The sequence below is a fragment of the Caballeronia sp. LjRoot31 genome (assembly GCF_964253885.1).
Lineage (GTDB): Bacteria > Pseudomonadota > Gammaproteobacteria > Burkholderiales > Burkholderiaceae > Caballeronia.
Genome location: NZ_CAXURX020000002.1, coordinates 1,716,013 through 1,772,800 on the forward strand (window position 1 = coordinate 1,716,013; position 56,788 = coordinate 1,772,800).

Annotated in this window: 53 protein-coding genes (2 of these 53 running past the window's edge); 29 read left to right on the plus strand and 24 right to left on the minus strand. The window is 60.4% G+C overall.

The window, feature by feature from the left end; translation table 11 throughout:
- The 3 genes in view from ACSQ8V_RS26075 to ACSQ8V_RS26085 are tightly spaced (each overlapping or abutting the next) and all read left to right on the plus strand, a layout consistent with a single transcriptional unit that may run on beyond the window.
- A protein-coding gene (locus ACSQ8V_RS26075; RefSeq protein ID WP_436207613.1) for a helix-turn-helix transcriptional regulator crosses the window boundary here: on the plus strand, positions 1–208 show its 3' portion. 521 nt of this gene lie to the left of the window's left edge; 208 of the gene's 729 nt are visible here — the last part of the coding sequence; its start codon lies beyond the left edge, outside the window; it ends in the stop codon at positions 206–208.
- Positions 208–1,164 (plus strand): threonine/serine dehydratase, encoded by a 957-nt coding sequence (locus ACSQ8V_RS26080; protein ID WP_436207614.1) that lies wholly within the window; start codon positions 208–210, stop codon positions 1,162–1,164. The genes ACSQ8V_RS26075 and ACSQ8V_RS26080 overlap by 1 nt, the downstream gene beginning before the upstream one ends.
- On the plus strand, positions 1,161–2,102 hold the full coding sequence (locus ACSQ8V_RS26085) for an ornithine cyclodeaminase family protein (protein ID WP_436207615.1): 942 nt from the start codon (positions 1,161–1,163) through the stop codon (positions 2,100–2,102). Before ACSQ8V_RS26080 ends, ACSQ8V_RS26085 begins: the two co-directional genes overlap by 4 nt.
- A gap of 48 nt (positions 2,103–2,150) precedes the next feature.
- Here the strand turns inward: ACSQ8V_RS26085 and ACSQ8V_RS26090 are convergent, their stop codons facing one another.
- The 6 genes from ACSQ8V_RS26090 to iaaH all read right to left on the minus strand — a co-directional run bounded on the left by ACSQ8V_RS26090 (position 2,151) and on the right by iaaH (position 8,190).
- Positions 2,151–2,930, minus strand: a complete 780-nt coding sequence (locus ACSQ8V_RS26090) for an IclR family transcriptional regulator (RefSeq protein WP_436207616.1) — start codon at positions 2,928–2,930, stop codon at positions 2,151–2,153.
- An 88-nt stretch (positions 2,931–3,018) separates the two neighbouring features.
- Positions 3,019–3,795: an amino acid ABC transporter ATP-binding protein gene (locus tag ACSQ8V_RS26095; RefSeq protein ID WP_436207617.1), complete on the minus strand. Its 777-nt coding sequence runs from the start codon at positions 3,793–3,795 to the stop codon at positions 3,019–3,021.
- The gene (locus ACSQ8V_RS26100) at positions 3,792–4,442 is read right to left on the minus strand and encodes an amino acid ABC transporter permease (RefSeq protein ID WP_436207618.1); all 651 of its coding nucleotides are present in this window, start codon (positions 4,440–4,442) and stop codon (positions 3,792–3,794) included. The genes ACSQ8V_RS26095 and ACSQ8V_RS26100 overlap by 4 nt, the downstream gene beginning before the upstream one ends.
- Before the next feature lie 2 nt (positions 4,443–4,444).
- Positions 4,445–5,170 carry an amino acid ABC transporter permease gene (locus ACSQ8V_RS26105; protein WP_436207619.1) on the minus strand — a complete coding sequence of 242 codons (726 nt, stop codon included), beginning with the start codon at positions 5,168–5,170 and terminating at the stop codon, positions 4,445–4,447.
- A gap of 60 nt (positions 5,171–5,230) precedes the next feature.
- Complete coding sequence (locus ACSQ8V_RS26110; RefSeq protein WP_213765683.1) at positions 5,231–6,064, minus strand: transporter substrate-binding domain-containing protein; 834 nt, start codon at positions 6,062–6,064, stop codon at positions 5,231–5,233.
- A gap of 674 nt (positions 6,065–6,738) precedes the next feature.
- Positions 6,739–8,190 carry an indoleacetamide hydrolase gene (gene iaaH / locus ACSQ8V_RS26115; protein ID WP_436207620.1) on the minus strand — a complete coding sequence of 484 codons (1,452 nt, stop codon included), beginning with the start codon at positions 8,188–8,190 and terminating at the stop codon, positions 6,739–6,741.
- A gap of 358 nt (positions 8,191–8,548) precedes the next feature.
- Here iaaH and ACSQ8V_RS26120 point away from each other — a divergent pair, with 358 nt between their 5' ends.
- From ACSQ8V_RS26120 to ACSQ8V_RS26135, 4 genes are all read left to right on the plus strand, one after another.
- Entirely contained in the window at positions 8,549–9,463 is a 915-nt protein-coding gene (locus ACSQ8V_RS26120) for a LysR family transcriptional regulator (RefSeq protein WP_436207621.1), read from the plus strand.
- Positions 9,464–10,011: 548 nt separating this feature from the next.
- Positions 10,012–11,340 carry an MFS transporter gene (locus ACSQ8V_RS26125; RefSeq protein WP_436207622.1) on the plus strand — a complete coding sequence of 443 codons (1,329 nt, stop codon included), beginning with the start codon at positions 10,012–10,014 and terminating at the stop codon, positions 11,338–11,340.
- Between the two features lie 21 nt (positions 11,341–11,361).
- The gene (locus ACSQ8V_RS26130; protein WP_213765679.1) at positions 11,362–12,384 is read left to right on the plus strand and encodes an amidohydrolase family protein; all 1,023 of its coding nucleotides are present in this window, start codon (positions 11,362–11,364) and stop codon (positions 12,382–12,384) included.
- A gap of 11 nt (positions 12,385–12,395) precedes the next feature.
- Entirely contained in the window at positions 12,396–13,067 is a 672-nt protein-coding gene (locus ACSQ8V_RS26135) for an RraA family protein (RefSeq protein ID WP_436184529.1), read from the plus strand.
- Positions 13,068–14,234: 1,167 nt separating this feature from the next.
- On the opposite strand, the gene ACSQ8V_RS26140 is transcribed toward ACSQ8V_RS26135, so the two are convergent.
- Positions 14,235–15,230 (minus strand): helix-turn-helix domain-containing protein, encoded by a 996-nt coding sequence (locus ACSQ8V_RS26140; protein ID WP_436207623.1) that lies wholly within the window; start codon positions 15,228–15,230, stop codon positions 14,235–14,237.
- A gap of 287 nt (positions 15,231–15,517) precedes the next feature.
- Between ACSQ8V_RS26140 and ACSQ8V_RS26145 the strand changes: the two genes are divergently transcribed.
- Positions 15,518–16,303: an SDR family NAD(P)-dependent oxidoreductase gene (locus ACSQ8V_RS26145; RefSeq protein ID WP_436184531.1), complete on the plus strand. Its 786-nt coding sequence runs from the start codon at positions 15,518–15,520 to the stop codon at positions 16,301–16,303.
- A 55-nt stretch (positions 16,304–16,358) separates the two neighbouring features.
- Complete coding sequence (locus ACSQ8V_RS26150; RefSeq protein ID WP_436184532.1) at positions 16,359–17,900, plus strand: amino acid permease; 1,542 nt, start codon at positions 16,359–16,361, stop codon at positions 17,898–17,900.
- Between the two features lie 50 nt (positions 17,901–17,950).
- Here the strand turns inward: ACSQ8V_RS26150 and hisC are convergent, their stop codons facing one another.
- From hisC to ACSQ8V_RS26170, 4 genes are read right to left on the minus strand one after another with little or no spacing between them, the layout of a single operon-like run.
- The gene (gene hisC, locus ACSQ8V_RS26155; protein ID WP_436207624.1) at positions 17,951–19,075 is read right to left on the minus strand and encodes a histidinol-phosphate transaminase; all 1,125 of its coding nucleotides are present in this window, start codon (positions 19,073–19,075) and stop codon (positions 17,951–17,953) included.
- Positions 19,076–19,101: 26 nt separating this feature from the next.
- Positions 19,102–20,508 (minus strand): FAD-binding oxidoreductase, encoded by a 1,407-nt coding sequence (locus ACSQ8V_RS26160; protein ID WP_436207625.1) that lies wholly within the window; start codon positions 20,506–20,508, stop codon positions 19,102–19,104.
- A complete protein-coding gene (locus tag ACSQ8V_RS26165; RefSeq protein WP_436207626.1) occupies positions 20,505–21,482 on the minus strand; it encodes an isopenicillin N synthase family dioxygenase in 978 nt (325 codons plus the stop codon). The genes ACSQ8V_RS26160 and ACSQ8V_RS26165 overlap by 4 nt, the downstream gene beginning before the upstream one ends.
- Positions 21,479–21,685: a hypothetical protein gene (locus ACSQ8V_RS26170; RefSeq protein WP_436207627.1), complete on the minus strand. Its 207-nt coding sequence runs from the start codon at positions 21,683–21,685 to the stop codon at positions 21,479–21,481. The genes ACSQ8V_RS26165 and ACSQ8V_RS26170 overlap by 4 nt, the downstream gene beginning before the upstream one ends.
- 231 nt (positions 21,686–21,916) lie before the next feature.
- On the opposite strand from ACSQ8V_RS26170, the gene ACSQ8V_RS26175 reads away from it, so the two are divergent.
- The 5 genes from ACSQ8V_RS26175 to hutC all read left to right on the plus strand — a co-directional run bounded on the left by ACSQ8V_RS26175 (position 21,917) and on the right by hutC (position 25,892).
- On the plus strand, positions 21,917–22,744 hold the full coding sequence (locus ACSQ8V_RS26175) for a transporter substrate-binding domain-containing protein (protein WP_436184536.1): 828 nt from the start codon (positions 21,917–21,919) through the stop codon (positions 22,742–22,744).
- Between the two features lie 69 nt (positions 22,745–22,813).
- Positions 22,814–23,464 (plus strand): amino acid ABC transporter permease, encoded by a 651-nt coding sequence (locus ACSQ8V_RS26180; RefSeq protein ID WP_436184537.1) that lies wholly within the window; start codon positions 22,814–22,816, stop codon positions 23,462–23,464.
- 4 nt (positions 23,465–23,468) lie between these two features.
- Positions 23,469–24,137 carry an amino acid ABC transporter permease gene (locus ACSQ8V_RS26185; protein WP_089161660.1) on the plus strand — a complete coding sequence of 223 codons (669 nt, stop codon included), beginning with the start codon at positions 23,469–23,471 and terminating at the stop codon, positions 24,135–24,137.
- A gap of 50 nt (positions 24,138–24,187) precedes the next feature.
- Positions 24,188–25,075: an amino acid ABC transporter ATP-binding protein gene (locus ACSQ8V_RS26190; protein WP_436207628.1), complete on the plus strand. Its 888-nt coding sequence runs from the start codon at positions 24,188–24,190 to the stop codon at positions 25,073–25,075.
- Between the two features lie 55 nt (positions 25,076–25,130).
- The gene (gene hutC / locus ACSQ8V_RS26195) at positions 25,131–25,892 is read left to right on the plus strand and encodes a histidine utilization repressor (protein ID WP_436184539.1); all 762 of its coding nucleotides are present in this window, start codon (positions 25,131–25,133) and stop codon (positions 25,890–25,892) included.
- Between the two features lie 36 nt (positions 25,893–25,928).
- Here the strand turns inward: hutC and hutH are convergent, their stop codons facing one another.
- The 3 genes from hutH to ACSQ8V_RS26210 all read right to left on the minus strand — a co-directional run bounded on the left by hutH (position 25,929) and on the right by ACSQ8V_RS26210 (position 29,395).
- Positions 25,929–27,458, minus strand: coding sequence for a histidine ammonia-lyase (gene hutH, locus ACSQ8V_RS26200; protein ID WP_436207629.1), 1,530 nt, complete (start codon positions 27,456–27,458; stop codon positions 25,929–25,931).
- Positions 27,459–27,842: 384 nt separating this feature from the next.
- On the minus strand, positions 27,843–28,481 hold the full coding sequence (locus tag ACSQ8V_RS26205) for a LysE family translocator (RefSeq protein WP_436207630.1): 639 nt from the start codon (positions 28,479–28,481) through the stop codon (positions 27,843–27,845).
- A gap of 218 nt (positions 28,482–28,699) precedes the next feature.
- On the minus strand, positions 28,700–29,395 hold the full coding sequence (locus ACSQ8V_RS26210) for a helix-turn-helix transcriptional regulator (protein ID WP_436207631.1): 696 nt from the start codon (positions 29,393–29,395) through the stop codon (positions 28,700–28,702).
- 91 nt (positions 29,396–29,486) lie between these two features.
- On the opposite strand from ACSQ8V_RS26210, the gene ACSQ8V_RS26215 reads away from it, so the two are divergent.
- Positions 29,487–29,774, plus strand: a complete 288-nt coding sequence (locus ACSQ8V_RS26215; protein ID WP_213765662.1) for a DUF1330 domain-containing protein — start codon at positions 29,487–29,489, stop codon at positions 29,772–29,774.
- Here the strand turns inward: ACSQ8V_RS26215 and ACSQ8V_RS26220 are convergent, their stop codons facing one another.
- Entirely contained in the window at positions 29,775–30,002 is a 228-nt protein-coding gene (locus tag ACSQ8V_RS26220; RefSeq protein ID WP_436207632.1) for a hypothetical protein, read from the minus strand.
- Positions 30,003–30,346: 344 nt separating this feature from the next.
- Here ACSQ8V_RS26220 and ACSQ8V_RS26225 point away from each other — a divergent pair, with 344 nt between their 5' ends.
- Complete coding sequence (locus ACSQ8V_RS26225) at positions 30,347–31,834, plus strand: SulP family inorganic anion transporter (RefSeq protein WP_436207633.1); 1,488 nt, start codon at positions 30,347–30,349, stop codon at positions 31,832–31,834.
- 264 nt (positions 31,835–32,098) lie between these two features.
- On the plus strand, positions 32,099–33,778 hold the full coding sequence (locus ACSQ8V_RS26230) for an ABC-F family ATP-binding cassette domain-containing protein (RefSeq protein ID WP_213765661.1): 1,680 nt from the start codon (positions 32,099–32,101) through the stop codon (positions 33,776–33,778).
- A gap of 92 nt (positions 33,779–33,870) precedes the next feature.
- On the opposite strand, the gene ACSQ8V_RS26235 is transcribed toward ACSQ8V_RS26230, so the two are convergent.
- The 3 genes from ACSQ8V_RS26235 to ACSQ8V_RS26245 are packed head-to-tail and all read right to left on the minus strand — an operon-like array spanning position 33,871 to position 37,644.
- Complete coding sequence (locus ACSQ8V_RS26235; RefSeq protein WP_436207634.1) at positions 33,871–34,935, minus strand: serine hydrolase domain-containing protein; 1,065 nt, start codon at positions 34,933–34,935, stop codon at positions 33,871–33,873.
- Positions 34,936–34,957: 22 nt separating this feature from the next.
- Positions 34,958–36,241, minus strand: a complete 1,284-nt coding sequence (locus tag ACSQ8V_RS26240; protein ID WP_436207635.1) for an MFS transporter — start codon at positions 36,239–36,241, stop codon at positions 34,958–34,960.
- Positions 36,238–37,644, minus strand: coding sequence for a M20 family metallopeptidase (locus ACSQ8V_RS26245; protein WP_436207636.1), 1,407 nt, complete (start codon positions 37,642–37,644; stop codon positions 36,238–36,240). The genes ACSQ8V_RS26240 and ACSQ8V_RS26245 overlap by 4 nt, the downstream gene beginning before the upstream one ends.
- A gap of 152 nt (positions 37,645–37,796) precedes the next feature.
- Here ACSQ8V_RS26245 and ACSQ8V_RS26250 point away from each other — a divergent pair, with 152 nt between their 5' ends.
- Positions 37,797–38,702, plus strand: a complete 906-nt coding sequence (locus ACSQ8V_RS26250) for a LysR family transcriptional regulator (protein ID WP_213765658.1) — start codon at positions 37,797–37,799, stop codon at positions 38,700–38,702.
- A gap of 8 nt (positions 38,703–38,710) precedes the next feature.
- On the opposite strand, the gene ACSQ8V_RS26255 is transcribed toward ACSQ8V_RS26250, so the two are convergent.
- Genes ACSQ8V_RS26255 through glnT form a run of 4 tightly spaced genes read right to left on the minus strand, consistent with a single transcriptional unit; the run spans position 38,711 to position 43,094 of the window.
- On the minus strand, positions 38,711–40,069 hold the full coding sequence (locus tag ACSQ8V_RS26255) for an FMN-binding glutamate synthase family protein (protein WP_213765657.1): 1,359 nt from the start codon (positions 40,067–40,069) through the stop codon (positions 38,711–38,713).
- A 27-nt stretch (positions 40,070–40,096) separates the two neighbouring features.
- Positions 40,097–40,786: a protein glxC gene (locus ACSQ8V_RS26260; protein WP_213765656.1), complete on the minus strand. Its 690-nt coding sequence runs from the start codon at positions 40,784–40,786 to the stop codon at positions 40,097–40,099.
- Complete coding sequence (locus ACSQ8V_RS26265) at positions 40,774–41,682, minus strand: class II glutamine amidotransferase (protein WP_213765655.1); 909 nt, start codon at positions 41,680–41,682, stop codon at positions 40,774–40,776. Before ACSQ8V_RS26265 ends, ACSQ8V_RS26260 begins: the two co-directional genes overlap by 13 nt.
- Before the next feature lie 11 nt (positions 41,683–41,693).
- Entirely contained in the window at positions 41,694–43,094 is a 1,401-nt protein-coding gene (gene glnT / locus ACSQ8V_RS26270; protein ID WP_436207637.1) for a type III glutamate--ammonia ligase, read from the minus strand.
- A gap of 223 nt (positions 43,095–43,317) precedes the next feature.
- On the opposite strand from glnT, the gene ACSQ8V_RS26275 reads away from it, so the two are divergent.
- The 6 genes from ACSQ8V_RS26275 to ACSQ8V_RS26300 all read left to right on the plus strand — a co-directional run bounded on the left by ACSQ8V_RS26275 (position 43,318) and on the right by ACSQ8V_RS26300 (position 49,514).
- Entirely contained in the window at positions 43,318–43,920 is a 603-nt protein-coding gene (locus tag ACSQ8V_RS26275; protein ID WP_213765653.1) for a helix-turn-helix domain-containing protein, read from the plus strand.
- A gap of 392 nt (positions 43,921–44,312) precedes the next feature.
- On the plus strand, positions 44,313–45,500 hold the full coding sequence (locus ACSQ8V_RS26280) for an NAD(P)/FAD-dependent oxidoreductase (protein WP_436207638.1): 1,188 nt from the start codon (positions 44,313–44,315) through the stop codon (positions 45,498–45,500).
- Positions 45,501–45,531: 31 nt separating this feature from the next.
- Positions 45,532–46,311, plus strand: coding sequence for an electron transfer flavoprotein subunit beta/FixA family protein (locus ACSQ8V_RS26285; protein WP_436207639.1), 780 nt, complete (start codon positions 45,532–45,534; stop codon positions 46,309–46,311).
- A 2-nt stretch (positions 46,312–46,313) separates the two neighbouring features.
- Positions 46,314–47,246 (plus strand): electron transfer flavoprotein subunit alpha/FixB family protein, encoded by a 933-nt coding sequence (locus tag ACSQ8V_RS26290; RefSeq protein ID WP_436207640.1) that lies wholly within the window; start codon positions 46,314–46,316, stop codon positions 47,244–47,246.
- A complete protein-coding gene (locus ACSQ8V_RS26295) occupies positions 47,243–47,848 on the plus strand; it encodes a HutD/Ves family protein (protein ID WP_436207641.1) in 606 nt (201 codons plus the stop codon). Before ACSQ8V_RS26290 ends, ACSQ8V_RS26295 begins: the two co-directional genes overlap by 4 nt.
- On the plus strand, positions 47,841–49,514 hold the full coding sequence (locus tag ACSQ8V_RS26300; protein ID WP_436207642.1) for an electron transfer flavoprotein-ubiquinone oxidoreductase: 1,674 nt from the start codon (positions 47,841–47,843) through the stop codon (positions 49,512–49,514). The genes ACSQ8V_RS26295 and ACSQ8V_RS26300 overlap by 8 nt, the downstream gene beginning before the upstream one ends.
- A gap of 67 nt (positions 49,515–49,581) precedes the next feature.
- Here the strand turns inward: ACSQ8V_RS26300 and ACSQ8V_RS26305 are convergent, their stop codons facing one another.
- Both ACSQ8V_RS26305 and ACSQ8V_RS26310 read right to left on the minus strand, forming a co-directional pair.
- Positions 49,582–49,944, minus strand: a complete 363-nt coding sequence (locus ACSQ8V_RS26305; protein WP_213765647.1) for a response regulator transcription factor — start codon at positions 49,942–49,944, stop codon at positions 49,582–49,584.
- A gap of 174 nt (positions 49,945–50,118) precedes the next feature.
- A complete protein-coding gene (locus ACSQ8V_RS26310; protein ID WP_436207643.1) occupies positions 50,119–51,963 on the minus strand; it encodes an ATP-binding protein in 1,845 nt (614 codons plus the stop codon).
- Positions 51,964–52,813: 850 nt separating this feature from the next.
- On the opposite strand from ACSQ8V_RS26310, the gene ACSQ8V_RS26315 reads away from it, so the two are divergent.
- The 5 genes from ACSQ8V_RS26315 to ACSQ8V_RS26335 all read left to right on the plus strand — a co-directional run.
- A complete protein-coding gene (locus ACSQ8V_RS26315) occupies positions 52,814–53,278 on the plus strand; it encodes a DUF3331 domain-containing protein (RefSeq protein WP_436207644.1) in 465 nt (154 codons plus the stop codon).
- 201 nt (positions 53,279–53,479) lie between these two features.
- Positions 53,480–54,166: a gamma-glutamylcyclotransferase gene (locus tag ACSQ8V_RS26320; protein ID WP_213765645.1), complete on the plus strand. Its 687-nt coding sequence runs from the start codon at positions 53,480–53,482 to the stop codon at positions 54,164–54,166.
- Between the two features lie 48 nt (positions 54,167–54,214).
- Entirely contained in the window at positions 54,215–55,213 is a 999-nt protein-coding gene (locus ACSQ8V_RS26325) for a LysR family transcriptional regulator (protein ID WP_436184561.1), read from the plus strand.
- Between the two features lie 268 nt (positions 55,214–55,481).
- Entirely contained in the window at positions 55,482–56,270 is a 789-nt protein-coding gene (locus ACSQ8V_RS26330) for an alpha/beta hydrolase (RefSeq protein ID WP_436207645.1), read from the plus strand.
- A gap of 223 nt (positions 56,271–56,493) precedes the next feature.
- Positions 56,494–56,788, plus strand: partial view of an efflux RND transporter periplasmic adaptor subunit gene (locus ACSQ8V_RS26335; RefSeq protein WP_436207646.1) — the beginning only. The gene runs 893 nt beyond the window's last position; only the first 295 of its 1,188 coding nucleotides appear in the window; it begins with the start codon at positions 56,494–56,496; the stop codon falls past the right edge of the window.

Sequence of the window (56,788 nt, forward strand, 5' to 3'; positions counted from 1 at the left end):
CGTCAATATCTTTCTCAACCACTGGCTGCAGGAACGCAAGCTCGCGCTGTCCATGCTCACGCGCGAGCACAAGCGCGCGCTCATAGAAGCTCTACATGAGGAAGGCGCGTTCAAGGGCAAGAGCGCGGCTAACTACGTGGCGAAGGTGCTGTCGATCGGCCGCGCCACGGTGTTCAATTATCTGAAGGAACTGAGGGGCAACGAGTGATGAATGATCTGTTTCAACGCATTGAGGAAGCGCATCGCGCCATTCGACCGCAAGTGAGCGTAACGCCGCTTGCGTTCAGTCCGATGTTGTCGAAGGTGACTGGATGCGACGTCTACCTGAAGTGCGAGCATCTGCAGCATACCGGCTCGTTCAAGTTTCGCGGCGCGTCCAACAAGCTGCGCCTGTTGGACGCTGATGCCCGCCGCAACGGCGTGCTCACGGTGTCGAGCGGCAATCATGGTCAGGGCGTGGCGCTCGCCGGCAAGCTTGCGGGCGTGCCCGTCACGGTCTATGCGTCCGCATCCGCAGCGGCAATCAAGCTCGACGCTATTCGTGCGCTGGGCACCGAGGTGGTGACGCTGAACGACACAACGCTGGCCGTCGAACTTGAAGCCGCCCGGCAGGCAAAGGTCCGCGGCATGGCGTTCGTATCGCCTTATAACGATCTCGACGTCATAGCCGGTCAAGGCACGATCGGCATGGAACTGCATGAGCAGGCTACCAATCTGGCCGCGGTGTTCGCCTCAGTCGGTGGCGGTGGGCTAATTTCCGGTATCGGCACAGCGATCAAGACGCTGCTTCCAGGAACCGACGTGATCGGCTGCTGGCCCGCGAATTCGACCGCCTTGTACAGCTCGTTCCAGGCTGGAAAAATAATAGACGTTGAGGAAAGCGAAACAATTTCAGACGGAACCGCGGGCGGTGTGGAACCCGGCTCCGTGACCTTCGATATTGGCCGGGAAGTCATTACCGGCACGGCGCTGGTGACAGAAGAAGAGATCAGGGCTGCCATGAAACTGCTCGCGCAAACCGACCGCTGGATGGTGGAAGGCGCCGCCGGTGTCGCGCTGGCATCCATGCTGAAACTTAGCGCGCAGTATCAGGGCCGGGCGGTGGCCGTGGTGCTTTGCGGACGCAACATCATGCTGAATAAATTCATCGAGGCCGTTAAGTGAAAATCTGGACGAAAGACGAGATCATCGCGCGCTTCAATATGGAACGCGCGGTGCGGATGATAGAGGAAGGTTTCATCGCTTATTCGCGCAAGACCGTCCAGGTGCCGCCGGTCCAGAACTTCCAGTTCGATGCTGCCAATGGCGATTGTTGTGTGAAGTCCGCTTATGTCGACGGTGCAGCAGCTTTCGCGGTCAAGGTATCTACCGGCTTCTACGATAATCCCAGGCAAGGCTTGCCAAGCAACAACGGCCTGATCGTGCTTTTTTCCGCCACGACAGGCGAACCGGTCGCCCTGTTGCAGGATGAAGGCTGGCTCACCTGCGTGCGTACCGCGCTCGCCGGACAGCTCGCCGCACGATTGCTCGCACCGCGCGAGGTGCAGGGGATTGGCATTATCGGCAGCGGCGAGCAAGCGCGGTTGCAGCTTGAATATTTGCAACCGGTGACCGGTTGCCGGGACGTATTCGTATGGGGGCCGAGCGCGAAAAACCGCGAACAATACGTGGAGGAAATGTCGGCACTGGGCTTCAACGTGCGTGCGATGGACTCCGCTGAAGCCGTCGCGGCGAACGCTAACCTGATAGTGACCACAACACCATCGCGCGAACCGCTGCTGCGCTCAGACTGGATCCGCAACGGTACGCATATCACGGCGGTCGGTGCGGACAGCGCGGGCAAGCAGGAACTCGATCCGGCAATCGTTGGGCGTGCCGGGGTGATTGTGGTGGATTCGATCGATCAGTGCAGCAAATACGGCGAAATCTCGCAGGCGTTATGCGCCGGGCTGATTCATGCGAAGCAGTTGCTTGAGCTCGGCACGTTGCTGGACGCGGGCAAGCGTGCTCGCGATGATACCGACCCTGCCCAGATCACTGTAGCTGACCTGACCGGCGTTGCGGTGCAAGACGTGCAGATTGCGGCTAGCGTGGGTGCCTGAACGCTTTGACGCATTGTAATTTCGGCGCGGCCATGCCTCTTGCCGCGATCAACCCGCCGCGCTGAAACTCGTACTGTAATACGGCTGCGATAAGGTCTTCGCCGACCGTATAAGGTCCTCAAGCATGGCCGCTCGCTTGTTCTGATCAGTGTCGCGGCTGGTCATGAAACACAGTGCGGCAACGGCTTGCCCGTTCTTGTCTCGCACGGGCGCCGCCATGCAATATCGAAACGTGTGGGACAGGCCTTCCGTGCAGAAAAACCCTTGTTGCGCGGCACGCTCGACATCGCCCAGGAATTCCGGCACTTCGATTCGCTTGCCGTTGTCGAGCACGAAGTCTTCTTCTGGAATCAGCGCGAGAATCTCATCCGCGCTCAAGTGACCGAGTAGCAAGCGACCAGAAGCAGTCCACGGAATGGGGACCTTCACGCCTATATCCGAACTGATGTTGAACGGGCGCGAGCTGTTTTCCGACAGCACCACGGTGTACTTGTTGCCCTCCAGCATGCAGAGCTGCGCGGTCTCGTCGTGGCTCCGGACAAGGCCAAGGATAGCCAGGTGCGCCCGGCTGATCAGGTCATTGTGCACCGCATAGTCCGACCCGTAATAGTGCATCTCCCGGCCGAAGAACACGCTGCCGTCCGCACCTGCTTCCAGCCAGCCTGCCTCGGTCAGGATCGTCACGAGTTCGTAGATGCTGGAACGCGGCGCACCGGTTGCTTCAATCAGCTCGCGCATGGTCATGGGACGTCGCACGCTGTGCAATTGCTTGAGGATGGAGACGACCCGGTCTACTCCCCTCGCCCTTGAAGATTCCTGTACAGACATGACTCGAACTCCGTCGGCAATATGATTCGCTCTTCCGATCTTCGACCGACGCGAGCTTAGCGCGTGGACGGCGGCAGATCGGTCGCACTCAATGGTCGAGTACCCGATGCAGGAACTGCTGCGTGCGTTCGTTCTGCGGATTCACGAAGATCTGCTCGGGCGCGCCCTGCTCGGCAATCACGCCCTTGTCCATGAACACCACGCGATCCGCCGTCTTGCGCGCGAAACCCATTTCATGCGTGACGACCACCATGGTCATGCCGTCCCGTGCCAAGCCTCGCATGACCTCGGTGACCTCGCCGACCAGTTCCGGATCGAGCGCGGAGGTGGCTTCATCGAAGAACATGATGCCCGGCTCCACGGCCAGCGCGCGTGCAATGGCTACCCGTTGCTGCTGGCCGCCCGACAACTGGCTCGGATAGTGATCGGCACGGTCGGCGAGACCTACGCGGTCCAGCGCGTCCATTGCACGCTTGCGGGCGTCCGCCGGATTCATCTTGCGTGCCTTGATCAAGGCCAGCGAGACATTTCCCAATGCATTCTTGTGCGGGAACAAATTGAACTGCTGAAACACCATGCCTACGTGACCACGAATTTCGCGTGCGCGGCGCGCGTCGTGGAGTGGTACTTCGTTGACCCAGACCTCGCCGGCGTCAGCGGTTTCAAGACCGCTCATGATTCGCAGGACGGTGCTCTTGCCCGAACCGGAAGCGCCAATGAGGACAAGCACTTCGCCCTGGCGCACCTCGAGGTTGATTTGCTTGAGCACCTGTGTCGCACCAAACGACTTGGTGACGCCGCTCAGGTTGATGATGGGCTTGATGAGGGGCTTGACGATAGGTTCGGACGCGATGGCGGTGTTCATGACAACAGGCTCCTTCTTCGATCATGGCGGCGCACCCACCGCGACAGGGGGAAGCACACAATGAAATACAGCGCGGCAACCAGACCATAGATTTCCACCGGCTTGCCGATCCGGTCGACAATCGCCTGACCCTGATGCATCAACTCCGACATGCCGATCATGCTGACAATCGACGTGTCCTTGATGAGGGACAGATACTGTCCGATCAACGGCGGCAGCACGATCTTTCCGGTCTGCGGCAGGATCACCGAAAAGAACGCCTGCGTCTTGCTCAGTCCGAGGATCTGCGAGACTTCCCATTGCCCCTTCTGAACCGATTCAATGCCCGAGCGAAAAACCTCTGCAATATAGGCGCCTTGATAGACGCTCAGCCCGATCACGCCAGCTGCGAATACGTCGATGGCATAACCAAAGTACGACACACCAAAATAGATGAACATCAGCGTGATCAGGACCGGCGTGCCGCGAAACAGCTCGGTGTAGAGCCGGGCAAGCCGTGGCGTACCCCAAGGCCCGAAGGTCCGCAACACGGCCGCCAGCAGCCCGACAAGCGTGCCGCCCACAATGGCCGCTACAGAAAGAACGAGCGTTGTCAGCAGGCCCTGAAGCAGGATGGGTAGACTGGACATCAACAGGTCGATTGTCACGGTCACTCTCCTGTTCCAGCGCTCACACGGCGCCTGAAAAGCAATGGTCGGCGTGCACGTTTTGCCAGCACGAGCGGCGGGTGAAACAGCCGCGCTCCGACCACCCCGGCTACCCACGACAGGAAGTTGCTCAGCACCAGATATGCAATCAGCGTAATCGTGAACGTCTGGATGTACAGCAACGTACGCGCGTTGATCACCGTCGCCATGCCGGTCAGTTCCGGCAATGCGATAGCCGACAGCAGCGAAGTCCCGAGCAGCAACTGGATCAGGTTGTTGACGATCGCGGGATAAACGGCGCGCGCGGCCTGCGGCATGACCACCTCAATGAAGATCTGCGAACGCTCCAGCCCGAGAATGGATGCCGCCTCCAACTGCCCGCGCGGCACGGACTGAATGCCCGCCCTGAACACTTCGGCAAGGTACGCACCCACGTTCACGCCGAGCGCGATCACACCGGCGGAATACGCATTGAGCGTGATGCCCATTGACGGCAGGCCGAAGAAAACAATGAAGATCTGCAGCAGCACCGGCGTGTTGCGAATCACCTCGATATAACAACTCGATATCGCCCGCAGCAGGGTGACGCGCGACGTGCTGGCCAGCGCGGCCAGCAGGCCGAGCAGCATCGCGAGGACGAAGGCCAGCAACGTGACCTGAAGCGTCAGCCACGCCGCCCGGACAAAATCGTTCAGATAGCCCGACAGGGTCACCCATTGATAGCTCATTGCTCCTCCATCTTCTGCCTTGCGCGATGCATGCGGCGTTAGCGCTTCAGTACTGCGGCATCAGTACTGCGGATTCAGCGGGAAACGCGGATCGGCGCCGAACCACTTCTTGTAGAGCTGGGCGTTCAGTTTCGACGCGTTGACCTGGAACAGGAACAGGTTCAGGTAATCGAGCCAGACCTGATCGCCCGCCTTCACACCGAATGCGTTGTATTCAAGCGGAACCAGCGCTTCGTCGGTCACGGTCAACTCGGGGTCGAGCGAAGCCTGATACGCAAGGAAGTTGTTGTCTTCGATCATCGCGTCGGCCTGGCCTTGCTTGACCGCGAGAATAGCTGCTTGCGAACTGTCGAATTCCTGGATCTTCACCTGCATGTTCAGCGCCCGTACTTCGTCGCCGTTCGTCGATCCCTTGACGGTGGCGATCGTGCGGTTGGACATGTCATTGATCGACTTGATGCCGCTGCTCTTCTTGACGAGCAGCGCCTCGCTGGCCACAACGTAGGGATTGGTGAAGCCGATCTCCTTGGCCCGCTCCAGATTGCGCGTGAAATTGCAGAAGACCACGTCGACCTTGCTGGTTTGCAAGTTTGGAATACGGTTGGCGCTCGTCGTATTGACCACTTCCAGCTTCACGCCCATTTGCTTGGCCAGCTCTTTCGCGAGGTCGACGTCGTAGCCGTCGGGCGCACCATCCTTGTTATAAAAACCGAAGGGCGCAAAGCTCAGGCAGTCGCCGACGCGCAGCGTGCCGCGCTGCAAGACCGCCTTCAGCGTGGACTCTGCCGCATCATCCTGAGTTGGGGTGGCAACCTTCGTGCAACCGGCCAGCGTCAACAGACCAGCCACCGCAAATAAACAGGCGATACGTGCGCTTTCTTTGACAAGTCTCATTTGGGTCTCAGCCTTGAAAGTGAAAATGTCAGTTCAGGGACAGACGGCGGCGCCCAGAGAAGATCCTGGATTCAACGCCCTCACCATGCCAGCGCATGGGCCTGCGTAAAACGAGGTTGTGTACGGCCCTGCCCCGCGTGAAAGCGCGGCCAGGCCGGATAGAACGGGTTAAACCGGTTGTCTGATATACCGGAATCATGTCCGGCACAGCAGATGACCGAAGTCTTTCACAGAAAAAAACACGTGGCAATGGGGAATGCCGCTGATCCGAAGCAGCGGTTTTGAGCATCTGGATTCCGTCTTGCATTTTGCTTACTGGCGCGAGCGGTGCGGATAATTCGCAGCGCGGTATGTGCGCGGAACTTGAGTGGCGCGATCTAGGCGATGCTCAGCGTTTCGGTTGGCCGCAGTTAAAGGCCGCAACACAATAATCACGCGTGTGATCGACGGATGCAGGCGTTACGTCCCCGATGCGATGGCCGGCGGTGTCCTCAAGAAGGTCCGTTTTATCTCGGCGGGTGCCGGTACAGGAAGACTGCATCCCAGCCAATATGCTTGGCACTTCTACCTTTTTTAATTGCGGATCGGCTCGGGCTGATGGCGCGGCTCACGGCCAGGTCGGAATGGGCTGGTCTATCGACATTGGCATCTAACCGGCGTTGTCGATACGCCTGCTACATCGGCGCAGGCAGCGAACCCAGCACCTGCTCGAACGCCACGCCAATTGCAAGCAAACGACGATCGCTACCGGTGGGCCCATCGAGCTCAATGCCTACGGGCAAACCTTCGTGCGTCATCCCGGCCGGCAGCGACAAGCCCGGAATTCCCGCGACGCTGGCCGGATCAGTGTTGCGCAGGAATGCAGCCATTTCATCCATCGGCTCACCGCCGTTGATCGACACTTGCGAAGATCCGTTCAAAGTATCGATCGGCACAGCCGGCAGAAGCGTGGTCGGAAACAGCAGCGCATCAAGCGTGTGCGTGGAGAACGTTGTTGCATACAGGTGTTGAAGTTGCGGCCGCAATGTACTCATAGCCACGTCATATTGCGGGCCGAACGTATCGGCGAGAATGGCTTCATACGCGGCGCGTACGTCGGGGCTGGCAATTCGCGCGGCCACTTCAGCGACGGTCTTGACCGGCGCATTATTGGCCATGAGCCACGCGGGAAGGTCCTCAAGCGGTTCGTGCAATGCCACGGCAAAGCTGATCTGCTCACTCAACACGAACAGATCCGGCATGTCGATATGAACGAGTGTCACGCCCGCCGCTTTCAGCCGGTCGAGGGCACCGCGTGCGATGATTTCCAGCCCGTGATCCAGTCCGGCCCAGCAGCATGCAGGAAGGCCGATGCGCAAGTCTCCCAGCGCCACGCCAGGAAGCGGACCGTCGCCGGCCACGACGCCATCCAGCAGCGCGATATCGGCGACGGTGCGTGCCATCGGGCCAACGGTATCGCGTGTGTGGCTGATCGGCACAACCGCGTTTGTATCGTGATAACGACGCTGATCGCCGCCGTTGCCTACCGAAGGACGGAAGCCCGCGATACCGGTCAACGCGGCCGGAATGCGGGTCGAACCGCCCGTATCCGTGCCGAGCCCCGCCGGCACGATACGCGCGGCCACCGCCGCCGCTGTGCCACCGGACGAGCCGCCGGGAATCATCCTGGGGTTATAAGGATTCCGAACGGGTCCTGCGTGGGTGCTCAGATTCGTGCTGGTGATGCCGAGCGCCAGTTCGTGCATATTGGCCTTGCCGAGCAGGATCGCACCGGCGTCGAGCAGTTTTTGCACGGAGGGCGCATGGGTCGACGGGATGAAATTTTCCAGCGCCGGCGTGGCCGCCGACGTCTGCATGCCCGCCGTGTTGATGTTGTCCTTCACCACGACGGGCAGACCAGCGAGAGGAAGCCGGCGTTTCTCATCGGCGGAAAGGGCATCGATACGGTGTGCCGCTTCCAGTGCGCCCTCCGTATTGAGCGCGGTCAGCGCATTGAGCGTGGACACTGCCGCCGCGCGAGCCAGCAAGGTGGCGACGTAGTCGGTGGCCTTGAGGCGCCCCGACTGGATCGCGCTGACGGCTTGAGTCGCCGTGAGCGCGAGTTGTTCATCGACCGTCCATGACATGCTTTCAGTCTCCTGGAGTATGGCGTCAAGACGCCTTTACGCGTGCAATAATTTTTCTTGGAGGCCCTGAAACGAGACCGGCATTCGTGACTTTATAGTCAATAAGCCAGCAAGAAACTCCGATCAACGCACGCAGGGCAACATCGACGGCCGCGGTCAGCCGGTCCTCTTCATGCACGAGCTTATGAGCGCGTGGTCAATAACTCAAGCGCCTATTTTTTGCTTTGCGCCGTTCGGTGCGTCGACGCGAAACCGGATGAAACCGCGAGGTTTTGATAACCTCTGCCGGTCCGTGACGCCTGATACTGCTTTCATCGCGCGTGGCATTCGCGATCAGCGCTCTTTCAATCACACAACAATGAACCTCCGACACTTGCAGGCGTTTGTCGTCCTCGCGGAAGAACTCAACTTCAGCCGCGCGGCGGAGCGGCTGCATGTCGCGCAGCCGGCGCTAAGCCAGCAGATCCGCGCGCTTGAGGCACGTATGGGGACGCAGTTGGTGGACCGTGGCAGCCGGCCGCTGCGGCTCACGGAGGCCGGCAGTTATCTGTGTATCGAGGCGCGCCAGATCCTCGCTTCCTTCGATCAGGCCGCGCTTGGTACCCGCGAGATCGGCCTGGGCATGCGTGGCTGGCTCGGCATCGGCTTCACCCGCTCGGCGATGTACAGCGTGTTGCCGCCCGCACTGAAGTCGTTTCATCGGGATTACCCCAAGGTCGAACTGAAGCTCTTCGAAATGCTCACTGAAGAACAAGCCGATGCGCTGCATGAGACGCGCATTCACATCGGCATCGGCCGGCAGGTTCCGCCCATAGCGGGATGTACTACGTTGCCGCTGCTGCGCGAACGCCTGATGGCCGTGCTCCCGCCGGACCATCCGCTTGCGGGAGAAAAGAAAGTACGGATCACGCAGCTTGCCAACACGCCCCTCGTGCTTTATCCAAAGCACCCGAATGCGCAGTTCTCGCGCTTTGTCGAATCGCTTTATCGCAATGCCGGCATTACGCCACACATCGCGCACCAGGCTTACGAGATCCAGACGGCTATTGCGCTGGTGGCGGCGGGACTCGGTGTGACATTCGTGGGTGAATCGGTCGCGCGGCATGGACGCTCGGATGTCGTGTACCGGCGCCTGACCGGGCCGCTGGCGTCGCAGACCACGACGCTTGCGGCGAGCTTTCGTAGCGACAACAGCTCACCTCATCTGCAAGCGTTTCTTACCTGTTTGTCGCCGGTGGGGAAAGACTTGCCGCAAGATCTGCCGGAACTATAAGAAAATTATTATAAAAGGATAAAAACACGGTCTTGGACGTGCGGCACGGCGGTTCGTACCATGACTTGTCGAATCGTGGGTTCGCACGAACACGGTCATCCCGGACGTGCTTGCGTTGATGTCCGCCATTTGTTGGCAGCCGCCATCGCTATGTAATTCAACCGTAAGTACGCGCATCGTGCCAGATCGTCCGGCGTTGGAATAATGGTTTTCGGATAGCGCCGTCTACCACCGATGTCCGGTTCTCTGCCGGGACCTCGCTTTCTCGCTCCTTTACTTTTTACTTATAAGGTCCTGTCGCTCTTTAGTCGGCATCGGCCGAGGCCGTTAGCAATGCTCAGCGATCGTCGAGTAATGCCGTCGCCGTTCAATCGGCGTTGGGGTGTTTGTGCCCGTTGCATAGGCTGCCGCCTGAAAGGGATTCACGGCTAGGCGAACACGTAAGCACTGGCCGCTGATCGGACACTCGGATCAGCGCGGAATCACCGTAGCAAAAGCAAACCACAACGACGCCCGATCCGACGAGCGCTCTACAGCAGGAGACATTGATGACCGATCCGATCGAAAGCGCAACCATGCGGCGAGTCTACGGCCGCCTCATGCCGTTGCTCTTCGCCATGATGTTCTTCAACTATCTTGACCGGATAAACATCGGCTTTGCCGCACTCGACATGAACAAGCAACTCGGCTTCAGCCCAGCCGTGTTCGGCTTCGCCGGAAGCATTTTCTTCTTCGGCTACATGCTTCTCGAAGTGCCCAGCAACCTGCTGCTCCATCGCGTTGGCGCCCGGCGCTGGATCGCCCGCATCCTGCTGACGTGGGGTGCGGTTGCCGCCGCGACCGCCTTCGTGTCCAACGAGTACAGCTTCTATGTACTGCGTTTCCTGCTGGGCGTCATGGAGGCCGGGTTTCTTCCCGGCGTGGCCGTCTACCTGACGAAGTGGTTCCCGCAGCGTTACCGCGCGCGTGCGGTGGGGGGATACATCATCGCCGGCTCGTTCTCTGCGGTGCTCGGCGGCCCGATTTCGACGGCGCTCATGACCTATGCGAATGGACCGCTCGGTCTGCGGGGATGGCAATGGATGTTCATCATGGAAGGTGTCCCTGCCATGCTCCTTGGTCTCCTGACGCTGCGCCTGATGACCGAGCGCCCTGCTGATGCCGCGTGGCTGAGCGACGCGCAAAAGCAGTGGCTCGAGTCCACGCTGACGAAAGAACGCGAGGCCCTGGGCGCAGACAAGCATTTTTCGATGTTGCGCGTAGCCAGCGACATCCGCGTGTGGAGCCTCGCGTGTTTGTTCGGCTGCGCGCTCGTGGGTGTTTATGGCCTGTTCCTGTGGTTACCGCAGATCGTCAAGAGCCTCGGCAACCTGAGCAACCTCGAGGTGGGTTTCTTGTCCGCCGCCCCGCCGCTTCTCGGTGTCCTCGGCACGCTGCTGATCAGCCGCAGTTCCGACCGGACCGGCGACCGGAAGAAGCATCTCGCGTTCGTATACGGAATGAGCGCGCTCGCTATTGCGGGCAGTGCCTATGCACCGAATCCGGTGATTGCCTATGCGCTCCTGTGCGTAACCGGGCTATTCATCTACGCCGGCAACCCGCTGTTCTGGAGCCTCGCCTCTTCGTTCAGGACCGGCGCTGCCGGCGCCGCGACGATTGCGCTCATCAACACCGTCGCTCAGTTCGGCGGGCTTGTCGGCCCCTGGAGCATCGGGCTCGTCCGCAGTGCCACGGGCAACTTCAAGCTGGCGCTCCTGACGATCGCGGCCTTCCTGGTGGTGGCAACCATCATTGCGCTGGTCATGCGGGTCACGCCTGCAGAAGACGAGACCGACGCACTGCCGGCAGGCGACTCCCGCGCCGGACACCTTCACTGAACCTTGATCTGGAAACCCGCAATGATCATCGACTGTCACGGTCACTATACGACCTCCCCACGCGAACATGAAGCCTGGCGCGCCGCCCAGATAGCAGCGCTCAAAGACGGTACATCCCCCCCGCCGCGTCCCGTCATCACGGATGAACAGATTCGCGACAGCATTGAATCAGGGCAGTTGCGCATTCAACGGGAGCGCGGCACGGATCTGACAATCTTTTCGCCACGGGCGGCCGGCATGGGTCATCACCTGGCCGGCTCCGATGCCAACGCGCACTGGTCGCAGGAAAGCAATGACCTGATTCATCGCGTTTGCCAGATGTTTCCGCGCAACTTCGTGGGTGTCTGCCAGTTGCCGCAAGCGCCCGGGGTATCGCCCGAGAACTGCATTCCCGAGTTGCGCCGCTGTGTCGAGCAGCTTGGTTTTATAGGCTGCAATCTCAACCCGGACCCGTCCGGCGGTTACTGGACCGGACCGCCGCTCACGGATCGCTCGTGGTATCCGCTCTACGAAACAATGGTGGAACTCGACGTGCCTGCCATGATCCACGTGTCGTCGTCGTGCAACCCCAACTTCCATGCGACCGGCGCGCATTACATCAACGGCGACACGTCGGCGTTCATGCAATTGCTCACGGCGGACCTGTTCGCCGATTTTCCGGCCTTGCGCTTCATCATTCCCCACGGCGGCGGTGCCGTGCCTTATCACTGGGGGCGTTATCGCGGGCTCGCTCAGGACATGAAGCGTCCGCTGCTCAAGGATTACCTGCTCAAGAACGTATTCTTCGATACCTGCGTGTACCACCAGCCCGGCACCGACCTGCTGGCGAAAGTGATTCCCGTCGAGAACATCCTGTTTGCGTCGGAGACGATCGGCGCGGTTCAAGGCATCGACCCCGAGACCGGCCACTACTACGACGATACCCGCCGTTATATTGACGCGATCCCGTGGCTCACGCCGGCCGATCGCCAGCGCATCTATGAAGACAACGCGCGAGCTGTGTACGGGCGTTTGTCAAACCAGCTTAATCATCAGTTTTCCTAAAGGAGATGATCGTGACCAATCCACCCGGATGGCGCCGTAACGAGTCGGCCACGCAAGCCAGCCCCGAGATACTGGAGACACTGCGCGGCCTTGCTGTCTCGCTACTCAGTGACAACATGGCACGTGTCAGCGGGACGGTCGGGCTCGTGCCGTATCACCGTGCCAGGCCCATGGCCGGGACGGCGGTGACCGTGCGCACCCGTCCCGGCGACAACCTCGCCATTCATCGCGCATTCGATTTTTGCCGGCCCGGCGACGTGCTGGTGATCGACGGCGGCGGGGATATTACGCAAGCGCTGATGGGCGAAATCATGGCGACCTATGCCGAAAGCCTCGGCGTGCAGGGTCTGGTAATCGACGGCGCAATCCGCGATGTGGGCGCCATTCGCCAACACGACTTCCCGGTCTATGCGCGTGCTGCGACACATCGTGGCCCTTATAAGAACGGTCCTGGCGAGGTCAATGTGACGGTCACTGTCGGCGGCATGGTGGTGCAGCCCGGCGACATCATCGTAGGCGATGAAGACGGTGTCCTTGCGATAGCGCCCGGGGACGTGGCGGCGGTCATCGAAGGGGCGAAGCGGCAGGCGAACAAGGAAGCGGCTGCGTTACGTTCCATTGCCGAGGGTCATTTCGATCGCGAGTGGATCGGTCCGCAGGAGACGAAGATGATGGGGGGCTAGTGTCGGGGTGGTCGGTTCTGGGGTTAGTGGTCAGGGGTCAATGCCGGGTTGGTGCTTTCGGCGTTAGTGGTCAGGGGTCAATGCCGGGTTGCTGCTTTCAGTGTTAGTGGTCGGGGTCAGTGCCAGGTTGCTGCTTTCAGTGTTAGTGGTCGGGGTCAGTGCCGGGTTGCTGCTTTCAGTGTTAGTGGTCGGGGTCAGTGCCGGGTTGCTGCTTTCAGTGTTAGCGGTCGGAGTCAGTGCCGGGTTGCTGCTTTCAGTGTTAGTGGTGTGCGTGAGTCGGATTTTCTCTTTATCACTATTAGCCACTGTGCGTGGCGGCACGTCATTTCTTTGTCCAAAGCGACAAAGAAACGAAGCAAAGAAAACGCTTTCAACCACGCTACCCTAAGTGTCCACAGCGTGCAGTTTTCATTCATAGGTGCCCCAAAAGCACGGTGCTCGCCAGAACCACCGATGTGTGAACCCCTCCTTCTCGCGAATCCTGACACGAACACGCTTCGCCCCGTACGCTCTCGGGCAAGCACCATTGCTAAGGAACCCGCACGGCCTTACGCGTTTTTTGGGGTGGCTGCTTGGTCGGCTCGCTTTTTTCGTGGTCACAGCTTGATCCACAGCAGCTCGACGTGACGCGTATTTACTGCCTCAATCTTTGATGAGTTGGCTACGCGGCCTACACCGTTATTTTCGTCGGTTACGGCCTTACATACTTTGGGGCTTTATTACTTGGTAGGTTGGCGGCGTGGTTCGAGACGCGTACACATTTGGAGGTTAGTCGTCCGCGGATAGCGCGGGGTGCCCCTTGGGCAGGTTCAATCACTGGTGGCGAAGCGTGTGGGTATCGGTGTTCGGAGAAGGAGGGGTTCACACATCCGTGGCTCTGGCGAGCACCGTGCTTTTGGGGCACCCATGAATGAAAACTGCACGCTGTGGACACTTAGGGTAGCGTGGTTGAAAGCGTTTTCTTTGCTTCGTTTCTTTGTCGCTTTGGACAAAGAAATGACGTGCCGCCACGCACAGTGGCTAATAGTGATAAAGAGAATATCCGACTCACGCAGACCACTAACACTGAAAGCAGCAACCCGGCACTGACCCCGACCGCTAACCCCGGAACCGACCAACCCAGCATCAACCCCCGACCACTAGCCCCAGAACCGACCAACCCCAACATCAACCCCGCCCCCCAACATCGCCCCGCCCCACCCCTCCCCGCAACCTCCGCAACGTCTCCGACGGCAACTCACCAAACTGCTCACGATAATCATTCGAGAAATGGCCGAAGTGCCAGAAGCCCCAACGAGTTGCCGCGTCAGTGACCGACCCGGCACGCAGCAAGTCCTTCCGAACACGATCAAGCCTGATGGCACGCAGATACGACGCCGGATTGGTACCAAGAATTTCATCGAATGCATACTGAACCGTGCGCCGGCTGACACCCAGCCGCAAACACAGGTCAGCAACCGACAGCGGGCAATCCGCCGATGCCTCCACCAGTTCGCGCACGGCGCCAACCAGCTTCCAGTTGCGCAACGGTCCCGTACGCATGTCGACCTCGCCAACATCGAGCAGCAAATCAGATAGCCCCACAATCACCGACCGTTCAAAACTCGCGCACACGCTCGCGTCGGCGAGTGACGACGGTGAGGACGTGACCGTGTCCAGCAGACCCGCCAGCGTGCTCCTGAACGCCTGCAACCGGACAGGATCGGCATTGAGCACCCCCGGTTGATTGCCAAGCGCTTGTTGGACGTTGTCCATGGCAAGCCGAAGCAGCGGGTCAGAGAGCTCCAGCGGCGCTATCTCCAGATTCACGACCACATGTTTGTCGGGCGATAAAAACTCGAATCCTCCAGGCCCGGAGAAAACATGCAGCCCGTCAAGATGACTCACCTGACCGCACAGCAACGCGTGGCCTTCGAGCTGGAACGGAATGCCCACGGCGATCCGGGAAACATCCACGCAACCGCGCTGGTACACCGTCCGGTTCATCCGTTCGACGAGAATACGCACCGCGCCCGCATGCACGGAACTGACCGAGCCGTCGAAAGCGCCCCGCGAGATCTGGCAGTAGGTCTGGTTCCAGCTTTCGAGCAGCCGCGCCTGCTCGTCAATGCTCCGGCAGCAATGGATATCGACGGCCGGACGCACCGGTTGGACCGCTTGCATAAAATCTCCTTGGCGGACGGTACGCGTCAAAAAAGTGTAAACGACCAAAAAACCACCAAAATTCCTTGCCGGTCATTCTGACCATTCTGCCCCACGCCGAGCGCCACGGTAAGCGCCGCGCGTACGCGCGCCCATCGCTGAAAACCCTGCCCGGAGCGCCTTTGAGTCTCGGCACGATGCCGTTCGCAGTTTTTTCGCGGTCTATCCCGCTCCATTGCCAATTTCGGATAGTGCGTAAATTGTGTCGAGCCTAGCCTAAATAAAGGATAAACAACGAGAGGTCAGGAATGGGCAAATCCGAGTCTGTTGGCGGAAAACTCGCGGGCAAGATCGCGATCGTGTCGGGCGGGGCCACCGGCTGCGGCGGCGCGGCCTCCGTGCTGTTCGCCAAGGAGGGCGCGCAGGTCGCGGTCGTCGATATCAACGCGGACGCCGGCACGCAGGTCGTGGCGCAAATTCGCGAGAACGGCGGCGTGGCGGAGTTCTTCAAGGCGGATGTCGCGAAGACCGATCAGGTAGAAACCGCCGTAGCGCGGATCGCCGAGCGCTTCGGCACGATCGATGTGCTGTTCAATCACGCGGGCAGCATCGTCGTCAAACCGTTCCTCGATACCACCGACGAAGACTACCAGTGGCTCATGGACGTCAACGTCAAGAGCATGTTCACGATGACCCGCGCCGTACTGCCGCATATGCTTGAGGCGGGCGGCGGCTCGATTGTCTGCACGGCGTCGATCTCGTCGACAGCGGCCACGCCGCTCGAAGTGCTCTATTGCACGACCAAGGGCGCGTGCGCGATGTTCGCGCGGGCGATTGCCGTGGAGTATCGCGAGCGTGGAATTCGTTGCAATGCGGTGTGCCCTGGGTTCATCGATACCCCGCACGGGCAGCGTGAAATCGCCGCGCTCGCGCAATACGGTTTCGATGCAAGCGAAGCGGCGCTCTCGCTTCAGCAGGGCCGTCTTTGTGCGCCCGAGGAAGTCGCCAAGGCGGCGCTCTTTCTCGCCAGCGACGACGCCAGTTTCATCAACGGAGCGCATCTCTACGTCGATAACTGCTTTACCGCCGCGTGAGTTAGCGGCTTCATCCACGTCTACCCAGCAGCCTCAGCCATAAGGATCGACCATCATGGACATCAATACGGCAGTTCCGCCGCCCGCGAGCGCGGATAGCGACGTTTCATTGCTGCACAAAATGGGGTATGCGCAGGAACTCTCCCGCCGCATGGGTGCGTTCTCGAACTTCGCCGTATCGTTCTCGCTTATCTGCATCCTGTCTGGCGGGATCACCTCGTTCCAGCTTGGACTTAGCGCGGCCGGCGGTGCCTCGATCGGACTGGGCTGGCCGCTCGGCTCCGTTTTCGCGCTGGTGGTTGCGGCCGCGATGGCGCAGATCGCCTCGTCTTATCCGACGGCCGGCGGCCTGTATCACTGGAGCTCAATCCTGGGCGGCAAGACCTGGGGCTGGCTCACCGCCTGGTTCAATTTGCTGGGCCTAGTGTTCGTGGTTGCCGCCATTAACTTCGGTACGTGGGACCCGTTCTTTCGCACCCTCATCGCACCGATGTTCGGCGTCAAGCCCGAGTCACTCGGCTGGTGGCATCAGACCATATTTCTGACGTTGATCACCGCGTCGCAGGCTTTCCTGAATCACCGTGGGATCCGGATCGCCAGCAAGATCACCGATGTGTCGGGCTACCTGATCTTTGTCGTCACAGTGATCCTGGTCGCGTCGTTGGTGATCTATTCACCGGTCAAGGTGGACTTTTCGCGGCTCGTGACCTTCAAGAATTTCACCGGCGTGGATGGCGGACAATGGCCCGCGCAAACCATGGCAATGGCCTTCCTCTCGGGGCTGCTGCTGACCGCCTATACGATCACTGGTTTCGATGCGTCCGCGCACACGTCCGAGGAAACTCACGATGCCGCGCGCAACGTGCCGCGTGGGATCGTCAAGTCGGTTCTGTGGTCAACTTTGTTCGGGTATGTGCTGGTCTGCTCGTTCGTGCTCGTGATGCCGGACATTGGCGCGGCGATCAAGCAGGGCACCGGATTCTTTGAAGCGATCCTCGCGCCGATTCCAGGACCGCTGCGGATCGTGATCGAGTTGCTGCTGTTTTTTATCAACTACGTGTGCGGACTGGCCGCGGTGACATCGACGTCGCGAATGATGTTTGCGTTCGCACGTGACGGTGGCCTGCCCGGGTCGAAGTTCCTGCGCAAGGTCAATGCGCACCGCACGCCGGGTACTGCGATCTGGGTGTCGGCAGTGCTCGCCATTGTCATCACTTTATACGGCGATGCCTTCTCGGTATTGAGCGCAGGCAGCGCGGTGTTTCTGTTCATCTCGTACGCCATGCCGGTCGCGGCAGGGATCTTTGCCGAAGGCAAGACGTGGACCGAGAAAGGCCCCTTCCAGCTGGGAATGTGGTCGAAGCCGTTTGCTGTTGCGGCGGTTATCGGTGCGTTGATTCTTGCTTACGTGGGCATACAACCGCCGAATGAAAAAGTGATTTATGTGATTGTCGGCTTGCTCGCGGTGCTGATGCTGATCTGGTACGGCGCAGGTGTGCGCAAGAGTTTTGCCGGGCCGCCAGTAGGCAATCTGTCAAAGGAACGGCGGGAGAAGATTGTCGGGCTTGAAGCGCAGCTGGAAGAGAACGTGGAGTAAGTTTTCGCTCGCGCCGGTGAACGGATTAACGTTCCACCGGCGCGAAGCCATCACACCGTCCGACGCCTGTCGAACGACCTGATAAACAAGGCGTTATCCGCAGCGTTCCCAACGCTGACTCGCATGCAGTTTTCATAACCCGGTTCGCGCCAGGGCTTCACAATCACCCCATCTTCCAGCATCTTTCCAGCAAGCTCGGCGGCATCTTCACCACAATCAAAGAACAGGAAATTCGCGCGTGAACGTGCCGGATTTACACCCAGCCCGACCAACGCAGCGCACATCCAGTCACGACCGGCGCGGGCATCAGCAACACTGGCCGCAACATGCGCCTGATCGCCAAACGCCACGGCTGCCGCCTGCTGTGCAATCTGGTTGATATTGAATGGCGTACGCACGCGGTTCATCAGTCCGGCGAGTTCAGGCGCTGACGCCACCCCGTATCCCACCCGCAACCCCGCCAGTCCATAAGCCTTCGAAAAGGTGCGCAGCAACAGCCAAGGCAAACCTGAGTCACGCAACACAGCAAGACTGTCCGGGTAACCGTCTTCGTCGGAGGCGTATTCGAAATAAGCCTCGTCCCACAGCACCAGCGTCTCCGGCGACGCCGCGCTCAATAACCGACGCATTTCAGCAGTATCCATCGCGCAGCCGACCGGATTACTAGGATTACTAATAATCAACATGCGCGTACGCGGCGAAATGGCAGCGATCAGCGCATCGACATCGAATTCGAAGTCCGACCGCATCGGTACTGTGACCACCTTCGCCCCAACGCTCTGCGGATAGATGATGTGCAAGCCAAACGACGGGATCACGGTGATCACTTCGTCACCGGGCGCGAGGAACGTGTGGGCTGCAATGGCGAGCAAATCCTCGGAGCCGTTGCCGAACAACAACTGCTCCGGATCGACCGCGAGCCGCTCGGCAATCAGCGCACGCAACGCGCTGCACGAAGGATCGGGATAAAGCGCGAGCGTGCCGACCGTAGTGAACTCGGCAAGATGCGCAAGCACAGCCGCGCTCGCGCCACGTGGATTTTCATTGCTGCCGAGCTTGGCGACATGCGAGACGCCATAACGCGCCCGCACGAATTCCGCCGACAACCCCGCGTTGTAAGCAGGCAGGCCGCGCACTTCAGCACGCAGGTTTTCTATAAAAGCGGTCACGCTCATTGAGTTCCTTGTTCGTTTCGAGCGTCTTAATCGCCCGCGGCAGGCAGCACCTTGCCGGGATTGAGAATGCCGTGCGGATCAAGGGCATGCTTGATCGCCTGCATGCAAGCAAGTTCGGCGGGACTGCGCGAGTAGCCCAGGAACGGCCGCTTGAGCACACCAATGCCGTGTTCCGCCGATATGGACCCGCTATAGTCGCGAACCATGCCGTACAGTGCGTGGTCGACCTCTTCCACCGTCACACCGGGAATCGAACGGGCATCGAGCGTGACATGCAGGTTCGAGTCGCCGATGTGACCGAAATACAAACCGTAATGCGTCGGCCAGCGCGCAGTAAAGTCCTTGCGGCAGGCATCGACGAAATGACCGATCTCGCCTATGGGCAGGCTCACATCGAAATTGATCGGCTCGATCTGCACCGGCAACTCGGCCGTCGCCTCGCGAATCGCCCACAACGCCTGAGTCTCCGCCTGCGACTGTGCGACAACCGCATCCATCACCACGCCCGCTTCGAGCTGTGCGTTGAGTGCCGCGGCGAACCGCTCGCCATGATCGTCGGAGAACCCGGCCTGTTCGATCAATGCGTAAAGCGGGTACGCCTGACCAAGCGGCGATTGCCGGGAGCGTGTCAGCGCAACACCAAAGTCATAGAACTCCGGCCACATGATTTCGAACGCACCGATTTCATCGCCGAAGGTGGCTTGCAGTGATCTCAGCAACGCGACCGCGCCGTCGTAATCCTTCAGTGCGCACAGCGCCGTATTGCGCGCGGCGCGGCGTGGTTTCAAACGTAATACTGCACGCGTGATCACTCCGAGCGTTCCCTCCGAACCGATGAACAGGTTGCGCAGGTCATAGCCCGTATTGTTCTTGACCATCTTGTTCATGGAACTGAGTACGCTGCCGTCGGCCAGCACGGCTTCAAGTCCGAGCACCTGGTCGCGGGCCGTGCCGGACTGCAGCACGCGCACGCCGCCCGCGTTCGTAGCGAGGTTGCCACCGATCTGACACGAGCCGCGCGCACCAAGGTCCAGCGCAAATTCAAACCCCGCTTCCTGCGCAGCGTCCTGCACGGTTTGCAAGGTGGTACCGGCAAGCACCGTCATGGTCGCCGCCGCACGATCAACCTCTTCGATGCCCACCAGCCGTTCGAGAGACAGGCAGATATCGCCGCCGGAAGGAATGGCGCCGCCCGCCAGTCCAGTCATGCCGCCCTGCGGCACAACGCTCTGACGCGCTTCGTTGCACAGGCGCAGCACGGTGGCGACTTCGTCCGTCGAACGCGGCAGCACGACCGCTAGCGGCGGCACTGGCGAGCGGCCACTCCAGTCGCCGAGATAGCGTGGTTCGATGGCATCGCCGAACCGCACGGACCCGGCGCCAAGTGCATCAATCAGCGTTTGTACTATTGCTTTCATGGTTTGCTCAGTCATTCGCGCGCTTCTTTCTGCTTCTTTCTATAACCCATGGAATCGTTGATCCGCCCCAGGATGTAATCGCCCGCAGCCACCGGTTCATACAGCGGCTGCACGCCTTCAAGACCAAGATCGCGCGGGTCCACGCTTGCGCCATAAGTCGGATCGTAGAAGGTCGCGATCGAATATCGCTCCTGCCCGGAGCGATTGATTACGCGATGCAGCGTCGAACGAAAGCGATCGTTCGACCAGCGCGCAAGCAGGTCGCCGACGTTCACCACCAGTGTTCCCGGAATGGGCGGCGCGTCAATCCAGCTATCGGTTGCAAGCTCCTTCACCTGCAAGCCGCCCACGTTGTCCTGCCACAACAACGTGATGCAGCCGTAGTCCGTATGCGGCGCCACACCGAACTGATCCGCGTCCGACTTGGGCGCTTGCGGCGGGTAATAGACCATCTGCGTGCGCTGCATGCGCTTCGTGTATTTACTCACGAAAAACATTTCGTCGATATCCAGGCTCACCGCGACCGCGCGCAACAAATCCGCGCCGCACGCACCGATCGCTTCGTAGTACGCATAAAGTTCCGGTTGCAGCGAAGGCATGAAGTCAGGCCAATTGTTCGGGCCGCGCAGCGCTTCACCGGCAAGCACGCTCGGATCGTCTTCCGGCAACTCCAGGCCGATGCTGAAAAACTCCTTGTAGTCAGGTTTGGTGGCCTGATACATGACGGCGTCGCCAAGCGCATTAAAGCCGCGATGCCGATGATTCACCGCGGCGCGCCGCTTCACTTCCGGTGGATACGCAAAGAATTCGCGTGCCGCTTTCACCGCGCCTTCGAGCACATCGGTCGGCACGCCGTGATTGCTGACGTAGAAGAAACCGATGCTCCTGCATGCGTCGCGGATCGCGGCGGCGGCATCGCGCAAGCCGGCGGGATCCAATGCACGAACGGCCGCCAGATCGACGACGGGGATGTGAGAAGTCGAGGTCATCCAGGTTGCTCCGAAGTTTCATCGCCGTCTATACCGTGCAGGCCTCCGCACGTTGCGACGGGCATCACGTCAAACCAGCGCAAGATGCGCCGCCAACTCAAAAACCGTGCTGCCGCGCGCCACCATGCAATGTCTGCGCGCGACCCGTCGTGACCGGCGCCGCGCTGCCCCGACTTGGCCGCAAGCGTCTGCGGGTAAGCCATGAGTGCCTGCGGGAAACCAGATCAAGTGTCTGTATATACCGCCAATTAGCCAAATGCAACCCGGCGTTTTCGCGAAGTCCGTCAGCCTTGAAATGGTGCGGCGAGAAGTATTTTTGACGCGCTTGGCAATGCGAATTGACGGTATATACTGACTCGCACCACATGCAGACCGGCGCACCGGTTCGCACCTTTGCCCAAGCCGGGTGTACTTTTAACCAGGGGAGTTCAACAATGAATTTTTTCTCGAAGTGGAAGGGTCGTCTGCTCGTGGCCGCACTGGTCGCGACAGCGGTTTCGGCGCACGCGGAAGACCAGTTGGCGAAGGTCAAGAAGGCCGGCGAACTGGTGGTCGGAACCGAAATGCAGTTCGCACCATTCGACTTCCTGGAAAACGGTCAGCAACAAGGCTTTAATAAGGACTTCTTCGCCGAGTTGTCGAAGGAACTGGGTGTGAAAGTACGCTCCATCGACCTGCCGTGGCCAAGCGTGCTGCCGGGCCTCGAAGCCGGCAAGTTCGATATTGTCAGCGGCCCGGTGACGATCACCAAGGCGCGCATGGAGCGTTATGAGTTCACCCTGCCGATTGCCGACGGCACGGTTGCGTTGCTCAAACGCGCGAACGACACCAGCATCAAGACAAACGCCGACGTCGCCGGCAAGGCAGTCGGCGGCGGCAAGGGTTCGGCGCAGCTCGATCAGTTGAAGCAGTACGTTGCCACGCTGCCGGGCAAGACGAGCGTGCGTGAATACATCGACAACAACCAGGCCTATGCGGACCTCGCCGCCGGCCGGATTGTCGCCGTGGGTAATTCGCTGCCGAACATCGCTTATGTGGCGCGTCAGCGTCCGGACACCTTCGCGGTCGTGCAGCCGCCGTTCGGCACGAAGGTGTATTTCGCTTATCTCGGCCGCAAGGACGCGGACAGCAAGCCGCTTCTCGACGCGATCAATCAGGCGATCGTCAAGATGCACGGTGATGGCCGTCTTGCTGCTTTGCAGAAGAAGTGGTTCGGCGTAGTCATGGACACGCCCACCACCATGCCTTCGCCTAATTATTGAATTGCTGAATCAGCAATCCATTGATGCCCTGCAAGGCGCTTTAGCGCCTTGCTCCTTGCCGGACAGCCCATGTTCAGCCTTCACGCGTTGCTCGATGCCCTTCCCTATCTGATCAAGGCCGCACAAGCCACGGTCCTGATTTCGCTCGTCGGGCTCGTGGTCGGCTTCATTGTCGCTATCGCCGTGTGCAGCGCCCGGCTCTCGAAGAACCGCTTCGTCTCGAAACTCGGCGGCGCGTACGTCGGCTTTTTCCGCGGCGTGCCGCTGCTCGTGCAGCTTCTGCTGACCTACTATTTCCTGCCCTTCATCGGCATCAACGTGCCGCCGCTCGTGGCCGCCGCTGCCGCCGTGTCGCTATGCGAAGCCGCTTATCTCGCCGAGATCCTGCGGGGGGGATTCATCGGCATTCCGCATGGGCAACTCGAAGCGGCGCAGTTGCTCGGTTTATCGCGGCTGCATGCCGTGCTGCGTATCCAGGTGCCTCAGGCGCTGCGCACGACAATGCCCTCGCTCGTCAATGAGATGGTCATGCTGGTGAAATCGTCGTCGCTGATTTCAGTCGTAGGTGTCGCCGATATCACGCGCACCGCGCAGAATATTGCCGCCAGCACGTACCGGCCGCTGGAGGCCTATGTTGCCGCCGGGCTGGTGTACCTGGTCATCAACGGGACGTTGTCGCTGGCCGGACATCGCGCAGAACGCCGCATGGAACGGGCATAAGCACATGGCCATTCAATTCGATCCCACGGTCCTGACCGACTCCCTTCCCGCCCTCGCCGAAGGGTTCGCGACAACCATCGCCGTGTGGATTGGCGGCGTGCTGATCGGCATGGCGATCGGTTTCGCCATCGCCTTGCTGCAGATCTTCTGCGGCAAATGGGTGCGCGGATTCTTGCGTGCTTACATAGAGGTGTTCCGGGGAACGCCGTTTCTCGTGCAGCTTTTCGTGCTGTATTACGGCGGGCCTTCGCTTGGGCTTTCGCTTGAACCGCTGACAGCCGGTATTGTCGGACTCGGACTTTATGGCAGTGCGTATTTCGCGGAAGCATTCCGCTCCGGTTTTACGTCGGTGCCGCGCGGTCACATAGAAGCCGCCGAATGCCTGGGTTTTACGCGGCTGCAAGTCATCATGCGCGTACAGTTGCCGCAGATGCTGGTCATCATCGTGCCGGCGCTGACCAACCTGATCATTGTGCTGAGCAAGGAAACCGCGGTGCTGTCGGTCGTCACCGTGCCGGAGCTGACATTCGTGCTGACCGGTATCGGCTCGGAACGGTTTGCGTTCGTCGAAACCTTGCTCGCACTGTGCGTGTGTTATCTCGTGCTCGTGGAAGTGGCGTCGCGAGCCGGACAGTGGGTCGAGATCCGCGTAGGCCGCTTCCTTACGCGGTGAACGCGCGTTGGCCCCCATCAAACTGAGCGCTGAATCATGAAGAAACCGTCATGAAGAAACCGAATTCTGGCAACACGCTACCGCCCGCCGAATATCTTGTCGATGCACGGCATGTCGGCAAGCATTTCGGTGCACTGAAAGTGCTCGACGACGTCTCGCTCGCCGTGCGCAAGTCGGAGGTGACCTGCATCATCGGACCGTCGGGTTCGGGGAAAAGCACCCTGCTGCGTTCGCTTGCGTTCCTCGAGGAATACAGCGAAGGCGAGATCTATATCGAAGGCGAATTGATCGGTTATGTCACCGATCGAAACGGCCAGCGCGTGCGGGCGCCGCAAGCCGAGATCAACCGCGTGCGGCGCAACGTGGGCATGGTGTTCCAGCAGTTCAACCTATGGCCTCATATGACGGCCGTTGAAAACGTGGCCGAGGCGCTGGTGCGCGTACGCAAGCTGCCCAAGGCCGAGGCTCGCAAGCGGGCGCTGGCCATGCTCGACAAGGTCGGTCTCGCCGACCGCGCGGACAATCATCCGGCACGGCTCTCCGGCGGGCAGCAGCAACGTGTGGCGATTGCCCGCGCGCTGGCAATGGAACCGCACATCATGCTTTTCGACGAACCCACCTCCGCACTCGATCCCGAGCTGGTCGGCGAAGTGCTGCAAGTGATGAAGAACCTCGCGAACGACGGTATGACGATGGTGATCGTCACCCATGAAATGGGCTTCGCCGCGCAGGTCGCCGATACCGTCGTCTTCATCGATCATGGCAAAATCGAGGCGCAAGGATCGCCCGAGGACGTGTTTCACAACGCGCAACAGCCCAGGCTTAAGCAGTTTCTGCAGAACTATCTCGACCGGAACGCGTTCTGGGCGCGACGTGAGGAACCATCGGCGAGTGCGGTTCACGTGAGTACCGAACCAGCGGGATATAACGAAACCTGAGCGAAAACTGAGCGAAAACTGAGCCATATAAAACTGAGCCATACCTGAGCGAGACATGAATACAACCAGCCTTTCAAATCCGGCATCCGCCACCGCACCGCTCGCGCGCTACGAGCGTGTGAAGGAACATATCCGCACGCGCATCCTCTCCGGCGAATGGCGGCCCGGCGACCGGATTCCGTCGGAGATGACGCTGGTCGGCGAGCTGGGCGTGTCGCGCATGACGATCAACCGCGCGTTGCGCGAACTCACGGAGCAAGGCGTGCTGACGCGCTTCTCAGGCGTGGGGACGTTTATAGCGGAAGAAAAGCCGCAGTCGACGCTGCTGATGATCGCGCACATAGGCGATGAAATTCGCGCTCGCGGACACGAGTACGGTTATACGATCGTGCACGCCGCACGCGAGGCGGCCGCCAGTGATGTATCGGCGGCACTCGGACTCGCGCCGGGCGCGTCGGTATTTCATGTGGTGTGCGTGCATCGCGAGAACGGCGTGCCGGTTCAACTTGAAGATCGGTACGTGAACCCCGACGTCGCGCCGCTTTTTCTCGAACAGGATTTCGCAACGGTACGGCCGTCGGAGTATCTGTTCAATACCGTGCCGGCGCACGAGGTCGAGCACGTGGTTGACGCAGTGCTGCCCTCACGCGCAGATGCGAAACTGCTTGAGATCGGTCCGGACCAGCCGTGCCTCACACTCGTGCGGCGGACCTGGGCGAACAACGTAGCGGTGACGTTCGCGCGCTTCGTTCATCCGGGCACGCGGTATCGGCTGGGATGCAGGTTCAGCGCCGACAACATGCAGCGGCAGAGTTGATCGCCGCTGCCGTCGCACGCGCTTAAGCTTTTAAGTTCAAGCCACCCCTTCCGATGCAAAATGCAGCGGGCAGAATGCGGCAATCGTTCCGCTCGTTACCTGCTTCGCCACGGCCACTATGTCCGGTGCAAAGTAGTGATCGAGCGCATAATGTTCGACCTCCGAACGAATCGATTTCATGACCGGCTGCAGGCGCGGGCTGGTTTGATGCGGCGCGCGCAGATCCACGCCTTGCGCCGCCGCGAGCAACTCGATGGCGAGGATATGCGCCACGTTCTCCGCAATATATCCAAGCTTGCGGGCGGCAAACGTCGCCATGGAGACGTGATCTTCCTGATTTGCCGATGTCGGCAATGAGTCAACCGATGCCGGATGCGCGTAGGTCTTGTTCTCCGACGCCAGCGCCGCCGCCGTCACATGCGCGATCATAAAACCCGAATTCACGCCGCCATCGCGCACGAGAAACGGCGGCAAACCGGAGAGCGTCGCATCGATCAGCAACGCGATCCGGCGCTCCGCCAACGCACCAATTTCTGCAGCGGCAATGGCGAGGTTATCGGCGGCGAACGCAACGGGTTCCGCGTGGAAATTGCCGCCCGACAGCACTTCACCAGTGTCCGGGAAGATCAGCGGATTGTCCGATACAGCATTCGCTTCGATCAACAATACATCGGCTGCATGGCGCAACTGGTCGAGGCACGCGCCCATGACTTGCGGCTGGCAACGCAGGCTGTACGGGTCTTGCACCTTGTCGCAATCCGCATGTGAAATGTTGATACCGGAGCCTTCGAGCAACACACGATACGCCGCCGCCGCATCGATCTGTCCGGCGTGACCGCGCAGTGAATGAATGCGTGCATCGAAGGGTTTCACCGAACCTTCGGCGGCATCGACCGCTAACGCGCCCGACACCAGCCCCGTGCGGTACAAGTCTTCGATTGCGAACATGTTGTACAACGCGAGCGCCGTGGAAGCCTGCGTGCCGTTAAGCAACGCGAGCCCTTCCTTAGCCTGCAGAGTGAGCGGTTCAAGACCGGCGGCTTTCAGTCCATCGAGTGCAGGAGCCTGCCTGCCCTCGATAAACACCTCGCCAATACCCAGCAACACGCCAGACATATGCGCGAGCGGTGCGAGGTCACCCGATGCGCCGACAGAACCTTTTACGGGAATAACCGGCAGGATATCCGCATTGAATAACGTGATCATGGCGTCCATCACAACACGCCTGATCCCCGAGTGACCGCGCCCAAGGCTCGACAGTTTGAGCGCCATCAGCAGGCGAACGACAGGCGGCGCCATTGGTTCACCCACACCTACGGCATGCGACAACACGAGATTGCGTTGCAGCAGTTCAAGCTGATCGGCGGGAATGTGGGTGTTCGCCAACCGCCCGAAACCCGTGTTGATCCCGTAGGCCGGCAGACCCTTCGCAGCGATGTCTTCCACCGCTTTCGCGCATGCGTCGATGGCAGCGTGACTTGCCGGATCCAGTGTCAACTGGACGCGTTCCCGCGCGATGCGGCGAAGTTGGGGCAGTGTCAGTTTGCCGGGGGTGAGCTTGATCATCGGTCGTCCTTTTGGCTTTGGCTTTCGTCTTGTCTATACAAGAGAATAGCCTCGAGTCTAGGACAACAAAATCGGTATATACAAGCGTTTTTTTAGGGTCCGGATGAGAGAAGATGTTTTTTGCAGCAGGCGGCGGTATTGCTGGATAAGGGTGAAATCCTGCGGAGAATCCAGCTTACAGGTCAATTATATTAGTGTTACCCCTGATTTTTTGGTAGCGCTTGGCAGCAACGGACCGGTAATAAACCACAGCCGTCGATCTGTCTATACCGCCGAGCCAACTTAGCTCAGGTCTCGCTGATATCGCTATTCGTCTCCAGCGGCTGATCATCCAGACTCGGCCCGCTTAACGAGAGCCCGCCAGCGGCTGTTGCTGCATAGCCGTCAGATGCCCGCTTTATGCGCGGTGAAAATCAATCGGAGGCCTAGCGCGGTAATTGCGCCCGCAGCAAAACGATCGATCCATTTCTTGGCGCGCAGGTAAAGCTCGCGCGGACGGCGGCTGGAGAAACACAAGGCCACGACGGTGTACCACCCTGCTTCTATAGCAAAGATCATGGGAGGCAGAATGAGATAACACCAGAGCGGCGGATGTTGCGGCAACAAGGCTGCGAAGATACTGCCGTACCAGATCGCGGTCTTCGGGTTGCTGAGTTGCGTAGTGAGACCGATCCAGAATGATTTACGCGGATCATGGTTCTGCACGCCACGTCCATCGTCCACGACCAACGGACTGGATGCTCCACGCCAGATCTTCGAGGCGATATAGATCAGGTAGAGTCCCCCGGCAACCTTCAAGCCGACATACAGCCATTCAACCGCCGACAGGAGCGTATAAAGCCCGGCGAGTGCAATGCCGCTGAAGAAAACGCCGCCCACGCCCATGCCGAGTGCGGTCGCCAGTCCGTCCGTGCGAGATAAGCCGATCGCGTTGCGCGCGACCAGCACGAAGCTTGGACCCGGGCTCATTGCGCCCATTAATAGAGCGGCAAGTATGGCGGCAACGGCGGCTAAGGCGGTCATCGGCATTCTCCTGGAGGTAGGGTTATGGAATGCGTTTTCCAGAAAAATAACACGCGTGAACCGGCTCCGCATTTGCAAATTAAGAGGATTGTTAAACACCGGTCATAACTTGCATACGCGTTGCGCAAAGCGCAGATTGAGCGGTGCGGGCGATCATCGCGAGGGATAGGTAGTCGAAGGTCTGCACAATGACCACGCTTAAGCGAATTACAGTGTGACTACCAAGGCGTCGACGTCGCCAGATGCGTCCGGTACCGGCTCAACAGCACCGCCCTTGCCCCTGGATACTGCTCGCCGGTTTCATCGGCTGACGTGATCCTGTCCGTGCGAAAACTACGGAAATCCTGGCGCTTTTCGCACCATGCGCCGAGAATTCGGACGTTGTCGAGGAAGCCCAGCGCGACGGGCCAGACGATACGATCCGACGGCTCGCCCTGCCCATCCAGATAAGCGATCCGCAGTTTGCACTGGCCACGAATGGCCGCGCGCAGGCCAGTGAGCGGCACGGCATTGACGGGGAAGTCCGGCACCGGAGGACCGGACAAAACAGTCGGGGCGCGCATTGCATCCTTGCCCGACGCGTTCAATACGGCATCAATCTTGGCCAGCGCCTGAGCGGCGGCCTTACGCAAAACATCATCGCCGCGCTGGTCCACATACCGCAGGCCCAGCACCACGGCGTCGATCTCGTCTTCGCTCAACATCAGCGGCGGCAGGAACAACCCCGGCCTAAGCACGTACCCTATGCCGGCTTCGCCATGTATCGGCGCACCCTGTTCAACCAGCGTCGCGATGTCGCGATACAGCGTGCGCTCGGACACAGCCAGGTCTGACGCGAGTTCGGACGCAGTCACCGGCACACGCTTCGCGCGAAGCCTCTCCAGCAAGGTCAATAAACGTGCGGTTCGGGACACCCTGTCTCCTGACAGTATCTGACAGGAGCTAAACGTACCATGAACTTCACCCGGCCAATCCCGCGCCGCCAACGATTTCCCCTGGGACCCTATGCCCGCCTACGTCATTTTCATCCGCGAGAAAACACGCGACGCCGATCAGTTGGTGCGTTACAAAGAAAAAGCGCAAGCCGTCTTCGCGAATCATCCCGTGACATTTCGCGCTTACAACGGCCGTCATGAAGTGCTCGAAGGTCCAGACGCGGAAGGCGTTTTGATCCTCGAATTCCCCTCATTCGATGCCGCCCGCGCGTGGTACCAGGACCCGGTGTACCAGGATGCGTCGATGCACCGGTTCGTGGGTTCGGATTATCGATGCATCCTGGTCGAAGGCATGTGATCACCGTGCCGGGGCTGCGTTCAACGTCACCTGCTTGACCGCGCTCGATTGCAGATTCCATTTGGCGACTATTGCCGCATAGGTCCCGTTCGCGATCAATTTATTCAACGCGCCAGGCACGGCATCGCGTAACGTCGGATTCGACTTCGCAAACGCGATGCCTTCGGGCGACGTCGCTGTCGCTAACGGACATGCAGACTCGGAGTCCATCCACATTTTCGATGACATTCACGCGATCGCGTGGACTACGGTAAACTTATTGGATGGTCCGCGCGAGAATTCGCCCATACGGGTCTACATCGACTTCATTTCATAAAACGTACCCATGTAGCTTTCCGAGAACCTCCTGACCGTTCATAACGGCTTTCCACTTGGGGGTTCCCGGGCACAGGTGCGCTCGCTTGTTCGATATTCGAACAACACGCTTTATCTTTCGACTTTTATCGACGCTACGCCTTTGAAGCGTGGCGCTGTCATTCGCACTTTGAGCCCGAGGGCTTCCAGCGCCTCATTCAGCACTTCGCGCCGTTCACAGGCGCAGTGTATTTTTTATCTGACTGCGAACACAATTGATGAAGATTCAATCACTCCGAGAGCAGTGGACATCGAACCTCCCGGGTAACGTGCTTGCGGGCCTCACCTCGTCGTTTGCCCTCGTCCCCGAATGCATTGCCTTTGCGTTGGTCGCGCAAGTGAATCCTCTTATGGGGCTTTACGGCGCTTTCATCATTTGTACACTGACCGCCATCTTTGGTGGCCGCCCTGGAATGATCTCGGGCGCCGCTGGCTCGATGGCCGTCGTTATCGTCGCGCTTGTCGTAGAGCACGGCGTCCAATACCTCCTAGCCACCGTCGTCCTGAGCGGCGCGCTGATGATGCTTTTCGGGCTATTGCGTCTGGGCAAGCTGATTCGAATGGTGCCGCATCCGGTGATGATCGGATTTGTGAACGGCCTGGCCATTATCATCGCCATGGCGCAACTGGAGCATTTCAAGCGCGCGACTCCTCAAGGTCAGGTATGGCTGCAAGGGACATCGTTGGTGGTCATGTGTGCGTTGGTTGCACTGACGATGTTGATCGTCTATCTCCTACCCCGAATCACCAGGGCCGTACCGCCGGCCCTTGTCGCCATCGTAAGCGTCGGGTTGCTCAGTCAGATCATGCATTTGCCCACGCGGACATTAGGCGACATGGCCCATATCGCAGGCGCCGTCCCGAGCTTTCATCTGCCGCAAATACCGGTCGACTTCGAGACTTTCCGGATTGTCTTTCCCTACGCGCTGCTCATGGCGATAGTGGGTTTGCTGGAAACGCTGCTCACTTTCAATCTCACCGATGAGATCACCGAGACCAGTGGACGGCCAAATCGCGAGTGCCTCGCACTCGGCGTTTCAAATGTCGTTTCGGGCCTGTTCGGCGGCATGGGCGGTTGCGCGATGATCGGTCAAACCATGATTAACCTGAGTTCGGGAGGACGCAGCCGCCTGTCAGGAGCGACGAGCGGCATCATGATCCTTCTGTTCATTCTCTTCTTATCTCCGCTCATCGAACGGATCCCCTTGGCCGCACTGGTCGGGGTGATGTTCGTTGTCGCACAACAGACCTTTGCATGGGGATCGCTTCGGGTGCTGGGTAAGGTTCCCCGCAACGATGCGCTCGTGATCATCGCCGTGACGGTCATTACCGTTTTCACCGATCTGGCAATTGCCGTATTGTGCGGGATCGTCATAGCCGCGTTGAACTTCGCCTGGCAGCATGCACGCGAAATACGCGCCGAGCTGAAAAACAGCAATGATGGTGCGCGGACATATGTCTTGCACGGCACATTGTTCTTCGCGTCTACCGCAAATTTCCAGGACCTTTTCCATCCCCAAACCGATGCGGAAGAAGTGATAGTTGATTGCCAGCATTTGCACGTGGCTGATCACTCTGCAATAGTTGCTTTCGAAACGCTGAAGGACCGCTATCAAAAGGCAGGAAGGCGTTTGCGATTCGCGAACCTGTCGACGCGCAATCAACATATTCTCAAACGTGCGGGTGTTTCCCTTATCAACGTCTGACGCCGATCGAATCGCAAACTGTGCGGCCGATAAACGGCGACCGACTCCGCTCAATCAGGGGCAGACCGGGTTCGGCCAGCAGCCGTCACGCACCGTCTGTTCGCTGGCCCCGCAGCCGGAATGCCCGGTGCGCCAGTACCCGCCTCGCTTTGTGGCCGGTGTGCGCCGCAAAGCGCAAGCGGCTCTTCACTCGTGCGGCCAGAAAAGAGACAGCCCTGTACGTCGGGTCGGCTATCATGCGTATCCTCTTCGAAGTAGCTCCTTATGATTTCCGTCCGTAATGTCACGCTGCGCCGCGGCGTCAATGTCGTACTCGACAGCGCATCCGTCACCTTCACCCCCGGCGAAAAGATTGGCCTTGTCGGCCGCAATGGCGCCGGCAAGTCGTCCTTCTTCGGCCTTCTCAACGGCACGCTGCACGAAGATGGCGGCGAGTTCTCGATTCCCGCTGCATGGAAGATGGGCCAGGTCGCGCAGGACATGCCGGAGACCGAGCAGAGCGCGACCGATTTCGTAGTCGACGGTGACACGGTGCTGCTGGCCGCGCAGGCCGAAGTAGCGGCCGCTGAGGCCGGCGACGACGGCATGCGCATGGCGCACGCCTACATGGAGCTGCACGACGCTGGTGCACACGATGCCCCCGCACGCGCCGAAGCGCTGATCCAGGGCCTTGGCTTCAGTGCTGAGCAGCTTAGCCAGCCGGTCAACAGTTTCTCCGGCGGCTGGCGCATGCGACTGCAACTGGCGCGCGCGCTCATGTGCCCGTCCGACTTGCTGCTGCTCGACGAACCGACCAATCACCTCGACCTCGACGCACTGGTCTGGCTGGAAGCGTGGCTCAAGCGCTATCAGGGAACCATGGTCGTGATCAGCCACGATCGCGAATTCCTCGACGCGGTGACGCAGGTGACGGTGCACGTCGACAACGCCAAGCTTGTGCGTTACGGCGGCAACTACAGCAAGTTCGAAGACATGCGCGCCGAGCAGATGCTGTTGCAGCAGGCCTCGATGGCCAAGCAGGCGGACAAGATCGCCCACCTGCAGAAATTCATCGACCGATTCAAGGCCACGGCCTCGAAGGCGAAGCAGGCGCAGAGCCGGGTCAAGGCACTCGAGCGCATGGAGAGAATCGCACCGGTGCTTGCCGACGCAGACTTTACCTTCGAGTTCAAGGAACCGCTCAACGTCCCGAACCCGCTGTTGTCGATGCTGGACGCGAGCTTCGGCTACCCCGCGCCGGACGAGGCACCCACAGGCACGCCGCCCACGGTCATCGTGCGGGGCATCAACCGATCCGTGCTGGCCGGGCAGCGCATCGGCATTCTCGGTGCCAACGGCCAAGGCAAGTCCACGCTGGTGAAGACGATCGCGCACGAGCTGGCGCCAATTGCCGGCGAAATCAGCGAAGGCAAGGGTCTGAATATCGGCTACTTCGCCCAGCAGGAACTTGACGTGCTGCGTCCTCTCGACACGCCGTTGGAACACATGATCCGCCTTGCCAAGGACACGCCGGCGAACATGCGTGGTCCCGGCCAGAGTGGCACCGAACAATCGCTTCGCACCTTCCTCGGCACCTTCAACTTCAGTGGTGACATGGTCCATCAGAAGGTCGGCACGATGAGCGGCGGCGAAAAGGCGCGGCTCGTGTTGTGCATGATCGTGTGGCAGCGTCCCAACCTGCTGCTGCTCGACGAGCCGACCAACCACCTCGACCTGGCCACACGCGAAGCGCTAGGCATGGCGCTCAACGAATTCGAAGGCACAGTGTTGCTGGTCAGTCACGACCGGTCCCTGCTGCGCGCGGTATGTGACGAGTTCTGGCTCGTCACCAAGGGCGGCGTCGAGCCCTTCGACGGCGATCTGGACGATTACCAGCAGTTCCTGCGCGACGAAGCCCGTCGCATGCGCGAGCAGGCTGTTGGGGAGCAGAAGGCCATCGCCTGAGTTATACCCCCCCGGCAGGTCCAGTTATTAAGTGAGCACGGCGAGCCGGACCGCGTCGCCACGTTCGCCCGTGGCTCACTCACCTCTCGCGCTCACCGTCCCACTACCCCATCCACCGCCCTCAACACCAGCCCGAAAAACTCATCGGCGTGAGCGGAATTCAGCCAGCGGACCACCACCGCCATCTTTCGCTCCGGTTCAATCCACATGAACGAACTACCCGCGCCAATTGCAAAGTAGCTCGACGCCGGCACGCTCGGAAACACGCGGCGTTCGTGATTGAGCCAGACCAGATAACCGTAATACGGCGCAAGCGCACAAGGCGTTTTCATGCGCGCGAGCCATTCACTCGAGATGATCCGGCGCCCGTCGACTATCCCGTCATCGACAAAAAGACGCGCCACCTTGAGCTGATCATTTGCGCTGATCGACAGTCCACCGCCCCAGTGCGTGCCACCCGGAACCGACTGCATGCGCCGCCCGTTGAGTTCAATCCAGGCATTGTCATATCCCGCCCATTGCCATTGTTCACTCGCGCCAAGCGGCTGCATGATCGCCTCGCGGAACACCTCGGGCAACGGCCGTCCGAACAAATGCAGCAGCGCCAGTGAGAACTGGTTGATGCGGACATCGTTGTATTCCCAGTACGTTCCAGGCGCCTGCACCTGTCGAAGATCGCCCTTCTTGCCATCGGGCGCGCGTCCGAACGTGACCGCGCGAAAATGGTCCGCCTGATCCGTCAGTCCAAAATACTCGCCTCGCCATTCACTCGTCTGCTGAAGCAGATGCGCCCACGTAATGCGGGCATTGTGCTCATCATCGAAACCGATACCCGGTACGCGTCTATGCACCGGCTCGCTCACATCCGGCAGCAAGCCGCGATCAAACGCCACGCCGGCCAGCAAGGCCAGATAAGTCTTGGCGATGCTGAACGTCAGGTCGGCGCGATCAGGTTCGCCCCAAGTTGTGAGCACTTTGCCATCGATGGAAATCGCGCCGGAAACCGGACCGCGATCGTGCACGGGACCCAGCAGCCGGTTCCACGGCGGCGGGTCGTTCACATGCACGCCCCAGGCGCCATCCACATGGCGGTCCCAGAGGCTTTCATGATCTATCGAGAACTGTGTGGCTTGCTGCAAATCCTTCATGTCGGTCATGTCCAGTAGTTCATCCAACGGTTTAATGCACTTTCAGGCGCGTTCGCGCCCACAGCAGCGTGAAGAGACTGATGATGGCCGCGAGCATCAGATAGAGGCCGGGCGCGAGGTTATTGCCCGTGACCGCGATCAGCGAAGCCACCGCAAGCGGCGTGAAACCGCCGAACACCGTAGTGCCCACGTTATAGCCCACCGCCATGCCGGTAGTCCGCGTACGGACGGGAAACAGGTCCGACATCAACGCGGGAATGGGCGCGAAATAGATGGCCTTGAGTACCGCGACCCAAACAACCGCGGCCAGTAAGGTAAGCAGCGAGGGATGCGCATTCATGAACATGAACGCCGGATAGATGGTGACGAAAAACACCGATCCGGCGCCAAGCATGATGCGGGTGCGGCCCACTTTGTCGGACCAATGGCCGACCATCGGCGTCAGCACCATGACGATAAAACCCGCCGCCAGCGTCGCGATAAATCCATACGACGGCGCAAGCCCCAGCTGCCTGCTCGCATACGTCGGCATGTAGAGCAGCATATAGTTTGCCGTAGTCGTCAGCACCAGCGAACCGATGCACACCAGCACTCGTTCCTTCTGCGTAGCCATCACTTCGCGAATGGGCGAAGCGGACCGTTCGGTGCGTTCGAACTCGGGGGTTTCATCGACATGCCGGCGGATATACCAACCCACCGGGCCAATCAGGAGGCCGAACAGGAACGGGATGCGCCAGCCCCAGCCTTCGAGTTGCGCCGGCGTGAGCGTGCTCGTCAGCACCGCGCCGAACGCCGATGCAACCAGTACGCTCGCGCCCTGGCTCGCGAACTGCCAGCTCGCCATGAAACCGCTGCGCGCGGGCGCATGCTCGGTGAGGAAAGCCGTGGAACTGCCGAACTCACCGCCCGCCGAGAATCCCTGCAAGAGCCGCGATGCAAAGATGCCGATGGGCGCCAGCACGCCAATGGCCGCGTAGCCGGGCATCAGCGCGACCATGCCGGTCCCGAGCGTCATCATGGCGATGGAGAGTGTCAACGACGCCTTGCGGCCCTTGCGGTCGCTGTACGACCCCAGCACGAATGCACCCACCGGCCGCGCAAGATACGAGAGAGCAAAAGTACCGAGCGTCAGCAACAACGACACCGTTTTATCGGTGGTCGGAAAGAACAGTTTCGATAACGTCGACGCGAAATAACCATAGACCACGAGATCGTAGAACTCGAGCGCATTGCCTATGGATGTCGCGGCAATCAGCTTGTAGATGCTGGCGTGTCTTCGTGCTTCAGGCAAAACGGTGGTGGCGTCGGTGCTCATCGGGCAGACCTCGGCACAAAGGCGGCGTGGTCAGGTTCACCCAGATCCCAGAACAGACCCGCCATGATGCACAACCCCTCACGCACGACCGGACCAAGCAAATGCTCGTCGGGTGCATGCTGCGAGCAGCCAGGATACGAATGCGGCACCCATAGCGTGGGCATGCCGAGGATCTCCGCGAAAGCGTCGTTGGGCAGCGTGCCGCCCAGGTTTGGCAGGAGCACGGGTGCCCGCCCGGTGGTCTGCTTGAGCGAGCGTTCGGCCCATTTCACCCAGGCGTTGTCGGGGTCCACGCGCGTGGCGGGCGAGCCCCGATCAACCTCGATGCTGACCCTCTCGAAGCCCCGTTCATCCAGATGGCGACGCACGATTTGCTCGAGGTTTTTCCAGTCCGTTCCGACCACGAAGCGGATCTGCATGTACGCGAACGCGTGCGGCGGGATTGCATTGACCGGCTTCTCGGGATTGCCGGTCCGGAACGCCAGCACCTCCATGTTGTTCCAGCCGAATACGCGTTCAGCCGGCGTGAGGCCGGGTTCGCCGTAACCTGTGTCGACTTCCGGCTCGCCCGGGTTGCCGCCGACGGTAATGCCCTCCAGCGCTCGCCGCACCGCTTGCGGCACCTCCGGCGGTCTGAGACCTTCAACGAGGATGCGCCCGTTGGCATCGACCATCGACGCAATCGCGCTGGCCAGCACCACGCCGGGATTGCGCAACAAGCCGCCCCAGTTGCCCGAATGATGGCCGCCTTCGCGCAGGTTCACATCGAGCTTGAAGTTCACCAAGCCGCGTGAACCGAGGAAGATCGTCGGGTGCGCGGCGCCCAGACGCGGGCCATCGGAGGCAATCAATACGTCGGCGCTCAATTCGTCGCGAAGCAGCTCGCATACGGCATGCAGGCCGGGCGAGCCCACCTCTTCACCGGTTTCAACCAGCAGCTTCAAGTTGAAGCCGAGCCGGCCGTCCCGTGCGTCCAGCACGGCCTTGAGCGCGGCCAGGTTGATGCTGTGCTGGCCTTTGTTGTCGGCGGTGCCGCGTCCGTACCAGTGATCGCCGGCGACAGTGACTTGCCACGGCGACATGCCATCGCGCCACTGCGCGTCGTAGCCCCGTACGACGTCGCCATGCCCATAGGTCAGGACCGTCGGCAAGTCATCGCTTTCGTGACGATGAGCAATCAGGAACGGCCCCGCGCCCTTCGCGGGATTGTCGACCAATCGGGACGTGAAACCGAGTTCGGCCAGCGCTGGCGCGATCTCTTCGTCGAGATACGCACTTAGCAACGGGCCGCTTTCCGGCTCCTGGCTTTCGGTGCGCATCACCACGCGGCGACGCAAGTCTTCGAGAAAAATGCCGGAATCGTACAGATCGGCTGCAGCTTGAATAGCGGTCTCGCGTGTCACTTCTTTATCTCCGATGAAGCACGCCAAAGGCGTTGGGTCTTCTAATCCGGGAAATCGATGACGCGATCTTGATATCGCCGATATTTATGGACAATGACAATATTTGGCAGATTCCGTTGCCGAAAAGGCAAAGCTCCCACGAGGCATGCGTCATGCAAACCACTGCGCTACGTTATTTCCTTGAGGTCGCCCGAAGCGGGTCGCTAAGCCGAGCGTCCGAGCGGCTGTTCGTCGCGGTATCGGCACTAAGCCGGCAGATTGCAAAGCTGGAGGACGAGATGGGCGTGCCGTTGTTCGAGCGGCGGCCGCGAGGCATGGTGCTGAGTGAAGCGGGACGCCTCCTGGCTGCGCATGCGCATCGCAGCCTGATGGAGCAGGATCGCGTGACCGAGGAGATTCGCGGCCTGACGACGGATCATCGCGCCACGATCCGTGTATCGAGTTCCGAAGGGGTTGCCCGGGATTTCCTGCCGCAGGTGTTCGTGCACTTCCTGAAGACCTGGCCGGCGGCGCATTTTCAACTCGATGTGGACGCGCCGACACAAGCCACGCAGCGAGTGCGTGACGGCACCGCCGACATTGCCGTGTGTTTCAGCGTCGCACCGGAAAAGGACGTCAACGTGCATTACGCGCAGCGCGCGCCGATCTTTGCGCTGGTCGCACAAGACCATCCGTTGGCGCAACGGCAATCCGTCTCGCTTGCCGACCTGAAACTGTGGCCGCTAGCGATCTATGACGAGGGCGTAACCGTCAGACAATTATTCGATATCGCCTGCAGCCTTGAAGGCCTGACCTTCGAGCCCGTGTTCGTGAGTAACTATGGCAGCGCACTGCAGACCTTCGTGCAGCAGACGAAGGCGGTCACGCTGGTCGGGTACCTGACGGTTCGCAGCCGCCTCAAGCCGGACAATCTGGCGGCTGTGCCTATCAGCAACCCGGAGTTGCATCAGCGGACACTTCAGGTTCAGACCATGGCCGGGCGTACGCTACCCAAGGCTGTGGCCGCGTTTCTTGAACTGCTGATAACGGCTATTCAAGATCCTTCGTGCCTCGACTGATTTTTTATTTAGGTCAACCCCGGAATCCACGACGTACCGGCTAACGGCACCCGCGCCATGGCCGCGGCTTCGACCGTCAGCGCCACCAGATCCTCAGGTTCCAGATGATGGACATTCTGCTTGCCGCAAGCCCGTGCGATCGTCGTCAGTTCCATGTTCAGCGTCTTCAGGTAATTGCGTACCCGGCGCGAGCCTTCTTCCGGCTGCACGCGCTGTTCAAGCAACGCATCCTGGGTCGTGACACCGACCGGGCATTTACCGGTATGACAATGATGGCAAAAACCCGCCGATGTACCCAGCGCCGCATAGTCCGCCGCGGCCGAATGCAGACCGCCATGCTGGAAATACGTATCGCTGTTGCAACCTAGCGCCATCAACATGCCTTGCCCGATCGCCACGGCATCTGCACCCATCGCCAGGGCCTTCGCAATGTCCGCACCGGTGCGAATCCCGCCCGACACGATCAACTGCACCTGCCCCTTCATGTTCAGGTCCTCAAGCGCGTCCACCGCCTGACGGACAGCCGCCAGCGTCGGAATGCCGACGTTCTCGATAAAACATGTCTGGGTCGCGGCTGTGCCGCCCTGCATGCCATCGACCACGACCACGTCGGCGCCCGCATGGACGGCAAGCTTCACGTCGTTGAAGGTGCGCGTTGCGCCGACCTTCACATAGATCGGCTTTTCCCAATCGGTGATCTCGCGCAACTCCTGGATCTTGATCAAGAGGTCGTCGGGACCGGTCCAGTCGGGATGACGGCTCGCCGAACGCTGGTCGATACCCGCCGGGAGCGTGCGCATGGCAGCCACGCGCGGGTTGACCTTCTGCCCAAGCAACATGCCGCCGCCGCCCGGCTTCGCACCCTGCCCGATTACCACTTCTATTGCATCGGCGCGGCGCACGTCGTCGGGATTCCAGCCGTAGCGCGACGGCAGGCACTGATAAACCAGCGTCTTGGACGAGCGGCGTTCTTCCTGCGTCATCCCGCCATCGCCGGTCGTGGTCGAAGTCCCTGCCGCAGTCGCGGCTTGCCCGAGCGCTTCTTTCACGTTCGCCGAAAGCGCGCCGAAACTCATTCCTGCAATCGTGATCGGGATATCAAGCACGATGGGCTTCTTCGCGAAGCGTGTACCGAGTACGGTCCTTGTCACGCATTTCTCGCGATAGCCTTCGAGCGGATAACGCGAAAGCGATGCGCCGAGAAACAGCAGGTCGTCGAAATGCGGCACCCGGCGCTTGGCGCCAAGGCCACGGATTTCGTACAGGCCGCGCTGTGCCGCCGTGTGGATATAGTCGATCGTGCTGCGGTCATAACCTGCTGACTCTTCTTGCTGCAGCCGGGCAAAATGAACCGGTTTGGCTTCCATGGGGACCTTCTCAGAAGAACGGAAATGTCAATATTCCTGGTTCGCGTCGGCGTTCCAGTGGTAGAGGGTGCGCGCCGAAGCAATGCGTTTGAACGACATCGGATCGTGATTCAGTCCCGCAGCTTTCAGCAGATCGCGAACGGCTGAGACATCGGCGTCGGTCATCTCTTCGTACTGCGCGTCCGCGCCGAGCGACTTCACCGAACCGCGTACGTAGAGCACCGCTTCGTAGAGGGAGTCGCCAAGCGCGTCGCCCGCGTCGCCGCAAATCACCATGCGGCCCGCCTGCGCCATGAACGCCGAGAAGCTGCCGACCGACCCGCCGACCACAATGTCGCCGCCTTTAAGCGAGATTCCACAGCGCAGGCCGGCATCGCCATCGATCACAAGCAGGCCGCCATGCGCCGATGCCCCCGCGCCATTCGACGCAAAACCCTTCACGTGAACCTTGCCGCTCATCATGTTTTCCGCGACGCCCGTGCCCGCGCTACCGTCCACGATGATCGTCGCGTGTTTGTTCATACCGCCTGCGTAGTAACCCGCGTGTCCGTCGATCAACACCTGCACGGGGGCATCCACGCCAACCGCCAGATTGTGAGCGCCGTTCGGCGACACGACCGTCACCTGCCGCCCTTCGAGCGTCTCGGGCGCACCATGAAGAAACTGGTTGACCTCGCGGACCGACGCTTTTTCCAGGTCAAAGATCACGCTTTCCATACATACATCTCCTCGGGTGCAGGCTCAAACACTTTGGCATGCTTGATATCGGGCAAATGCGCCAGGGACCGGAATTCTGATGCGATCGCGACATAGTCATCGGTCTCGGCCACGACCGCTGGCTTGCAGGCAAACGGATCGCGAATCAACGCCAGTTCCGTCGATGTCCCCATCAGGAAGGTGTAGAAACCGTCCAGTTCCTCGAAGCCCTTTTGCAGCGCTACCGGCAATTCATCCCCTTCGCGCAGCCGCCATTCAAGAAAACGGCAGGCGGCTTCGGTGTCGTTGTCGGTATCGAAGTGAATGCCTTGCGGTTCGAGCATGCGGCGTACGCCATAGGGGTTCGATAGCGAGCCGTTATGCACCAGGCAGAAATCCTCGCCAGCCGTGAACGGATGCGCTCGATCGGGCGTTACCGCCGACTCGGTAGCCATGCGTGTATGCCCCACGAGATGCGAGCCCTTCAGATTCGCGAAGTCGTAACGCGCCGCCACCTGCGCCGGCGTGCCGATGTCCTTGTACAAATCGATGGAACGTCCCGTGGAAAGCAGGTACACCAACGGAAACGCTGAGCGCAGCCACGTCTTCACGGCTTCCGGATCACCCTGCAGGGTCAGGATCGCGTGATTGCCTTGCGCGTCCACCTGCGCGTCCACATTCATCGCGCCGTTCAATGCAGCCGTCAGCCCGCTCCAGTCGAAGCGATCGCCCTCCGGGGTGAACCCCGAATACAGGCTGAGTTTTCGCCTGGCCGCATCCAGCGGCTGGCTGAACACCGCCAGGCCTGCCGAGTCCGGGCCGCGCTCGGTCATGCCAATCAGCATGGGCACCATCAAGGCCCCAAGCTGCTCGCGCAGTGCCGGCGTTTTCACCAGCAAACCTACGATTCCGCACATCGTGCTTCTCCTCAGAAAAATTCCAGATAATTCTTCATTTCCCAATCCGATACATGCCGCATGTATTCGAGCCATTCCATCCGCTTGAGCTTGAGGAATTCATCGGCGACAGGACCGAGCGCGTCGCAGATCAGGCGGTCGCTTTCGAGTGCGTCCAGCGCGTGCTCAAGGTTCTGCGGCAACACGCCGATGCCATGTTCCTTCAGCTTGGCCGGCGACCACTCGTAGAGGTTTTCATTGGCCGGGGCACCGGGCGACAACTCACGCTCGACCCCGTCGAGACCCGCCGCGATCACGGCGGCCGTCGCCAGATACGGATTGCACGCGCCGTCGGGCAGGCGCAGTTCAATGCGCTCGCCCGGCATGCGCACCATGGTCGAGCGATTGTTGTCGCCGTAGCTGACATACGCGGGCGCCCAGGTTGCGCCGGTCAGCGAACGGCCGACGACCAGCCGCTTGTATGAGTTCACGGTCGGGTTGCATAGCGCGGTGAGCGCCGGTGCATGGGCGAGCAAACCCGCCGTGAAGTGATACGCAAGCTTCGACAAGCCCATGCCCGACGGATCGCTTTTGTCTGAGAAAAGATTGCTCACGCCATCGCCGATGGACATGTGCATGTGCATGCCGTTGCCCGGCCGGTTCGCGAACGGCTTGGGCATGAACGAGCAGATCAGCCCCATCTCGTTCGCGATCTCGGAGGCTGCCATCTTGAAGAACACGTAGTGATCGCAAGAGGTCAGGCAATTCGTGTACGTATAGTTGATTTCGAACTGGCCGTTCGCGTCCTCGTGATCGATCTGGTAGACATCGATACCCGCCGCGCGCATGGACTCGGTGAGCTTTTCCAGGAACGCGCGCGTGCGCGACAAACCCTTATAGTCGTAGCAGGGTTTGGCGAGCGTATCGCTGGCATCGCACGGCTCGATAACGCCCGTCGCCGAACGCCTGAGCAACGAGAACTCTGGTTCAAGCCCTGTAAACAAGGTCCATTTGCGCTCCGTCAGCCGCGCTATCTGCTTTTTCAATGTCACGCGCGCGTCGTAGGCCCAGGGTTCGCCCTTGACATGACCCTCGCAGACAATGCGCGCCGTACCGCTTTGCCACGGCACGGTGGTGAGGGTCGAGAGATCGCCCACGGCCATGAAATCGGGCCCGTTCGGCTCGATGCCAACGCCCCAGATTGCAAAACCCGCGAACCCGGCACCCGCAGTGAGAATGCTATTGAGGTGCGCGACCGGCACCGACTTCGCCTTGGCCACGCCGTGAATATCGACGAACTGCGCCAGCACGTATTTCACGCCTTGTTGCACGAGCCAGCTTTGCGCGTCCTGCGCGGATTCAAAGCGCGGGGTCGTGCCAAGCTCGGTGCCAAGCTCCGCGACCGGCGCGTTGCCGCCATCGTTCAGGTTCATCGTGACTCCTTGCATCGTCTATCGTTGGTTGAAAAAGCCATGCCTCTTTTGCATGGCCCGACTACGACCCGCTCGAAAATCACCCGTCCCGGCGCTCTGCCAAGCAAGTTCGTAGTATGTGCAGAAATTTATTGATATGCAACAATAATTCCTACCATGAAACATATGACGCGTACCTACCCCAACTGATCTGCTAACCTGCCGTTTTCTCATGAGGCGTGCAATGCAAACCGAGGATGACCGCAAGAATCCGCTTGAGCATTACCTTGGCGCGACCATCCGCGAACTTCGCCAGCGCCATGGCTTGACCATTGCCCAGGTTTGCGAACAGGCCGGCATCAGCCGCGGCATGCTGTCGAAGATCGAAAATGCCCAGACGTCGACCGGACTCGATGTTCTCAACCGGATCGCCCAGGCCCTCGGCGTGTCAATGTCGGCCCTGTTTCGCAATTACGACGTCCCCGACGGTGGTGCCCAGTTCGTCAAAAAAGGGGCCGGCATGGAAGTGGTCCGTAAGGGAACGAAACGCGGCCATACGTACCATTTGCTTGCCTATGACCAGGGTCCGAGGAAAATCTTTGAACCGTTCCTCATCACGATGGATGACGAGGCTGAACGATTTCCGATCTTCGAGCATCCCGGCACTGAGTTCATCCACATGCTGAAAGGGGTGATTGAATACCGGCACGGCCAGCAGACCTATGTCCTGCATCCGGGCGACACCCTCACGTTCCAGGGCGATGTTCCGCATGGTCCGGAGAAGCTCATCAAGATGCCCATCCAGTTCCTGTCGATCATCCTGTACCCGCCGACGGCCGCCGAATGAAGGCTCGGAACACGCCTCGACATAGCCATGCAACGATCATGCCAAGTTTCCCTTTGAGAACTAAAAGTTCATGACAGGAAACCATTCGGCGACCATGAAAGGTGGCACTGATGGAAGTGCGGGAAACGCTACCGCCTTAAGGCGGTGCGCTGTCTGCCTCGCTTGGTGCGTCGACGCACGCTGCCGGGCGCGCCCCTTATAAAGTTCATCACAAACGCTTATGCAAAGTGCGCAAGGAAGCTGAACACGCTCCGGTTTTCTGTCGTTACGGTTAGCGGCTTCGTCTGAAGTCTGCATCAATCCGCGCTCTCTGCATAAGTTTGCTTAATACAAAGCGGCTTAGCATTTCCCCTCCCTACAATCCGTTCATCGATCTTCTTTCAGGAAGTGCCATGAGCCACTACGACTTTATCGTGATCGGCGCCGGAGTTATCGGCGCGTCGGTTGCCCATCATCTCGCCGCGCTGGGCGCCAAAAGCGTGCTGGTCGTGGATCGCGGCACGATCGGAGCGGGCACGACGTCGCAGTCGTCGGGGCTGTTGCGCACGCACTATTCCGTGCGGCAGAACGTGGAACTCGCGCGTTCGTCGTGGCACGCGTTCAACAACTTCGCGGCTTACGTGGAGGACGATGAAGCTTCGTGCGGCCTCGTGAAATGCGGTTATATGATCTGCGCGCCCGAAGGCGACAAGCTCGCGCCGCTGCAGGCTTCGCTCGATGCGCAGCAAGGCATGGGCATAGAGGTACAACTGCTCTCGAAGGCTGAAGCCCGCGAGCGTTTGCCGATCGCTCAATTCGACGATGCCGCGTTGATCGGCTACGAACCCGAGGCGGGTTTCGCCGATGCTTATCTGGTCGCGACGGGCTTCGCGCGCTCGGCTCGCCGGCGCGGCGTGAAGATCATGGAGAACACGACCGTGACCGGACTCGTGCGCGATGGCCGTCGGGTGACCGGCATCGAAACATCGGCCGGCACCTTCAGTTGCGGGGCGCTGATCAGCACGCAGAACATCTGGACACCCGAGCTCGCCGGGTGGATCGGCGTGCCGCTGCCCGTCAAACCGGAACGCCATACAGTGCTGGCCCTGGAGTGCGACGCCGCGCCCTATACATTCAGCATGCCGGCCTTCAAGGATCTCGGCTCGCCGGGCATGCTGTATTTCCGCAGCTACGGTGGCCGCCAGATGCTCGTGTCCGAAGGCGTGGTGGGTGAAACGCTGAACGCCCCTGAGACCGAGCAAGGCGATATCTCGCTCGACTATGTCGGCGAGGTCGGTGCCCAGGTTGCAGAACGTTTTCCCGCGTACGAAATGGCTGGGCTCGCGTCATCGTGGACCGGGGTGTACGACGTCACGCCGGACTGGAACCCCGTGCTCGGGCCGGTCGGGGACATAGAAGGATTGACGGTCGGGTTTGGTTTCTCCGGCCACGGCTTCAAGTTGTCGCCGGGAATCGGCAAGATTCTCGCGCAGCATGCACTGGGGCAAACAACCGATGTCTCCCTCTCACCGTACGCGCTCGATCGTTTCGCGAGTGGCGCGTTGCTGGTCGGCAAATACGGTTCGGGCGCGGTGTCCTGATCCCTTCGACGGTAATAACCCTGAGATGACCATGAAAATTCTCGTCCCCGTGAAACGGGTCGTCGATGCCAACGTGCGCGTTCGCATCGGCTCTACCGGCAGCGTCGATACGGCAGGCCTGAAAATGTCGCTTAACCCGTTCGACGAATGCGCTGTCGAGCAGGCCTTGCGTCTGCGTGAAGACGGCGTGGCGTCGAGCGTGACCGTGCTCACCTGCGGCCTGCCTGTTTGTCAGGATGTGCTGCGCACCGCATTGGCGATGGGTGCGGACAACGCAGTGCTGATCGATACAGCCGATGCTTCGCTGGACTCGCTCGCCATAGCGCGCCTGCTGCATGCATTCATGATCGCCGAAGCTGATACCGATACCGACACCTTCGGTCTCGTGCTGTGCGGCAAGCAGGCGATCGATGACGACATCGGCGGCGTTGCGGCCATGCTCGCCGGGTTGCTCGGCTGGCCACAGGCACTCAATGCATCCGCGATCGAAGCGGCAGGACGCGGCTGGCTGGTCACCTGCGGCGACGACGCCGGCACGACCACCTGGCGCCTTGACGGGCCGGCCGTGGTCAGTGCGGACCTGCGCTTGGCCGAGCCTCGCCGCGTCACGTTGCCGAGCATCGTGAAGGCTAAACAAAAGCCGCTGCGCACGCTTGATGCCGCAACGCTCAACGTCGCTCTCGGCACACAAATCCGCATCGTGGAGATAGCCGAGCCGGCGGTCCGCCAGCCCGGCATCAAAGTCGCCGATACCGCCGCGCTGCTTGGCGCCATCGGCAGCGAGCGGCTGTTTCAGAACGTGGGAGCATGACCATGAGAAGTCTTGTCGTAGGGGAATGGGAAGACGGCGCGATCGCCGATGCGACCTTGCGTGTAATCAGCGCGGCGAGTGAGCGTGGCGTACCGGTTGATGTGCTCACCTTTTCGCCTGCCATGGCGAATGCGGCTGCGTGCATTAACGGCGTCGGGCGCGTGTTGCTGGCATCGGACGACATACCCAATCCCGAAACACTTGCCGCGCTTCTTCAGCATATTGCTTCGGATTACTCGATGATTTATGCGAGCCACCGCACAGCGGGACGCGCGGCCCTTCCCCGAGCCGCTGCGTTGACCGGCAACGCGTTTGTTGCGGACATCACGCGCGTTGTGACGGCACAGCGTTTCGTGCGCGGTCTCTACGCAGGCAGCGTGGTCGCGACAATCGAGAGTACGAGCGCCACGCTCTTTGCCACCATCCGGACATCATCGTTCACGCCTGCTTGCGCGACCGGCGGCGCAGCTTTAATCGTAGCGCTCGATGCCATCACGCCGTTCACCGCAACCGTACTGACAGATCGGCAGGCCTCGGCGCAAGACGGGCGCGATCTGTCGAGCGCCCGCGTCGTAGTGGCGGGCGGACGAGGGCTGGCGTCGAAGGAAAACATGGACACGCTCGGCGTGTTGGCCCGCAACATGGGCGCCGCGCTCGGTGCGTCGCGTGCGGCAGTGGATGCAGGTTATGCGCCCAACGCCGCGCAGGTCGGGCAAACCGGCAAGACCGTGGCGCCTGAACTCTACCTCGCGTTCGGCATCTCCGGCGCAATCCAGCATCTGGCCGGGATGAAGGATTCGCAGATTATCGTAGCCGTGAACAAGGACCCTGATGCGCCAATTTTTTCGGTCGCGGACTACGGCATCGTAGGCGATCTTTTCGATGTCATGGGCGAACTCGATGCTCACGCGCGCGCAACAGGAGACGTCACATGAACGCAGTTTTCTCTGAAGAACGTTTCGAAGAACAAGCGTCGGTGCGCTTCTTCGATTGCTCGCGGATCGCGCCGGAGGCGTGGGCGAACGGTGCGGGCACGACCCGCACCATCGCGCGCGGAATGGACGGCGCATGGCGCGTAAGCCTTGCGGAATTGAGCGGCGCGGCGAAGTTCTCGCAGTTCGCGGGCTTCGATCGTACCCTGACCCTGCTCGACGATGAGACTGTCGATCTTCATTCGCAAGACGGCCAGTTAAACGCACGTGCAGGACAGCCGGTGCATTTTTCAGGCGACTTGCATGTATGGGTCACATTGCCCGCGCGTCCCGTCAACGTATTGAACGTCATGACGCGCCGCGACACCTGCGGCTCCCGCGTAAGCGTAGCGACGCATTCCGCGCGTATCACGTCCGCGTCATCGCAGATCCTGTTTTGCGTAGCCGGACAATGGTCGATAGAAAGCGCGTTGTTGCGCGACGTCTCGCTGCGTCCGCTCACGGGCATCTGGCTCGATGGCTTGCACGAAGACATCGATATGAAACCGTACGGTCCAAGTGCACAGCTTGTGTCGATTGCGATAGATCACGTACGCCATGGATAACCAAGCGCTCATCAAACAACACGGTCCCCGTGAATCCATGGAGTACGACGTCGTGATCGTGGGCGGCGGTCCTGCGGGGCTATCGGCGGCTATCCGGCTGAAGCAGCTTGCGCAGGAAAAAGGCGTGGAACTCGGCGTCTGCGTGCTGGAGAAAGGCTCCGAGATCGGTGCGCATATTCTCTCGGGTGCGGTGATGGACCCGCGGGGTTTAAGCGAATTGCTCCCCGACTGGAAGACCCAGGGCGCGCCGCTCGATGTGGAAGTCACCGAGGACCGGTTCCTGTTTTTGTCGAAGGACAGCGCAAAACAGGTGCCGAACTGGCTGCTTCCCGACAACTTCAAGAACCACGGCAACTATGTCGTGAGCCTGGCGAACGTCACGCGCTGGCTGGGGCAACAGGCCGAAGCGCTGGGCGTTGAAATCTTCCCGGGCTTTCCTGCGGCCGAAGTGCTCTACACCGAAGACGGCGCCGTGCGCGGCGTGGCGACCGGCAACATGGGTGTGGGCAAGGACGGCGAGCCGACCGGCAACTTCCAGCTCGGCATGGAATTGCACGCGAAGTACACGCTGTTCTGCGAAGGCGCACGCGGCAATCTGGGCCGTCAACTCACCGACAAATTCAAGCTCGGCCGCGACGCCGATCCGCAAGTCTATGGCCTCGGCATCAAGGAACTGTGGCAGATCGATCCCGCGAAACACAAGCCGGGCCTCGTGATTCACACGGCCGGCTGGCCGCTGGAAAACGATACCTACGGCGGCTCGTTCCTCTATCACATGGACGATAACCAGGTGATGGTGGGCTTTGTCGTCGGGCTGGGGTATTCGAATCCGTATCTATCGCCATTCGAAGAGTTCCAGCGCTACAAGACACATCCGGCGATCCGCACGTTCCTCGAAGGCGGCAAGCGGGTGTCGTATGGCGCGCGGGCGATCACGGCCGGTGGTTTGATGTCCTTGCCGAAGCTGGTGTTCCCGGGCGGAGCGCTGGCTGGCGATGATGCCGGGTTCCTGAATGCATCGCGGATCAAGGGCAGTCACGCCGCGATCAAGTCCGGCAAAATGGCCGCCGAAGCCGCGTTCGACGCCGTGCAAGCCGGTCGTCAAGCCGACGAACTGAGCGCCTACCCCGAAGCGTTTGATCGCTCATGGCTCAAGACCGAGCTATATCGTGCACGTAATTTCAAGCAGTGGATGAGCAAGGGCTTGTACCTGGGCACGTTGATGGTCGGGTTTGAGCAGAAGGTCTTGGGCGGCAATGTGCCGTGGACGCTGCATCACCAGCACGCGGATAACGAAACGCTTAAACCCGCGTCGCAATGCAAGCCGATCGTGTATCCGAAGCCAGATGGGAAGCTGACATTCGACCGGCTGGCGTCGGTGTTTATATCGAATACGAATCACGAGGAAAACCAGCCGGCGCATTTGACGCTCAAGGATGCATCGGTGCCGGTGGATGTGAATTTAAGGACCTATGCGGGACCGGAAGGACGGTATTGCCCGGCACAGGTATACGAGTTTGTGAAGAACGATGACGGCAGCGAGCGTTTGCAAATCAACGCGCAGAACTGCGTGCACTGCAAGACTTGCGATATCAAAGACCCGACGCAGAATATTGTGTGGGTCCCGCCGGAAGGTGGCGGTGGGCCGAATTATCCGAATATGTGAAGAGCCTAGGGGTTTGCGCGGCTCTGCTTGCCAGGCGTTAGCGGTCCACAGTCGGTCCACAGCCGGCCTACGGCACGCCGACCGCGACCGAGAGCCAGTGCGTCATCACCGACGGCTGGTAGGGCTTCTGCAGGAGCACCAGGGCGCCGTTTCCAACGGCCCTAGCCTGCAAGGAAGGCGTTGGATACGCGCTGATAAAGATGGTCACGGGCGCCTGGCCCTGCGCCACGAGACGCTCGTGCATTTCAACCCCTGACATGCCTGTCATGCGGATATCGGAAATCAGGCATGACGTGTCCACCGCCTCTCCCGATGCGAGAAACTCCTCTGCCGACTCGAACATGCGGGCTTCCCAACCCATCGAACGCACCAGGCTCCCTAGTGCGCGGCGAACAGCCTGGTCGTCGTCGACAATTGATATGACAGGCATTTTCTGCAAGACGCGGCCCTCGACCTCTCTCTCAAGGGATAACGGGCGGTGAAATTGCGCTCGTCCTTCTTGTGGTCTAAAGCCTACATTACAAACCCGGCCTTCGCGATGATACGAATGTATAACCGGGTTTAGCCGTGCAACGCTCTCCCAGTGGACCTCCGCTCTTCTTCTCTAGCCGACCGTGACGGAGGCCGGAAGCATGGCTGCGGGAAGGGAAAAGCTGAAGGTCGCCCCACCGTCCGGATTGTTGGCCGCCCAGATTTGGCCCCCATGTGATTCGATGATCGAACTGCAGATGGCCAGCCCCATCCCCATGCCCGTGCTTCGGGTTGTGAAGAAGGCATCGAAGAGGCGCGGCAGGTTCTGCTCGGAGATACCGGGACCGCTGTCGCGAACGGAGACCACCACATTGCCTTCGGGATCGGTTGTCGTGGCGATGACCATTTCGCGCTTGCCCGGGACCGCTGACATCGACTGCATGCCGTTGATGATGATATTGATGAGCACCTGCTGGAGCTGCACGCGGTCGGCCAGCACCGGGGGCAGCACGGGCGCGGGCAGCAGCACGAGCGAGCCCTCGTGGCGCTCCACTTCCGCCCGGATCAGCGCAGTGGATTCCCGGACGAGTTCGTTCATCTCGACCGCGGCGCGCGCGGGTGGCGAACCCTTCATGAGCATCCTCACGCGATGAACGATGTCGGCGGCACGATTGCCCTCATCGGTCATCTGCGTGACACAACCCTCGATCTCTTCCATATTGGGCGGTTGCCGCCGCAACCAGCGCAGGCACGCTTCTCCATTCGTGACAATGGCCGCCAGCGGCTGACCAACCTCATGAGCAATAGACGCGCTCAGCTCGCCGAGCGCCGAGATGCGGCTCGCGCGCGCGAGATCATTCTGGGCCTGCTGCAGTTGCGCTTCGGTTTGCCTCATGGCGGTTATGTCCATGACGGCACCGATGAACTGGCGTTTGTCCGCCTCGCCTTGCGCACCATGAGCGACGACATGCAGATACTTGATATGGCCATCGGGGAAAAGCAGCCGCAGCTGGATATCGAAATCGTCTGCCGCATTGCTGAGCTGGCTGAGCATCTGTTCGAAGATAGGCAGGTCTTCGGGATGTACGCGACGCCGCACCGTCTCGAGGGTCGGCGCACTCGCCGGGTCATGCTCGAAAATCTCGAATGCCTGCTCCGACCAGAATATTTCCCCGGTCGCCACGTTCCACCCAAAGCTCCCGGTACGGCTCAGCTTTTGCGCTTCAGCAAGATATTGCGCCTGGCTTTTACGCAGCAACTCCTCGGCGCGCTTGCGCTGCGTGATGTCATTGTTCGTTTCGAGCGTTGCGAGCGGCGCGCCATTTTCATCGTGCTGCAAGGTCCACCGGCTAGCCACGGTGACCTGGGTGCCGTCGCGTTTGGTGTGGACCAGTTCACCCTCCCAATGCCCCTCTTGCAGGAGCATCTGACCAATCTCTTCACGCGGTGCGGGGAATACAGTCTTGAGCAATTCGTGGGCGAGCTTGCCGGTCGCTTCAGCCTTGCTCCAGCCATACAGCACCTCCGCGGCGTGGTTCCAGTAGGCGATGACCTCGTCCTTGTCACGCACGAATACCGTGTCATGGGTCAGGTCAAGCAGGCGTGCCTGAGCACGCTGGGTCTGCTCCATGCGCCGCGAGCGCCGCACAAGCGAGGTAATGGCAAGCGACGTGACGAAGAAAGCCATCAGGGGAAAATAGTCCTGAAGCTTCTGGATCCGGAAACTGAAAATGGGCGGAGTAAAGAGCACGTTCAGCAACGACGCGCCCACAATGGAAAAGATAGCTGAAGAAACGAAGCTGTCCAGAAGCGACAACAGCACAATGGCGATCAACAGGCTGAAGCCCGTAGTGGCCAGATTCAGCTGGAAGTAGAAACAGACGGCAGCAATGATACCTAGCGCTACACAGCCGCCAATCCACAGCCGCACCAGATAACCGGGCGCGCTGCTCTTGTATGACGAACCGATTGTTCCCACTACGTCCCTCCCTACGGCGAGACCGCTGCGCCATGGCAGCGCGTAGCATCGGCATGCTGGAACCATGCCTTGAAGGTTGTGCGTGCTGCCGATTCTTTACGTGAGCGAAAGCTGACAGCCACTTTTCGATGCTTCCGTTTTCCTTGTCATCATATACGTCCGTATAAGGGCGGTGAAGATCCGACTAAGCGGTTCCCCTCAAAGCGCTCGATCTTTTGCGAAGCGTACCCAGATTGTGAGCTATACCGCCGTATATCGCGATTACGCTTTTCGAGGCATCGTCCTACCCGACCGTAGAATAGCTTCCCCCACCCGCGCTCACTACGCTTAAGTCATCGCGTTCTTGCGCTCGCCGGATGACAGCGAAGCACCCTCCCCGCGCACAAGCAACCTCATTGACCGTGCAGAACAGCGATTCGGCATGCCGGCACTTTTGCCCGCGCGTTGCCGCGCCCGACCGTTTTCCCTTTAACCGCATCTTCTGCCTCAAAGGAATTCACCGTGCCGCATGTTCTGCATACCTGGCTCTTCATTGGCGCTAACGCCTACGTCGAATACACCTTCGTTTCGTGGCTCAACAGAAGTGTCTACCGGCGCACCGTAGACCTGTCGGCCATCTGCATCCAATAGGCGTTTCGCGTCACGCCCCGTTGTTCGATAACCGCTCCGACTCTTACCCGATGAGAGGAAGATGATGTTGAACGCTGAACGCTATCGTGTGCCTGCCGAGCTCCTGTCCGAGACCGGCACGACCTACCCTTCCCCCGCCCTGCAAACACTGGCATCCACCGCCCCATCCCCAGCCGGTCCGGGCAGATCCGCGCAGCCGCGGCGGGAGAGTGACAGCATCGTGCCGACGGATTCAGACCCGTGGTCCCGGATGCTGCTCGCGTTGCTGCAATTTTCCGACCCGCCCGACGAGTTCCCCGAGGAGCTCGTACGTCCTCGGTTCCCGCGGCCGGCAGTGAGCTCACGGGCGGGCCGTCGCGAGCTTCGTACCTTCACCGTGACAGTCCTCGAACAACTGGCGAACTCGCTCGTGGCGTTGTCGTGGCACGACCCTACGCTCTGTAACTATGAAGAACAAATCTGGTCGCAGACTCTCTCGCGCCGGTCCGGACGGTGCGCGCTCTCCGGCATGCACATCAGCAAGGGCGACTCGGTGTACAGGCCCAAAACGCGAGGCGGCGTGGCACCCCTGAACGGCGACGCAATGATTCTCGCGTCGGCGCTGCGCAAGATTCGCGACGGCTTACCGGATCCGCAACCGGGGCTGCCAGCAGCTGCGGTCAGGCCCCGGGTCATAAAGAGGTAGAAGCAGAGGTAGAAGCAAAGGCAGAGGCAGAGGCGCAGTTGGATTGTCGCTCCAGAATCGCCAAAGCGTCTCCCGCATCAGTATTTATTCGGCAAGGGACCGCGGTCATACTCGGGTCAAGCTTGGGTGAATGGCTGATCGTACTTTCCTGATGCCGCCGTATGACACCCGGGCATTTCCAACCTTGACCGGGCAATGGCGATGCTGACACGACAGGCGATTCACTCAGGTGCTTATCTCGAGAACTTCGAGTCCCTGCCGAATCTTTGGACGCAGGAGCGAATCGAGCGCTCTCTCACCGACACCATGAAGCTGCGCCCCAAGGACGCGGAGGACGTGTGGATTTTCGCGTACGGCTCGCTCATGTGGAACCCGTTGGTGGACTTCGATAAGCGCCAGGTCGCGACGCTGCACGACTGGCATCGCAGTTTCTGCCTTCGGATGGTCGCTGGTCGCGCCAGCCCCGAGATGCCCGGGCGGATGCTCGCGCTCGAGGCCGGAGGGCATGCCCACGGCGTGGCTTTGAGGCTGCCCCGGGCGACGACCGATGAAGAGCTGCGAGTCGTGTGGATTCGCGAGATGGTATTGGGTTCCTACGCGCCAACGTGGGCACCCGTCACGCTTGACGACGGCACCGAGACCCACGCAATTGCGTTTGTGGCTGACACACATCGCGAGCAATACGAAGCTGATTCGCGTGTGTCGACGGTGGCGCCGCTCGTGGCAACTACCGCGGGCAAGTTTGGCAGCAACGCCGAGTATGTGTTCAAGCTACATGCCGCGCTTAAGCAGTGCAGCCTCCACGACCCGTACATAGAAGCGCTCGCCGGTGAGATTCAGCGCCTCTCCCGCCGGGCGCCAGGTGAACTGTCAGGCGCCCCTGAATGACGCGTCGCGGGCGCCCAGGCCGGTGCCCCTTGCAGAGACTCAAACACAATGGACAAACTTCAGGCGATGCAGGTCTTCACCCGCGTGGTCGACACCAACAGCTTCTCTGGTGCCGCTGACTCCCTGCACATGACGCGCTCGTCAGTCACCACCATCATCCAGAACCTCGAGGCCTACCTCAAGGTACGGCTTCTGAACCGGACCACCCGCCGCATCAGCGTGACGCCGGATGGCGCCGCGTATTACGAACGCTGCTCGCGGATTCTCGCGGAGGTCGAAGACTCGGAGAGCTCGTTCTCCACAACGGCCAGCCCCAGGGGCAAACTCAAGGTGGATATGCCAGGCTCGATCGGCCGGCTTATCGTCGTACCCGCGCTGGATGACTTCCACGCCCGGTACCCTGACATCGACCTGATGCTCGGCGTGGGCGACAAGGCCGTGGACCTCGTGCAGGACAGTGTGGACTGCGCGATTCGCATGGGTCCGATGCAGGACTCCACGCTCGTTGCACGGCGGGTAGGGGTCTCGGAATTCGTGACCGTCGCAAGCCCCGACTATCTTGCGCGCAACGGCGAACCCAAGACACTCGCCGACCTTGATCGTCATATTGCGGTGAACTACTTCTCCAGCCGCAACGGCCGCATTGTAGAGATGGATTTTGTGGTCGACGGCAAGCCGGTCGAAATCCAGATTCGCTCAAGGCTCGCGGCCAACGACGGCGACGCGTATCTGCAATGCGGCTTGAAAGGACTCGGCATTATCCAGGTGCCGCACTTCCTGGCGCTTCCCCATCTCCAGTCCGGCACGCTGATCGAGGTGCTGGAGAAATGGCGGCCCATGCCCTTTCCTATTTCTGCGGTGTATCCGCAGAACCGCCATCTCTCGCCGCAAGTGCGGGTCTTTGTAGAGTGGATCGCGGAGCTCTTCGAGCAGTGCAAGATCCTGCGAGCCGACAACCCCCTGCCCCCGGGCCTCGCACAGTACCTGAAGCCGCGTCACCCTGCGCGAGTCGCCACGCCACGCAGTGAGGATGCAACGGCAGTGTGACCGGCGTCCGGCAGGTCCGCGCCGCTGACACCAGAGCGCGAGTCGATTCTTCGCAAGGCAAGGTAAGCACGGTTCAGCGACTGCGTGCGCGATGCCCGACGGACCTGTCACGCCCGAACCTTTAGCTCCCCTTTTGATAACAGAATTCGCTACGACCGAATTGTCTTGTCGAAAGTGAGACGTTTATCTCAACGAGGGTTATGTGGACAATCCGGTCTGCGAATAACGCTCACATCCCCCTCTAATTGAGAATGTCCACTCACCTCACATGAAAGCGAAGCTGGAATTATCCGACATCGGAATCGCGGGTCACGCGCAGCACATTACATTGCGCAGCTACCGGCCGATAACATCCGGCGCGCTTCCCATCGTGTTGTATTTCCACGGAGGGTGCTTCGTCAAGGGAAGCCTCGACGACGCGAACGAACCCGCTTCGTTTCTCGCGACCAGCACGCCGGCATGGGTTATTGCCGTGGGGTATTCGCTCGCACCCGCCTTCCCGTTTCCGGCCGCAACCGAGGATGCGTATCTCGCACTGGCGTGGGCCGCATCCAACGCACGTTCGTACGGCGCAGACGCCACGCGTCTTGCTGCGGTCGGCTATGACGCGGGAGGAAACATTGCGGCCGGCCTCGCCGCCATCGCACGCGACCGCGGTGTCCACAGGCTGGCGGCGCAAGCGCTTCTGGCGCCGCTGCTCGACCCGAGCATGACCCGGCTGATCGATAGCAAGGCCGCCTCCTCGAACGATGATTTCGATGCCGAGGCATGCGCGCGCTTTTATCGCGCCTATCTTCCCACCGCTTCGCAGCGTATCCATCCTTATGCAGCGCCACTCGAATCACGACGCCTCGGCACATTGCCGCCCACGTTGATCGCCAGCGCGGAAGCATCCCTGGTTCGTGCAGACGGCGAGACCTACGCAAGAGAGCTGATTGCGGCGGGCGTGCCGGTAGAGATGACACGGCATGGCGGCACCACCCATGGCGAACTCGTCTCGCACGCACCGGCACTGGCCGATGTTGCGGAGTTCTTGCGCAAGCGCCTCACCCCGTAGCGACATGCGCGGACATGAGCGGACGCAAGCGGACATGAGCGAAATTGTCGCCCTGGTGGATACAAAGAAACCACTGAAGCCTACTTTATAACCTCAAGCCCGGAAGCCATACTTCCGTCAACGCTACACACGCATCCGAGTCGCAGTGTTGTGACGGCTATGAGCCGAGCTGAATCCCGATGCGTTTTCCCGGATCACTTTGTATCTATAAGGAATACTACTTATGCTAACCCATCGCAAAAAACAGCTTACTGCCGCGCTCGGTGCCATTGCTTTAGTTGGCGCAATAGCGGGCGTTGGCTTCACCCACGGAATCAATTCAGGGCCGGTCGCTGCAGCTCAAGCGGCTGACACCCCGGCGCCGGCGGCCGAAGTCGATGTCGCCGCGGTTCTCTCCGAGACGATTACCGACTGGCAAAGCTATTCCGGCCGCCTGGAAGCGATCGACCATGTCGATGTGCGCCCGCTCGTGCCCGGCACTATCGTCGCCGTGCATTTCAAAGACGGCGCACTTGTGA

Bases quoted from the DNA above. Each gene is read 5' to 3' on its own strand.
- ACSQ8V_RS26080 (WP_436207614.1), top strand. From the start codon at position 208: ATGAATGATCTGTTTCAACGCATTGAGGAAGCGCATCGCGCCATTCGA.
- ACSQ8V_RS26090 (WP_436207616.1), bottom strand. From the start codon at position 2,930: ATGTCTGTACAGGAATCTTCAAGGGCGAGGGGAGTAGACCGGGTCGTC.
- ACSQ8V_RS26095 (WP_436207617.1), bottom strand. From the start codon at position 3,795: ATGAACACCGCCATCGCGTCCGAACCTATCGTCAAGCCCCTCATCAAG.
- ACSQ8V_RS26105 (WP_436207619.1), bottom strand. From the start codon at position 5,170: ATGAGCTATCAATGGGTGACCCTGTCGGGCTATCTGAACGATTTTGTC.
- ACSQ8V_RS26110 (WP_213765683.1), bottom strand. From the start codon at position 6,064: ATGAGACTTGTCAAAGAAAGCGCACGTATCGCCTGTTTATTTGCGGTG.
- iaaH (WP_436207620.1), bottom strand. From the start codon at position 8,190: ATGTCATGGACGGTCGATGAACAACTCGCGCTCACGGCGACTCAAGCC.
- ACSQ8V_RS26120 (WP_436207621.1), top strand. From the start codon at position 8,549: ATGAACCTCCGACACTTGCAGGCGTTTGTCGTCCTCGCGGAAGAACTC.
- ACSQ8V_RS26125 (WP_436207622.1), top strand. From the start codon at position 10,012: ATGACCGATCCGATCGAAAGCGCAACCATGCGGCGAGTCTACGGCCGC.
- ACSQ8V_RS26130 (WP_213765679.1), top strand. From the start codon at position 11,362: ATGATCATCGACTGTCACGGTCACTATACGACCTCCCCACGCGAACAT.
- ACSQ8V_RS26140 (WP_436207623.1), bottom strand. From the start codon at position 15,230: ATGCAAGCGGTCCAACCGGTGCGTCCGGCCGTCGATATCCATTGCTGC.
- ACSQ8V_RS26145 (WP_436184531.1), top strand. From the start codon at position 15,518: ATGGGCAAATCCGAGTCTGTTGGCGGAAAACTCGCGGGCAAGATCGCG.
- ACSQ8V_RS26150 (WP_436184532.1), top strand. From the start codon at position 16,359: ATGGACATCAATACGGCAGTTCCGCCGCCCGCGAGCGCGGATAGCGAC.
- hisC (WP_436207624.1), bottom strand. From the start codon at position 19,075: ATGAGCGTGACCGCTTTTATAGAAAACCTGCGTGCTGAAGTGCGCGGC.
- ACSQ8V_RS26160 (WP_436207625.1), bottom strand. From the start codon at position 20,508: ATGACTGAGCAAACCATGAAAGCAATAGTACAAACGCTGATTGATGCA.
- ACSQ8V_RS26165 (WP_436207626.1), bottom strand. From the start codon at position 21,482: ATGACCTCGACTTCTCACATCCCCGTCGTCGATCTGGCGGCCGTTCGT.
- ACSQ8V_RS26170 (WP_436207627.1), bottom strand. From the start codon at position 21,685: ATGGCTTACCCGCAGACGCTTGCGGCCAAGTCGGGGCAGCGCGGCGCC.
- ACSQ8V_RS26175 (WP_436184536.1), top strand. From the start codon at position 21,917: ATGAATTTTTTCTCGAAGTGGAAGGGTCGTCTGCTCGTGGCCGCACTG.
- ACSQ8V_RS26180 (WP_436184537.1), top strand. From the start codon at position 22,814: ATGTTCAGCCTTCACGCGTTGCTCGATGCCCTTCCCTATCTGATCAAG.
- ACSQ8V_RS26185 (WP_089161660.1), top strand. From the start codon at position 23,469: ATGGCCATTCAATTCGATCCCACGGTCCTGACCGACTCCCTTCCCGCC.
- ACSQ8V_RS26190 (WP_436207628.1), top strand. From the start codon at position 24,188: ATGAAGAAACCGAATTCTGGCAACACGCTACCGCCCGCCGAATATCTT.
- hutC (WP_436184539.1), top strand. From the start codon at position 25,131: ATGAATACAACCAGCCTTTCAAATCCGGCATCCGCCACCGCACCGCTC.
- hutH (WP_436207629.1), bottom strand. From the start codon at position 27,458: ATGATCAAGCTCACCCCCGGCAAACTGACACTGCCCCAACTTCGCCGC.
- ACSQ8V_RS26205 (WP_436207630.1), bottom strand. From the start codon at position 28,481: ATGACCGCCTTAGCCGCCGTTGCCGCCATACTTGCCGCTCTATTAATG.
- ACSQ8V_RS26215 (WP_213765662.1), top strand. From the start codon at position 29,487: ATGCCCGCCTACGTCATTTTCATCCGCGAGAAAACACGCGACGCCGAT.
- ACSQ8V_RS26220 (WP_436207632.1), bottom strand. From the start codon at position 30,002: ATGTCATCGAAAATGTGGATGGACTCCGAGTCTGCATGTCCGTTAGCG.
- ACSQ8V_RS26225 (WP_436207633.1), top strand. From the start codon at position 30,347: ATGAAGATTCAATCACTCCGAGAGCAGTGGACATCGAACCTCCCGGGT.
- ACSQ8V_RS26230 (WP_213765661.1), top strand. From the start codon at position 32,099: ATGATTTCCGTCCGTAATGTCACGCTGCGCCGCGGCGTCAATGTCGTA.
- ACSQ8V_RS26235 (WP_436207634.1), bottom strand. From the start codon at position 34,935: ATGACCGACATGAAGGATTTGCAGCAAGCCACACAGTTCTCGATAGAT.
- ACSQ8V_RS26240 (WP_436207635.1), bottom strand. From the start codon at position 36,241: ATGAGCACCGACGCCACCACCGTTTTGCCTGAAGCACGAAGACACGCC.
- ACSQ8V_RS26250 (WP_213765658.1), top strand. From the start codon at position 37,797: ATGCAAACCACTGCGCTACGTTATTTCCTTGAGGTCGCCCGAAGCGGG.
- ACSQ8V_RS26255 (WP_213765657.1), bottom strand. From the start codon at position 40,069: ATGGAAGCCAAACCGGTTCATTTTGCCCGGCTGCAGCAAGAAGAGTCA.
- ACSQ8V_RS26260 (WP_213765656.1), bottom strand. From the start codon at position 40,786: ATGGAAAGCGTGATCTTTGACCTGGAAAAAGCGTCGGTCCGCGAGGTC.
- ACSQ8V_RS26265 (WP_213765655.1), bottom strand. From the start codon at position 41,682: ATGTGCGGAATCGTAGGTTTGCTGGTGAAAACGCCGGCACTGCGCGAG.
- glnT (WP_436207637.1), bottom strand. From the start codon at position 43,094: ATGAACCTGAACGATGGCGGCAACGCGCCGGTCGCGGAGCTTGGCACC.
- ACSQ8V_RS26275 (WP_213765653.1), top strand. From the start codon at position 43,318: ATGCAAACCGAGGATGACCGCAAGAATCCGCTTGAGCATTACCTTGGC.
- ACSQ8V_RS26280 (WP_436207638.1), top strand. From the start codon at position 44,313: ATGAGCCACTACGACTTTATCGTGATCGGCGCCGGAGTTATCGGCGCG.
- ACSQ8V_RS26285 (WP_436207639.1), top strand. From the start codon at position 45,532: ATGAAAATTCTCGTCCCCGTGAAACGGGTCGTCGATGCCAACGTGCGC.
- ACSQ8V_RS26290 (WP_436207640.1), top strand. From the start codon at position 46,314: ATGAGAAGTCTTGTCGTAGGGGAATGGGAAGACGGCGCGATCGCCGAT.
- ACSQ8V_RS26295 (WP_436207641.1), top strand. From the start codon at position 47,243: ATGAACGCAGTTTTCTCTGAAGAACGTTTCGAAGAACAAGCGTCGGTG.
- ACSQ8V_RS26300 (WP_436207642.1), top strand. From the start codon at position 47,841: ATGGATAACCAAGCGCTCATCAAACAACACGGTCCCCGTGAATCCATG.
- ACSQ8V_RS26305 (WP_213765647.1), bottom strand. From the start codon at position 49,944: ATGCCTGTCATATCAATTGTCGACGACGACCAGGCTGTTCGCCGCGCA.
- ACSQ8V_RS26320 (WP_213765645.1), top strand. From the start codon at position 53,480: ATGCTGACACGACAGGCGATTCACTCAGGTGCTTATCTCGAGAACTTC.
- ACSQ8V_RS26325 (WP_436184561.1), top strand. From the start codon at position 54,215: ATGGACAAACTTCAGGCGATGCAGGTCTTCACCCGCGTGGTCGACACC.
- ACSQ8V_RS26330 (WP_436207645.1), top strand. From the start codon at position 55,482: ATGAAAGCGAAGCTGGAATTATCCGACATCGGAATCGCGGGTCACGCG.